The organism is Streptomyces sp. NPDC006798 (assembly GCF_040635975.1).
GTDB lineage: Bacteria > Actinomycetota > Actinomycetes > Streptomycetales > Streptomycetaceae > Streptomyces.
In genome coordinates this window covers 112,847-170,517 of the sequence record NZ_JBEYIS010000010.1, presented here as the reverse complement: position 1 = coordinate 170,517, position 57,671 = coordinate 112,847, and the positions used below count along the sequence as shown (strand labels likewise).

At 72.9% G+C, this 57,671-nt stretch carries 44 protein-coding genes and 2 pseudogenes (1 of these 46 cut by a window edge); 27 read left to right on the top strand and 19 right to left on the bottom strand.

Annotated elements, in window-relative coordinates; translation table 11 throughout:
- Positions 1-1,130: the 5' portion of an acyl-CoA dehydrogenase gene (locus tag ABZ714_RS09570; protein ID WP_358824617.1), read on the bottom strand. Its footprint begins 703 nt before the window's first position; 1,130 of the gene's 1,833 nt are visible here — the first part of the coding sequence; it begins with the start codon at positions 1,128-1,130; its stop codon lies beyond the left edge, outside the window.
- A 118-nt stretch (positions 1,131-1,248) separates the two neighbouring features.
- On the opposite strand from ABZ714_RS09570, the gene ABZ714_RS09565 reads away from it, so the two are divergent.
- The 3 genes from ABZ714_RS09565 to ABZ714_RS09555 all read left to right on the top strand — a co-directional run bounded on the left by ABZ714_RS09565 (position 1,249) and on the right by ABZ714_RS09555 (position 4,347).
- Complete coding sequence (locus tag ABZ714_RS09565; protein ID WP_358824587.1) at positions 1,249-1,743, top strand: SseB family protein; 495 nt, start codon at positions 1,249-1,251, stop codon at positions 1,741-1,743.
- 177 nt (positions 1,744-1,920) lie between these two features.
- Positions 1,921-2,901, top strand: a complete 981-nt coding sequence (locus ABZ714_RS09560) for a pirin family protein (protein ID WP_358824586.1) — start codon at positions 1,921-1,923, stop codon at positions 2,899-2,901.
- A 354-nt stretch (positions 2,902-3,255) separates the two neighbouring features.
- Entirely contained in the window at positions 3,256-4,347 is a 1,092-nt protein-coding gene (locus ABZ714_RS09555; RefSeq protein ID WP_358824585.1) for an AI-2E family transporter, read from the top strand.
- A gap of 186 nt (positions 4,348-4,533) precedes the next feature.
- Here the strand turns inward: ABZ714_RS09555 and aspS are convergent, their stop codons facing one another.
- Positions 4,534-6,318: an aspartate--tRNA ligase gene (aspS, locus tag ABZ714_RS09550; RefSeq protein WP_358824584.1), complete on the bottom strand. Its 1,785-nt coding sequence runs from the start codon at positions 6,316-6,318 to the stop codon at positions 4,534-4,536.
- A 557-nt stretch (positions 6,319-6,875) separates the two neighbouring features.
- Between aspS and ABZ714_RS09545 the strand changes: the two genes are divergently transcribed.
- Positions 6,876-9,095 carry a SpoIIE family protein phosphatase gene (locus ABZ714_RS09545; protein WP_358824583.1) on the top strand — a complete coding sequence of 740 codons (2,220 nt, stop codon included), beginning with the start codon at positions 6,876-6,878 and terminating at the stop codon, positions 9,093-9,095.
- 27 nt (positions 9,096-9,122) lie between these two features.
- Positions 9,123-9,632: a hypothetical protein gene (locus ABZ714_RS09540; RefSeq protein WP_358824582.1), complete on the top strand. Its 510-nt coding sequence runs from the start codon at positions 9,123-9,125 to the stop codon at positions 9,630-9,632.
- Between the two features lie 29 nt (positions 9,633-9,661).
- On the opposite strand, the gene ABZ714_RS09535 is transcribed toward ABZ714_RS09540, so the two are convergent.
- The 6 genes from ABZ714_RS09535 to ABZ714_RS09510 all read right to left on the bottom strand — a co-directional run bounded on the left by ABZ714_RS09535 (position 9,662) and on the right by ABZ714_RS09510 (position 15,987).
- Complete coding sequence (locus ABZ714_RS09535; protein WP_358824581.1) at positions 9,662-10,111, bottom strand: type II toxin-antitoxin system VapC family toxin; 450 nt, start codon at positions 10,109-10,111, stop codon at positions 9,662-9,664.
- Complete coding sequence (locus ABZ714_RS09530; protein WP_358824580.1) at positions 10,101-10,370, bottom strand: type II toxin-antitoxin system prevent-host-death family antitoxin; 270 nt, start codon at positions 10,368-10,370, stop codon at positions 10,101-10,103. Before ABZ714_RS09530 ends, ABZ714_RS09535 begins: the two co-directional genes overlap by 11 nt.
- A 301-nt stretch (positions 10,371-10,671) precedes the next feature.
- Positions 10,672-12,768: a M4 family metallopeptidase gene (locus tag ABZ714_RS09525; RefSeq protein WP_358824579.1), complete on the bottom strand. Its 2,097-nt coding sequence runs from the start codon at positions 12,766-12,768 to the stop codon at positions 10,672-10,674.
- Between the two features lie 399 nt (positions 12,769-13,167).
- A complete protein-coding gene (locus tag ABZ714_RS09520; RefSeq protein WP_358824578.1) occupies positions 13,168-14,463 on the bottom strand; it encodes a helix-turn-helix transcriptional regulator in 1,296 nt (431 codons plus the stop codon).
- A gap of 315 nt (positions 14,464-14,778) precedes the next feature.
- Entirely contained in the window at positions 14,779-14,904 is a 126-nt protein-coding gene (locus tag ABZ714_RS09515) for a hypothetical protein (protein ID WP_358824577.1), read from the bottom strand.
- A gap of 348 nt (positions 14,905-15,252) precedes the next feature.
- On the bottom strand, positions 15,253-15,987 hold the full coding sequence (locus tag ABZ714_RS09510; RefSeq protein ID WP_358824576.1) for a class I SAM-dependent methyltransferase: 735 nt from the start codon (positions 15,985-15,987) through the stop codon (positions 15,253-15,255).
- A 137-nt stretch (positions 15,988-16,124) separates the two neighbouring features.
- Between ABZ714_RS09510 and ABZ714_RS09505 the strand changes: the two genes are divergently transcribed.
- Positions 16,125-16,724 (top strand): hypothetical protein, encoded by a 600-nt coding sequence (locus tag ABZ714_RS09505; RefSeq protein WP_358824575.1) that lies wholly within the window; start codon positions 16,125-16,127, stop codon positions 16,722-16,724.
- A 4-nt stretch (positions 16,725-16,728) separates the two neighbouring features.
- Here ABZ714_RS09505 and ABZ714_RS09500 read toward each other — a convergent pair whose 3' ends face one another.
- Both ABZ714_RS09500 and ABZ714_RS09495 read right to left on the bottom strand, forming a co-directional pair.
- On the bottom strand, positions 16,729-17,409 hold the full coding sequence (locus ABZ714_RS09500; RefSeq protein WP_358824574.1) for a response regulator transcription factor: 681 nt from the start codon (positions 17,407-17,409) through the stop codon (positions 16,729-16,731).
- A gap of 38 nt (positions 17,410-17,447) precedes the next feature.
- Positions 17,448-18,830 (bottom strand): histidine kinase, encoded by a 1,383-nt coding sequence (locus tag ABZ714_RS09495; RefSeq protein WP_358824573.1) that lies wholly within the window; start codon positions 18,828-18,830, stop codon positions 17,448-17,450.
- A 318-nt stretch (positions 18,831-19,148) separates the two neighbouring features.
- Between ABZ714_RS09495 and ABZ714_RS09490 the strand changes: the two genes are divergently transcribed.
- The 4 genes from ABZ714_RS09490 to ABZ714_RS09475 all read left to right on the top strand — a co-directional run bounded on the left by ABZ714_RS09490 (position 19,149) and on the right by ABZ714_RS09475 (position 26,941).
- Positions 19,149-21,446: an MMPL family transporter gene (locus tag ABZ714_RS09490; RefSeq protein ID WP_358824572.1), complete on the top strand. Its 2,298-nt coding sequence runs from the start codon at positions 19,149-19,151 to the stop codon at positions 21,444-21,446.
- A 681-nt stretch (positions 21,447-22,127) separates the two neighbouring features.
- On the top strand, positions 22,128-24,104 hold the full coding sequence (locus tag ABZ714_RS09485) for an FAD/NAD(P)-binding protein (protein ID WP_358824571.1): 1,977 nt from the start codon (positions 22,128-22,130) through the stop codon (positions 24,102-24,104).
- A complete protein-coding gene (gene pcaB, locus ABZ714_RS09480; protein WP_358824570.1) occupies positions 24,101-25,576 on the top strand; it encodes a 3-carboxy-cis,cis-muconate cycloisomerase in 1,476 nt (491 codons plus the stop codon). Before ABZ714_RS09485 ends, pcaB begins: the two co-directional genes overlap by 4 nt.
- 225 nt (positions 25,577-25,801) lie before the next feature.
- Positions 25,802-26,941 carry a ParB N-terminal domain-containing protein gene (locus tag ABZ714_RS09475; RefSeq protein WP_358824569.1) on the top strand — a complete coding sequence of 380 codons (1,140 nt, stop codon included), beginning with the start codon at positions 25,802-25,804 and terminating at the stop codon, positions 26,939-26,941.
- Between the two features lie 15 nt (positions 26,942-26,956).
- Here the strand turns inward: ABZ714_RS09475 and ABZ714_RS09470 are convergent, their stop codons facing one another.
- From ABZ714_RS09470 to ABZ714_RS09460, 3 genes are all read right to left on the bottom strand, one after another.
- Positions 26,957-28,138, bottom strand: coding sequence for an FAD-dependent monooxygenase (locus tag ABZ714_RS09470; RefSeq protein WP_358824568.1), 1,182 nt, complete (start codon positions 28,136-28,138; stop codon positions 26,957-26,959).
- Entirely contained in the window at positions 28,135-28,740 is a 606-nt protein-coding gene (locus ABZ714_RS09465) for a hypothetical protein (protein WP_358824567.1), read from the bottom strand. The genes ABZ714_RS09470 and ABZ714_RS09465 overlap by 4 nt, the downstream gene beginning before the upstream one ends.
- An 81-nt stretch (positions 28,741-28,821) precedes the next feature.
- Positions 28,822-29,301, bottom strand: coding sequence for a carboxymuconolactone decarboxylase family protein (locus tag ABZ714_RS09460; protein ID WP_358824566.1), 480 nt, complete (start codon positions 29,299-29,301; stop codon positions 28,822-28,824).
- Between the two features lie 363 nt (positions 29,302-29,664).
- Between ABZ714_RS09460 and ABZ714_RS09455 the strand changes: the two genes are divergently transcribed.
- The 9 genes from ABZ714_RS09455 (at position 29,665) to ABZ714_RS09415 (ending at position 43,010) form a co-directional block, all read left to right on the top strand.
- A complete protein-coding gene (locus ABZ714_RS09455) occupies positions 29,665-30,813 on the top strand; it encodes a phenazine biosynthesis protein (protein WP_358824565.1) in 1,149 nt (382 codons plus the stop codon).
- Positions 30,813-32,267: an aldehyde dehydrogenase family protein gene (locus ABZ714_RS09450; RefSeq protein WP_358824564.1), complete on the top strand. Its 1,455-nt coding sequence runs from the start codon at positions 30,813-30,815 to the stop codon at positions 32,265-32,267. Before ABZ714_RS09455 ends, ABZ714_RS09450 begins: the two co-directional genes overlap by 1 nt.
- Positions 32,268-32,327: 60 nt before the next feature.
- A complete protein-coding gene (locus ABZ714_RS09445; RefSeq protein WP_358824563.1) occupies positions 32,328-33,692 on the top strand; it encodes a 3-deoxy-7-phosphoheptulonate synthase in 1,365 nt (454 codons plus the stop codon).
- 49 nt (positions 33,693-33,741) lie between these two features.
- Positions 33,742-35,904, top strand: a complete 2,163-nt coding sequence (gene pabB / locus ABZ714_RS09440; protein ID WP_358824562.1) for an aminodeoxychorismate synthase component I — start codon at positions 33,742-33,744, stop codon at positions 35,902-35,904.
- 145 nt (positions 35,905-36,049) lie between these two features.
- Entirely contained in the window at positions 36,050-37,522 is a 1,473-nt protein-coding gene (locus ABZ714_RS09435) for an AMP-binding protein (RefSeq protein WP_358824561.1), read from the top strand.
- A 92-nt stretch (positions 37,523-37,614) separates the two neighbouring features.
- On the top strand, positions 37,615-39,234 hold the full coding sequence (locus tag ABZ714_RS09430) for an AMP-binding protein (protein ID WP_358824560.1): 1,620 nt from the start codon (positions 37,615-37,617) through the stop codon (positions 39,232-39,234).
- Between the two features lie 62 nt (positions 39,235-39,296).
- Positions 39,297-40,571, top strand: a complete 1,275-nt coding sequence (locus tag ABZ714_RS09425) for an FAD-dependent monooxygenase (protein ID WP_358824559.1) — start codon at positions 39,297-39,299, stop codon at positions 40,569-40,571.
- Between the two features lies 1 nt (position 40,572).
- Entirely contained in the window at positions 40,573-41,472 is a 900-nt protein-coding gene (locus ABZ714_RS09420) for an aminotransferase class IV (protein WP_358824558.1), read from the top strand.
- Positions 41,469-43,010 carry an FAD-binding protein gene (locus tag ABZ714_RS09415; protein WP_358824557.1) on the top strand — a complete coding sequence of 514 codons (1,542 nt, stop codon included), beginning with the start codon at positions 41,469-41,471 and terminating at the stop codon, positions 43,008-43,010. Before ABZ714_RS09420 ends, ABZ714_RS09415 begins: the two co-directional genes overlap by 4 nt.
- Positions 43,011-43,154: 144 nt before the next feature.
- On the opposite strand, the gene ABZ714_RS09410 is transcribed toward ABZ714_RS09415, so the two are convergent.
- Positions 43,155-43,898, bottom strand: a complete 744-nt coding sequence (locus ABZ714_RS09410; RefSeq protein ID WP_358824556.1) for an NAD(P)H-binding protein — start codon at positions 43,896-43,898, stop codon at positions 43,155-43,157.
- 79 nt (positions 43,899-43,977) lie between these two features.
- Here ABZ714_RS09410 and ABZ714_RS09405 point away from each other — a divergent pair, with 79 nt between their 5' ends.
- Together ABZ714_RS09405 and ABZ714_RS09400 are read left to right on the top strand one after the other, a co-directional pair.
- On the top strand, positions 43,978-44,451 hold the full coding sequence (locus ABZ714_RS09405; RefSeq protein WP_358824555.1) for an Rrf2 family transcriptional regulator: 474 nt from the start codon (positions 43,978-43,980) through the stop codon (positions 44,449-44,451).
- Between the two features lie 464 nt (positions 44,452-44,915).
- Positions 44,916-45,605, top strand: coding sequence for a DsbA family protein (locus ABZ714_RS09400; protein WP_358824554.1), 690 nt, complete (start codon positions 44,916-44,918; stop codon positions 45,603-45,605).
- Here ABZ714_RS09400 and ABZ714_RS09395 read toward each other — a convergent pair.
- Positions 45,516-45,983 carry a MarR family transcriptional regulator gene (locus ABZ714_RS09395; protein ID WP_358824553.1) on the bottom strand — a complete coding sequence of 156 codons (468 nt, stop codon included), beginning with the start codon at positions 45,981-45,983 and terminating at the stop codon, positions 45,516-45,518. The two genes, ABZ714_RS09400 and ABZ714_RS09395, sit on opposite strands and share 90 nt — an antisense overlap.
- Positions 45,984-46,345: 362 nt before the next feature.
- Complete coding sequence (locus ABZ714_RS09390; RefSeq protein WP_358824552.1) at positions 46,346-47,329, bottom strand: helix-turn-helix domain-containing protein; 984 nt, start codon at positions 47,327-47,329, stop codon at positions 46,346-46,348.
- A 524-nt stretch (positions 47,330-47,853) separates the two neighbouring features.
- Between ABZ714_RS09390 and ABZ714_RS09385 the strand changes: the two genes are divergently transcribed.
- The 5 genes and pseudogenes from ABZ714_RS09385 (at position 47,854) to ABZ714_RS09365 (ending at position 52,858) form a co-directional block, all read left to right on the top strand.
- A complete protein-coding gene (locus ABZ714_RS09385) occupies positions 47,854-48,735 on the top strand; it encodes a ferredoxin (RefSeq protein ID WP_358824551.1) in 882 nt (293 codons plus the stop codon).
- Between the two features lie 270 nt (positions 48,736-49,005).
- Positions 49,006-50,439: a hypothetical protein gene (locus ABZ714_RS09380; protein ID WP_358824550.1), complete on the top strand. Its 1,434-nt coding sequence runs from the start codon at positions 49,006-49,008 to the stop codon at positions 50,437-50,439.
- A 260-nt stretch (positions 50,440-50,699) separates the two neighbouring features.
- A complete protein-coding gene (locus ABZ714_RS09375; protein ID WP_358824549.1) occupies positions 50,700-52,157 on the top strand; it encodes an amino acid permease in 1,458 nt (485 codons plus the stop codon).
- A gap of 76 nt (positions 52,158-52,233) precedes the next feature.
- A pseudogene (locus ABZ714_RS09370) lies at positions 52,234-52,608 on the top strand (hypothetical protein); the annotation flags it as partial.
- Between the two features lie 37 nt (positions 52,609-52,645).
- On the top strand, positions 52,646-52,858 hold the full coding sequence (locus tag ABZ714_RS09365) for a hypothetical protein (RefSeq protein ID WP_358824548.1): 213 nt from the start codon (positions 52,646-52,648) through the stop codon (positions 52,856-52,858).
- Here ABZ714_RS09365 and ABZ714_RS09360 read toward each other — a convergent pair.
- From ABZ714_RS09360 to ABZ714_RS09350, 3 genes are all read right to left on the bottom strand, one after another.
- Complete coding sequence (locus tag ABZ714_RS09360; RefSeq protein WP_358824547.1) at positions 52,849-55,260, bottom strand: tetratricopeptide repeat protein; 2,412 nt, start codon at positions 55,258-55,260, stop codon at positions 52,849-52,851. The two genes, ABZ714_RS09365 and ABZ714_RS09360, sit on opposite strands and share 10 nt — an antisense overlap.
- Before the next feature lie 13 nt (positions 55,261-55,273).
- On the bottom strand, positions 55,274-55,609 hold the full coding sequence (locus ABZ714_RS09355; RefSeq protein WP_358824546.1) for a hypothetical protein: 336 nt from the start codon (positions 55,607-55,609) through the stop codon (positions 55,274-55,276).
- Positions 55,610-55,830: 221 nt separating this feature from the next.
- Positions 55,831-56,229 (bottom strand): hypothetical protein, encoded by a 399-nt coding sequence (locus tag ABZ714_RS09350; protein WP_358824545.1) that lies wholly within the window; start codon positions 56,227-56,229, stop codon positions 55,831-55,833.
- 215 nt (positions 56,230-56,444) lie between these two features.
- Here ABZ714_RS09350 and ABZ714_RS09345 point away from each other — a divergent pair.
- Positions 56,445-57,539 (top strand): annotated as a pseudogene (locus ABZ714_RS09345) (hypothetical protein); the annotation flags it as partial.
- Positions 57,540-57,671 lie beyond the last annotated feature (132 nt).

The following is a 57,671-nucleotide window of genomic DNA, read 5'->3' as shown; positions in this document are numbered from 1 at the left end:
ATCTCGTCCTGGACGGAGGCGGTGTAGAGGACCAGCGCCCGCATGCCCTCCGCGTACGCCTTCTGCGTCATCAGGGACCGGCGGACGTCCGGGTGGTGGGTGATGGTCACCTTGGGCGCGGACTTGTCCGCGAAGTTGACCAGATCCTGCCCCTGGACACGCTCCTTGGCGTACTCCAGCGCGTTGAGGTAGCCGGTGGAGAGCGTCGCGATGGCCTTCGTACCGACCATCATCCGGGCGAACTCGATGATCATGAACATCTGGCGGATGCCGTCGTGCTTGTCGCCGATCAGCCAGCCCTTGGCGGGGTGCCGGTCGCCGAACGTCATCTCGCAGGTGTTGGACGCCTTCAGGCCCATCTTGTGCTCGACGTTGGTGGCGTAGACGCCGTTGCGCTCGCCCAGTTCGCCGGTCTCCCAGTCGAACTCGTACTTCGGTACGAGGAAGAGGGAGAGGCCCTTGGTGCCGGGTCCGGCGCCCTCGGGGCGGGCCAGCACGTAGTGGAAGATGTTCTCCGCCATGTCGTGCTCACCGGAGGTGATGAAGCGCTTCACGCCCTCGATGTGCCAGCTGCCGTCGTCCTGCGCCACGGCCTTGGTCCGGCCCGCGCCCACGTCCGAACCGGCGTCCGGCTCGGTCAGCACCATCGTGGAGCCCCAGCGCTTCTCCACCGCGAGGGCGGCCACCTTCTTCTGCGCCTCGTTCCCCTCCGCGTAGAGGATCCCGGCGAAGGCGGGGCCCGACGCGTACATCCAGATCGCGGGGTTGGCGCCGAGCAGCAGCTCCGCGTAGGACCAGATCAGGGAGCGGGGCGCGGTGGTGCCGCCGATCTCCTCGGGCAGGCCGAGCCGCCAGTACTCGGAGTCCATGAAGGCGTCGTAGCTCTTCTTGAAGGACGCCGGGACCGGGGCGGTGCCGGTCTCCGGGTCGAAGACCGGCGGATTGCGGTCGGCGTCGGCGAAGGAGGCGGCCAGGTCGTTCTCGGCGAGCCTGGCCAGCTCCTCCAGGATGCTCTTGGCGGTGTCGGCGTCCATCTCGGCGAACGGACCCGTGCCGTACAGCTTGTCGCGTCCGAGGACCTCGAAGAGGTTGAACTCGATGTCGCGGAGATTCGACTTGTAGTGGCCCATGGCGACGGCTCCGTAAAGATCGAAACGCAGTACCGGTGAGTAGCTACGCATGATGCTACCCATCGGTAATAAGGCGCAACCCCCTAACGCTCATCTGTGACTCGTTACTCTTACGGTCATGTACGGCTACGACCAGAGTCAGGGCGCTCAGCAGCAGTACGCGTCCCAGCAGTCCTACGGGGCCCAGCCGCACGGCCAGCCGCCCCACGGGCAGCACGGCTCGGTGCCGGGGCAGCCGCTCTACCCGGAGCCGTCCCCGCCGTCGCTCGCCGACGCCGTACGGGCCTTCACCACGGGATCGCTCGCCGCCGAGGACTTCCAGCAGATCTTCGCCACCTCGAAGGTCTACTGCCCGCGCGGCGACAATCCGGGCTTTCTGGCGCTGCACAACACCCAGCAGCCGGTGATCCCGATGTTCACGTCCCTGAAGGAGCTGCGGCGGTACGCGGGCAAGGAGTCCAAGTACTTCGTGATCACCGGCGCCGAGGTGATCGATCTGCTGCCGACCGGCTACGGCTTCGTCCTCGACATGGAGGGCGAGCACCGGATGGTCTTCGACGCCAAGGCCGTGGAGCAGATGGTCGACTTCGCGATGCGGCGGATGTACGGCTGAGGCGCCCCGCACCAGCGGCAGGGCAAAAGCACAGCACGTCACAGCGCGGGACCCGAGGGTCCGGGGAACATCCCCGGGCCCTTCGTCGTTCCCGGTAGCAGGAAGTTCAGTATTCAACTAAACTGGCGCCAGAACAGCCAGTACATGGGTCACCAGCCGTACGAGGAGGTAGTCCCCATGCCCGCAGTGACTGTCGAGAATCCGCTCACCCTGCCGCGCGTCGCCGCGCCCGCCGACGCCGCGCCCCGCCCGGTGCTCGCCGTGTCCACCGCTCCCAGCGGCGTCGAGGGCGAGGGTTTCCCGGTCCGCCGGGCCTTCGCCGGGATCAACTACCGCTATCTGGACCCGTTCATCATGATGGACCAGATGGGCGAGGTGGAGTACGCGCCGGGCGAGCCCAAGGGCACCCCCTGGCACCCCCACCGCGGCTTCGAGACCGTGACCTACCTGCTCGACGGCGTCTTCGTGCACCAGGACAGCAACGGCGGCGGCGGCACCATCCAGAACGGCGACACCCAGTGGATGACCGCCGGCTCCGGACTCCTCCACATCGAGGCGCCGCCGGAGGAGCTGGTGGTCTCCGGCGGCCTCTTCCACGGCCTCCAGCTCTGGGTCAACCTGCCCGCGGCGGACAAGATGATGGCCCCCCGCTACCAGGACATCCGCGGCGGCCAGGTCCAGCTCCTCACCTCGCCCGACGGCGGCGCGCTGCTCCGGGTGATCGCCGGCGAGCTGGACGGACACGAGGGCCCCGGGGCCACCCACACCCCGATCACCATGATCCACGCCACCCTGCGGCCGGGTGCCGAGATCACCCTGCCGTGGCGGCCGGAGTTCAACGGCCTCGCCTACGTCATGGCCGGACGCGGCACCGTCGGCGCCGAGCGGCGCCCGATCCGCCTCGGCCAGACCGCCGTCTTCGGCGACGGCGGCTCGCTGACCGTCCGGGCCGACGAACGCCAGGACGGGAACGCACCCGACCTGGAGATCGTCCTGCTGGGCGGCAGGCCGATCCGCGAGCCGATGGCGCACTACGGGCCGTTCGTGATGAACACCCAGGACGAGCTGCGGCAGGCGTTCGAGGACTTCCAGAAGGGCCGCCTCGGCACGGTCCCGGCGGTCCACGGGATGGGGTCCGAGGGTCCCGGAGGCGCGTGACGCGACGCGGCCCGGAGCCCGGGAGCCGGGCCGCGCACCCGCGTGGCGCGGCCGGATTCGTACCGGATTCCTATTGTCTGCAATGATTGACACTGACGGACCTGGTTTTTCGGACCTCGTCCCGTCCCAGACGCCGCCGGGCCGTTCCCCCCGACAGCCCGGCGGCCCCGGCCGCCCGCCCGGTCCCCCGCCGGACGGGCGGCTTCTTTTCGTTCCGGGGGTACGGCTCCGGAGGCGCGGCGGGCCCTGAGGCCCGGCGGCCCGGGAGACGCGCCGTACGCCCCCGGCCGCCCCGCTCACCCGTCCGGCCGCCCATCGCGCGCCCCGCTCCCCCGCCCGTGATCGCTTGGGAGCGTGCATACCCTGCTTCCCGAGCCGGTGCGGCGGGTCGCCGCCTGGTGCGTGGTCCTGCTGCTGGTCGCCGGGGTCGTCGCGGTCGGCATCTGGCTGATCACCACCTTCCGGGCCGCCGTCACCCCGTTGCTGCTGGCGATCCTCGGTACGGCGCTGCTCGGCCCCCTCTACCGGCGGCTGGTGAAGATGCGGGTCCACCCGTCGCTCGCGGCGGCGCTGACCTGCGTCGCCGTGGTCGCCGTCGTCGGCGGGGCGATGTACATCATCGTGGTGGCGCTGATCGACAACGGCGCCCAGATCGTGTCGTCGCTGCGGGACGCCGCCCAGGGCGTCACCGAGCACTTCGGCGCGGCCGGGACATCGCTCTCCGACGTCGCCGGGAACGCCAAGGACCTGCTCGCCAAATTCGGCGGAACCGCCGCCTCCGGTGTGATCACCGGACTGAGCGTGGTCGGCCAGGGCATCGCCACCGCCGTACTCGCCCTGCTGCTGATCTTCTTCTTCCTCCGGGACTCCGACAAGGCCGCCGGATTCACCCGCTCCGTGATCCCGGGCTCCGCCGGGGAGACCGTGGAGGCCATGGGCCGCCGGGCCTTCGAGGCGGTCGAGGGCTTTATGCGCGGCACGACCCTGATCGCCCTGATCGACGCCGTACTGATCACCGCCGGACTGCTGATCCTGCGGGTCCCGGGCGCGGTCGGCCTGGGCGCCCTGGTCTTCGTCGGCGCGTACATCCCCTACCTCGGCGCCTTTCTCTCCGGCGCGGTCGCCGTCCTGGTGGCGCTGGCCGACCGGGGCTGGGTGATCGCGCTCTGGGTGCTGGGCGTGGTGCTGGCGGTCCAGGCGATCGAGGGCCATCTGCTCCAGCCGATGATCCAGAGCCGGACCGTCCAGATGCACCCGGCGGCGGTGATGCTGGCGATCACGGCGGGCGCTGCGGTCGCGGGCATCCTCGGCATGCTGCTGGCGGTCCCGGTGACGGCGGCGGCGTTCGGGATCATCGGCGAGCTGCGGAAGCGGTACGGCCGGGCGGACGAGCCGGCGGGCGGCGCGGAGAGCGGCGCGGCCGGGGCCGGACCCGTAGCCGATTAGTACGACTAACCGGCCGGTACGAGGGCTCCGGCGGCGGTAGTACGACCGCGCCACGGTCACCGGGTCCCGTAGGAGCCCCCGTACGGCCCCTGGCCTTCGGTACGGCCCCGGGAACGCCGAAGGTCCCGTACCACCGTGCGAAACGGCGGTACGGGACCCTTCAGCGCTACCGGGTGTCCTACGCGACTACTCGGCGGCGGTGGCCGACGGCTTCGCGACCGGCTTGCGGAGCTGGATGTTCAGCTCCCGCAGCCGCGTCTCGTCCAGCTCCGTCGGCGCGCCCATCATCAGGTCCTGAGCGTTGCCGTTGAGCGGGAAGGCGATGGTCTCGCGGATGTTGGGCTCGTCCGCCAGCAGCATCACGATCCGGTCGATACCGGGGGCGATACCGCCGTGCGGCGGGGCGCCGAGGCGGAACGCGCGCAGCATGCCCGCGAAGGCCTCCTCGGTGGTCTCCCGGGCGTAACCGGCGATCTCGAACGCCTTCAGCATGACCTCGGGCTCGTGGTTCCGGATCGCGCCGGACGACAGCTCGATGCCGTTGCAGACGATGTCGTACTGCCAGGCCAGGATGTCCAGCGGGTCCTTCTCCTCCAGGTCCTTCATGCCGCCCTGGGGCATCGAGAAGGGGTTGTGGGAGAAGTCGATCTTCCCGGTCTCCTCGTCGCGCTCGTACATCGGGAAGTCCACGATCCAGCAGAACCGGAAGACGTTCTCCTCGAACTGACCGGCGCGCTTGGCGGCCTCGACCCGGACCGCGCCCATGATCTTGGAGACCTCGTCGTAGTCCCCGGCGCCGAAGAAGATCGCGTGCCCGGCGGCGAGGCCGAGGCGCTCGGTGAGGACGGCGACGTTCTCGGCGGTGAGGAACTTGGCGATCGGGCCGGAGAGCGTACCGTCGTCGCCGACCCGGACCCAGGCCAGGCCCTTGGCGCCCTGCTCGACGGCGTAGTCGCCGAGCTGGTCGAAGAACTTCCGGGGCTGGGCCGCGACGTCCGGCACCGGCAGCGCGCGGACGTGCTTGCCCGCGAACGCCTTGAACTCGGAGCCCTCGAAGACATCGGTGATGTCCACCAGCTCCAGCTTGGCCCGCAGGTCGGGCTTGTCGGAGCCGTACTTCGCCATCGCCTCGCGGAACGGGATCCGGGGGAACGGCGAGGTGGCGTGCCGCCCGCCGCCGAACTCGTCGAAGATCTCCGTCATCAGCTGCTCGACCGGCTGGAAGACGTCCTCCTGCTCGACGAAGCTCATCTCCAGGTCGAGCTGGTAGAACTCGCCGGGGGAGCGGTCGGCGCGGGCGTCCTCGTCGCGGAAGCAGGGCGCGATCTGGAAGTAGCGGTCGAAGCCGGAGATCATCAGCAGCTGCTTGAACTGCTGCGGGGCCTGCGGCAGCGCGTAGAACTTGCCGGGGTTCAGCCGGGACGGGACGACGAAGTCGCGGGCGCCCTCGGGGGAGGTCGCGGCCAGGATCGGGGTCGCCATCTCGTTGAAGCCGAGGGCGGTCATCTTGTGCCGGATCGCGGAGATCACGGCGGTCCGCAGCATGATGTTGCGGTGCATCCGCTCACGGCGCAGGTCGAGGAAGCGGTACTCCAGCCGGCGCTCCTCGTTGACCCCGTCCTCCGCGTTGATCGTGAACGGGATCTGGGCGGCGGCGCCCAGCACCTCCACCTCGGCGACCTCGACCTCGATCTCGCCGGTGGCCAGCTCGGGGTTGATGTTGTCGGTGCCCCGGCTGACGACCTTGCCGTCGATCCGGACCACGGTCTCCTTGGTGAGGTGGCTCAGCGCCTCGTTCGCGGCGGTGCCGGGGCGGGCCACGAGCTGGGTGATCCCGTAGTGGTCGCGGAGATCGATGAAGAGGATGCCGCCCAGGTCTCGGCGATTGTGCAGCCAGCCGCTCAGCCGGACGTCCGTGGAGACGTCAGAGGCGCGGAGCTCGCCGCAGGTGTGGGACCTGTACCGATGCATCGTCGTTCATCCAGTCTTGTGGTGGTCGGGGCGGGTGCGCCCGGTCCGGGCGGCCTGGTCCGGGCCCGGTGACGGGCGCCGGGCCGGTAGGCGGCGGCGCCGGGGGGCGCGTGGTGCGGAGCCGCATACGCGCCGCACGCGAGGGCAGGGCCGAGCATGCGACCTTCAAAGGTTACCGCCCGCCCCTCGCGACACTCATTGGCTTATACATGCCAGGCGCCGGAACCGGCCGCGCGGGACGGTGGCGCGGGGCCGGGGGAGGCCCGGGGAGGGGCGGGCAGGGGCGGGGAGGCGTACGGAGCCGTACGCGCCCCGGACGCCTCCCGGGCCGTACGGGAGTCCGCCCGGAAGCCGGTACGGGAGCCGGTACGGAAGCCCCTACGCGCCCCGGGAGCGAGCCGGACGCGAGCCGGGAGGCGCCGCCCCGCGCACGCCCCCGGCGGGATCCGGGCCGGGCCCGGCGCCCGGACCGAACCGGGTCCGAACCGGGTCCGGGCCCGGTCCGGCGCCCCCGCCCCGGTGGGTTCGCGGCCTCCGGATCGGAATAAAGTGAGCAAATGCGTACCGAGGACGTCCTGGCCGCCATCGCGACGGGCCTGTGGCGATGGGACAACGCGGACGGCACGGTCACCCTCGACGCGGAGGCCGCCCGTCTGCTCGGCCTGCCCGACGACCCCACCGAGCCCGCCCCCGGGGCCTCCGCCGACCCCGGCGACCCCGAGATCTCCGCCGCGCCCGCCGACCCCGCCGTCTGCGGGATGCCCGGCGCCCGGGTCGCGTACCCCGAATCCGCCGTCCGGGCCCGGATCCACCCCGTCGACTGGAACGAGATCAACGGCGTGGTCTCCCTCTCCGTCGCCGAGGGCACGGTCGCCGAGGGCAGGCTGCGGGTCGTCGACACCTCGGGCCGGGTGCTCCGCACCGTACGCACCAGGACCAGGCCCACCACCGTCGACGGCGGCGGCTTCGAGATGACCGGCATCCTCCAGGAGGTCGCCGAACCCGCCGAGGGCACCGCCGCGCAAACCCCCGTCACCGGCGACTGGCGGCGCTCCCGCGAGGCGTTCCTGCTGGACGCGGGGAGGGCGCTGGCCGAGGCGCGGTCCACCGCCGAAGTGCTGCGGGTCGCCGCGTCCCTGTCGATGCCCGGCTTCTCCCCCGACGGCCTCGCGGTCTTCGGTACGGCCGCCGGGGACCGGCTGACGATCATCGGCCAGCACGGTCACCAGAGCGCCGGCGGCGACCCGTTCTCGGACATGCGGGCCGACGCCGACCACCCGGCGGCCGAGGTCGTCCGGACCGGCCGGGCGATCTATCTCCCCTCCCCCGGCGACTACGCCCGCCGCTACCCCACGAGCTGGCCGCTGGCCCAGCGTCTCGGCCGCCGCTCGTGGGCGTACCTCCCGCTGATCGTCTCCGGGCGGACCATGGGCGCCTGGCTGGCGGCCTTCCGCCACCCGGTCGTCTTCACCCCCGACGAACGGTCCGTGCTCACCACCGTCGCCCGGATGCTGGCCCAGGCGCTGGCCAGGGCCGGGGTCGCGGAGACCGAACGGGAGCTGTCCGAGGGCCTCCAGCGGACGATGATGCCGGTGATCGGCCCGGCGATCCCCGGTATGGCGGTCGCCGCGCGCTACGTCCCGACCGGCGGCGGACTCCAGATCGGCGGCGACTGGTACGACATGATCCCGCTGCCGTCCGGCCGGATCGCCCTCGTCATCGGCGACGTCCAGGGCCACGACGTCTGGGCCGCCGGGCTGATGGGCCAGCTCAGGATCGCCCTGCGGGCCTACGCCTCCGAGGGCCACCGCCCCGACGCGGTGCTCTCCCGGGCGTCCCGCTTCCTGCACGGCGTCACCGACGCGTACGACGGCGCCGAACACTCCGGGCTGCGGTTCGCGACCTGTCTCTACATGGAGTACGACCCGGCGAACGGCTGTATCGAGATCGCCAGGGCCGGACATCCGGAACCCGCCGTACGGATGGCCGACGGCACGGTCATCATCCGGCCGACGGAGGGCGGCCTGCCGCTCGGGATCGACCCCGACTCGGACTACCCCACGACCCGGCTCACCCTCGAACCGGGCGAGACGATGATGATCTGCACGGACGGCCTGCTGGAGACCGGCGGCCACGACCTCGACACCGGCTGGGCCCGGCTCCGGGAGGTGCTGGAACGGCACCCGTCGACCGGATCGCTCGAAGAACTCGCCGACTCCCTGGTCTCCGCCGTCCACGGCCCGGTCTCCCACTACACGGTCGGCCCGCTCGCCGACCGCCGCGAGGACGACGTGGCGCTCGTCCTGCTCTCCCGCGAGGGCGAACCGGGCCCGGCCGAGGAAGCGGCGCGCCGGACCGCGATGACCATCGCCCAGGCCGAACCGGAACGCATCGCGGCGGCCCGGGGCACCGTACGCGAACTCCTCCACGACTGGGCGGACCCCGAACAGGTCGACTCGGCGGTCCTGATGGTCTCCGAGATGGTGACAAATGTGTTGGTCCACACGGACGGCAACGCCTACCTCGTCGCCCGGGTCAGCACCCCCAACGGCGCCGGCCCCGCCGCCCACGACCGCGCCGAGGCCCGCCGCGTCCTGCGCGTCGAGGTCGCCGACACCAGCGACGAACTCCCCCACAAGCGCCGCCCCGGCGAACTTGCCTCATCGGGACGCGGCCTGGTCCTCATGGAGATGCTGGCGGACGCGTGGGGAGTCGACCCGCGGGGCGAGGGCAAATGCATCTGGTTCGAACTCCACGAACCCCCGAAGGACGACTGACCACTGACCACTGAGAGCAGGAACTCCTTGCCCGACTCCTACGAGATATGGCGCCTGGCGGCCCTGCGCCGGGACGCCAACGCCCTGGCCCCCTTCGTCGCCTACGCCACCGCCGACCCGGACACCGCCCGGGAGGCGCTGCGGCTCTCCGCCCAGGTCTTCGCCGCGACCCCGGCGGAACTGGACGAGGCACAGGACGCGGTCGACACCCTCCGCACCCGGGCGGACGCCCTCACCCCGCACCCCCACCAGCCGGACACCCCCCGCCCCTCGGACGCGGACGCCCGCACCCGCGACTACGTCGCCGACATCCGCCGCGAAGCCCTGGACGGCGCGGCCCCGGAGTGGCGTTTCACGGTCCGGCTCTTCCTCTCGGTGGGCCTCCGCGAACTCCTCCGCCGCCCCCTCCCGCCCGAGGTCCGGGAGGACGCGCTCTACCTCCACACCCGTACGGCCATGGCCCTGGACCTGGGCCACCGGGAGGCGGCCGAGGCGGAACTGGCCCGCTTCCAGCGGTTGCGGCGGGAGTACGCGTAGCCCGGGGGCGGGCATCTGCCTCTCGGCACTCAGTCGTGCGGTGTTCCGGGCCGGGTCACGGGTACGACGACGAGGAGGTCGTCGAGGCCCTTGTAATCATCCGGATTGGTGGTGAAGAGAGGGAGCCCTTCGGCGATCGCGATGGCGGCGATCATCAGGTCGGCGACTCGCCGACGCGGCTTGCGCCCCACGCTGATGACCGCCGCGCAGACCCTGCCGTAAATCCTCGCCGCTTCGGCGTCGAAAGGGATCGGATCGAATTCGTTCTCCGCGCGCTGGAGCACGTCCATACGACGCGCACGCTCCGCGTACTCGTCATAGCCCGGTTCACCACTGTGGACGTCGTGAGGTCCGGCGGACAGCTCGGCCAGAGTGATGGCACTGATCGCCATCTCTGCCGGAAGCTCGTCGGGGTCCACCCACCTGCGCAGGACCATGATGCTGGTGTCGATCAGACCCTGCGGGTACTCAGCGGGCATAGGGGTCGTCCGGTTCCTGGGCGACAGCCGCCTCTTGGTCGGCCCGGAACGCCTCCAGCGCGATGTCGGGAGCTGTACGGGACATGGCCGCGAACTCGGCACGGGGGACGAAGCGCCTACGTCGGCGCAACGGGATCAGTTCCCCGATCCTGTGACCGTCGCGGGTAACGGTAAAGGTCTGGCCGCTCTGGACGGCGTCCATGATCTCTTTCGACCTGGTACGTAGATCACGCTGGGTGATCTCCGGCTGAGACGCCATGCGCCCACGGTAGCCGAGGCGTGCCACTCGGTGCTACCTGATGGCATCGGGTCGGATCTTCGTGCCCGCCGGACAGAGGTCGGCGATCACCGGCCGGTAGCCGAGGTCGTAGGTGTCGCGGGCGAGTAGGTCGGCGTACCGGCTCCAATCTTCCCCAGCGTGCCGACCGCACACACCGGGGCGGGCGGTTCCGGCCGCGAGGCTGGGTCCGTCCGCCCTTCGTCCGGTCGGCCCCTCGCCACCCGGCACGGGGTCCGGGTGGCGAAGAGTCTCCAGGTCATCGGATCCGAAGCTCAGCGGCTCAGAAGGTCAGCTTCCAGCTGTCGATGTACCGGCCGACGTTGTATCCCCAACCCCGGACACGCAGCTTCCAGGTGCCGTTGGCGGTCTCGGCGGACGCGTCGACGCCGGTGGTGGCGATGCTGGGGCCGTTTTCCAGGGCGAAGCCGCTGACGAGCGGATATGTACTGCCGTCCGGGGCGACCAGCTCCATCCGCTGTCCGGCGTCGGCGATATTCGTATCGACGACCAGGATGGTGGGGGCGTTCCCGGGGACGCCGGTGACGGTGATCGGCGAGTCGGCGGGCGACGTGTCGTCCGGGATCGGATAGTTGCTGGTGTTCTCGAAGCTGGGCCCGACCGGACGCGGGGAACCGCCGGGCCGGACACCGACGTTGACGGCGCCCCACGCCTCCTCGACTTTGCGGTAGGTCGGCGAGGAGGCGCCGTAGAGGTCGGCCGTGGCCGCGAGGGTGGCGGCCCGCGCGCCCAGGTAGTTGGTGGTGGAGGTCATATAGACGGTCAGGGCGCGGTACCAGATCCGCTCGGCGGCGGCGCGCCCGATGGGGGTGACGGGAAGGCCGTCGTGGGTGGGGCTGTCGTAGGAGACGCCGTTGATCGTCTTCGGGCCGTCACCCTCCGAGACGAGGTAGAACCAGTGCGTGGCGGGACCGGACGTGTAGGTGCCGTTCTCGCCGGAGGAGATCCGGGGGTGCCAGTAGTCCGTGCCCCTGATCTGCTTCGACGGCCGGTCCATCTGGCGGTGCCGGTAGTTGAGGCCGCCGTAGTCGACCTTCTCACCGGTCAGATAGTCGCCGCGGTCGTGCGGGTTGTCCGCGTAGAACTCGACGCCGGCGGCGAAGATGTCCTTGGTCGCCTCCCCGATCCCGCTCGACTCGCCGTAGTACCCGAAGTTCGTGGTGTTGGCGACGAGTCCGGCGGCGAACTCGTGGGCGGCCATGTCGATGGAGGTGTACGGGGTGGTGCCGCCGTCGCCGTACACCACGCAGAAGCAGCCGTCCTTCCAATAGGCGCCCCGGTAGTTGTTGTAGTAGTGCACCTTGCTGGACGCGCCGTCACCGTCGTTGCGGACGCCGTAGCGCTTGTGCACATCGGTGAGGTAGTCCCAGGTCACCTGGGCCCCGTAGGCGGCGTCGACCGCGTCGGTCTGACGGCTGGCCGAGGTGCCGTCGCCCCAGACGTTGTCGGTGTCGGTCAGGAGACGGCCGCCCCCGCCGTTGAAGTCGCCGGCGTTCATGAGGTCGTACGTCCGGTGTCCGCCCCGGGCGCTGTCGGTCATGTTGTAGAGGGTGCCGAAGCGGGAGGTCCCCAGATCGACCTGGCCGCTGTAGCGGCTGTGCCCGACCCCCCTGGCCTCCGCCCGCGTGCCCTTGCCGGTGTCCCGGGCCTTGTCGGAGGTGCTCTTGTCGGCAGCGGTCCCGAGGGCGTTCCGTATGGCCTCGCGGCGGTTCAGTTCGGCGCCGGTGGTGGCGTCGGTGACGACATGCAGCTCACTGGGCGTGCCGTCGGCCTGGGTGCCCTTGACGACGGTCTCCCAGGCCAGCACCGGCTTCCCACTCGCCGCCCAGACGACCTTGCGGGGCGCCCGGCCGATCGCCGCGCCCTCGGTACCCGCGGCCTTCGCCGCGCCGAGCGAGAGCGCCTGGGCCGAGCCCGCCTTCCGGGCCGGGCTGGTGGACGGTACGGAGATCCGGGCCTTGGTCGCCTTGTCGACGCCCTTCAGGCCCCCGGCCGGGGCGGTGTGCACGACGAGGTCGCCGCCCAGTACGGGTAATCCGTCGTAGGTCCGTTCATAGCGGGTGTGCAGGGTGCCGTCGGCATCCTTGAGGACACTCCGCGGCACCAGCCGCTCCTTGCTCCCCAGCCCGAGCCGGGCCGCGGTCGCCTCCCGGTCGGCGGTGGCCTCCTGGAGCAGCCTGCGCTGCTCGGCCGGGGCGAGATACGCGGGCAGCGCGCCCGCGCGGGGTGTCACCGAGGCGGTGCCCGGGGCGGCCCCGGGCGCGGCTCCGGCGACCCCCGGCGGCAGAACCGCCGCGAAGAGCGCGATACCGGTGAGCAGCGCCGTGCCGGCTGCCGCTCTGCGAGGAAGTGGCGCCATCGAATGAACTCCTCTGCTTCGACGGTGAGTCCCGTCCGGACCGACCCCCGTCGGCGAGGTGCACCGACGGCGAAACGCCCGGTGGCTGTACGCCCCCTCGGCCGGACACACGGGTATCCACAGAGGCACGCTCGGCGCGCCGCCGGGTTGCGAGAGGGGCTAAGGGGAAGCGTGGCATCCGAGGTATCCGTGTGACAGGAGGGGTGCCCGATTGGCCATAACTCACCAGTCCCTTCAACCGCCCCCGATCACGCCGCGCCGATCCGGAGCCCGGTACGGCCCCCTCGGTCCCGATTACCGACGCGTCAATCACGCGGCAATAGGTCTGTACACCCGACGAAAAGCCGCCGCCGGAGCCGACGGCGGCGGGGTCAGGGAGCAAGGGTCAGGGGTCAGGGGTCAGTCCAGTGGTTCGACGGATTGGAGTTCCTCGGCGGAGAGCGCGGTCAGGGACTGCTTGCCCACCATGAGGACGAACCGGTTGCCCAGGCCCACCGAGATGAGGCTCTTGGTTTCGGCCGATACCGTGCGGGCCTTCTCCAGGAACGGCTGGGGGACCGCGATGCGTTCGGTGCGGCCCGGGAGGGCGAAGGTGTCACCGGTGCCGCCGGGGGTGCGGGGTTTGGTGCCCGAGCGGGCCGCTGTGCTGAACGGGCGGCGGACTCCCGGGTAGAGCGACGCGTACAGCCCGGCGAAGGCGGCCACATGGTGGGCGCCGGGGACGGAGAGCCGGCAGACGGGGATGCCGTCGATGGTGGACTGCTCGACGAAGTGGGGCGGCAGGACCCGCGAGTCCCGGTGGAGGAGTACGGTGACCGCCCAGACGCCGGTGTCCGAACGGACCGTGGCGTCCGTGTTGTTGAGGTCGACCAGCAGTTGCCAGACGTCCGACGGCTGGGCGGTCCGGTGGAAGCGTTCCAGGCGGCCCGGGATGCGGTGCAGGCTCCGGATGTACATCTCGTTCCAGCGGTACAGGGCCTCCCGGGCGCCGTCCTGCCGTTTGCGGTCGGCGTCGTAGTCGGCGATGACCCGTTCCCGCTGGGCGCGGACGAGTTTCCGGCGCAGCTCTCCGAGTTCGTAGGTGAGTACGCGTCTGATGCGCTGCGGAGCCCGGCCGTAGGCGGCGGCCAGCTCGATCAGGTTGTCGTCGTCGATCGGGGGGCCGTGCCACGGTCCGGGGCGGGGCACATAGCGTTCGGCCATCGCGACGACCAGTTCGAAGGCGCGGGCCTGGCGGAGTTGTACGGCGGGCGTCCGGTCGACGGCGCGTTCCACCGTCCGCCGGGACATGCCCAGGGCCGCGGCGACGTCGTCCACGAACCGGGGACGGCGGCTCGGGACGATGCCCTCCGTCTCGAACCGGCGGTAGTTCTTCGGGGAGACCTCCAGCCGCTCCACCACGTCCTGGGCGCGGAGCCCGGCGGCCCGGCGGAGGTCGGCGAGGGTCCAGGAGCTCCTGGACTCGGTGTTCATGAGCTGCCACGGGTGGATCCCCAGCGCCTCGGCGAGGGCCCGTACCCGGGGTGGATCCGGCACTCGGTGCCCGTTCTCGTATGCCAGGATCTGCGCCTTCGTCGCCCCGACGGCCCGGGCCAGCGCGTCCGCCGTGATCGATTCCCGGGTGGAGTCCCCGTCGGCGTTGGTCCTGTGCGTGCGCAGTGCGGCCGGATCGAAATCGCTGAGGCCCCGTGCCATTAACCTGCTCTTTCTCGTCAGCGGGACCGATTAAGGGGTACCATCCGGAGTAAGCGGGCCCGGCTTCCCCGTGTTCCTGGAGAGCGCGACCTGGTCTGCCGTGTTTTTAAGCGGCAGAACTGCTGGATGTGCTCGTTGAAACACGGGATGTTAGGAATCGCTGACCGCACGGTTAAAGGACTTCGGTCCACGTGTATTGGTAAGGAAAGACCCTGTACCTCCACGGTTCATGAAGCCGTCGGCGGAGGCACAGGGTCGGCGTCTGGGAGCTATCTCCCGGAAAGGCCCTCTGTTCCAGCAGGGGGCCTTACGCGTCTAGAGGTGACCATCGAACAGTTGACGCCGCAACCAGGCACCCAGTGCCTGAAGCGCCAGCCATACGGCGGCCTTCTTGACGATCTTCCGGTTGGTTCGCTCTCCGCCCTTCGGCGGATCGGCCATACGCGGCACCTTCCCTTTGACGACGGAGCACGATCGGCCCCGATCGGGAAAACCGATCGACCGGTGACGTCTCGAAGAAGATGTTGGGATTACCTTACCGGGTACACCAGGACGTCCGCTGTCGCCGCCAATCGCGGTACTCCACGGCAATCTGACGACGCCTCGGCCAGTGAATAGGCATTAATTCCGGTTAAGCCCGGCCTTGAGCCCCCTGAGCTGCGAACATACGGCCGAGCAGACAATCAATTGGTCCATACCAGGCCGGGGGGCGAGTAGAGTTTCTACGCCGTTTACGGCATCTGTGTACGCCGTCCACAAGAACGGCTACTCCCGCCCCTGTGGGCTATGTCACTCCGGGCGTTCCGCGAGGAAGACGAACTCGCGCCCCGGGCGGTCCGGGGCGTCGCGGAGCTCGTAGGACGGGAAGCCCGCGGCGCGGAGGTCGGCGGCGACCTCGTCGCGGGTGCGGAAGCGGAGGGTCGACGTCGAGGTGAGCGTCGTGGCCGTGGCGCGGAGGACGCAGGTCTGATGGAACGTCACCAGGGGTCCGTCGACGGCCAGGATGTCGTACCAGCTCTCGACCTCCCCCGTGCCCGGGATGTCCACGACCTCGTACGACTGCTCCCGCGTCCAGGACTCCCAGGCGCGGACCGCCGGGTCGCGGGTCTCGAAGACCAGCCGGCCGCCCGGGCGGAGGGCGCGGTGGGCGGCTTCGAGGGTGGCGTGCCACTCCGCCGGGGTGAGGATCTGCTGGGCCGCGTTGGCCGTCATCGTCGCCAGGTCGTAGCCCGGGCGCGCGGGCGGGACCGCCGTCGCGTCGCCGTGGATCCAGCGGACCCGGTCCGCGCCGGGTTTGGCGCGGGCCACGTCCAGGGACGCGCCCGCCGGGTCGACGCCCGTCACCTCGATCCCGCGGTCGGCGAGCAGCAGGGCGAACACCCCCGTACCGCAGCCGATGTCGAGGACCCGGCGGGCCCCGAACTCGTCCGCCGTCGCGAGGTAGGCGTCGAGATCGGAGCGGTCCGGGTCGAGCGGGTCGTAGAGCGAGGCCAGCCGGGGGTCCTGGAAGATCTCGTTCGCCATGGGGCGACCGTAGCCGGGGGCGGGTGGCGGGCGCGTTCGGTTTTCCGGGGCGTACGCCGTCATTCGGACGGGGGAATCGGGGGTGTTACGCGCGCTCCCGGGGTCCGTACGGGCTCAGGATGCCGTCCATGCCGTCCATGTCGAGCATCCGAAACCGATCCTTCCGCCGTCTGACGCTGGGCGCGGCCCTCGCCGTGGTCCTCGCCGGGCAGGCCGTACTGCTGCCCGGCGCCGGAGTCGCGCGGGCCGCCGTCTGCGCGCCGTCCACCGCCGCCTGCGGGTCCGTCGTCGTCGCGCCCGTGTCGCAGGAGCCGCCGAGTACCGGGCCCTGCGACAGTCCGGAGCCCGTCGTCTGCCAGATCCGGGCCCAGACCCCGGAACAGCGGGAGAAGTCCCGCGATATCCGGATGATGTACCACGGGCTGCTGGTGGAGATGGACCGCGAGGAGTGCGAGATGCGGGCCGCCGGGGCGTCCGAGGAGGAGATCGCCCGGCGGATGGTGCAGCTCCGCAATGACGCCAAGGAGATCACCCGGGCCGGGATGAGCCCGGAGGAGGTCCGGCGCCTGGAGGAGCGGAATATCGCCAAGTACGGCAATCCGCTGGGGCCGACGGCCGATCAGCTGTACGCCAAGTACGGCTCCTGGGCGGCGGTGACGGCCGCCTCGACCCGGACCAGCGTGCCCGTCGACCGGGAGCTGGGTCTGGAGTACCGGGAGTGTCCCTGCGCGCTGTGAGCCCTTAGGTACGGGGGCGGACCAGGCCCGACTCGTACGCCGCGATGACCGCCTGGGCCCGGTCCCGTACCCCCAGCTTGGCGAAGACGTTGGTGACATGGTTCTTCACCGTCTGGACGCCGATCGTCAGGGCCGTCGCGATCTCCGTGTTGTCCAGGCCCGAGGCGATCAGCCGGAGGATGTCGACCTCGCGCGGCGTCAGCCCCGACAGGTCGGCGGCGGCCGGGGGCGGGGCCGTGACGAAGGCGCCGATCAGCCGGGTGAGCAGCCGGGGTGCCACGACCGCCTCGCCGGAGTGGACCGTACGGAGCGCCGACGCCAGTTCCTCGGGCGAGACGTCCTTGGGGAGGAAGCCGGACGCCCCCGCCCGCAGCGCGCGGATCACGTACTCGTCCATGTCGAAGGTGCTCAGGGCCAGGACCCGGCAGCCGGGTACCTCCGCGACCAGGCGTTCCGTGGCGCCGACACCGTCGAGGACGGGCATCCGGATGTCCATCAGGACCACGTCGGGGCGGAGCCGCAGGGCCTCGGTGACGGCCTCCTCGCCGTTCCCGGCCTCGCCCACCACCTCGATGCCGGTCGCCGCCCGCAGGATCAGCGACAGGCCGGTACGGACCAGCGGCTGGTCGTCCGCGATCAGGACCCTCAGCAGGCCGGGGGTGGGCTGTGCGGTCGGCGTGGTCATCGGCGAGTGCTCCTTCTTCGGGGACGGGGTCATGGGGGTCATGACGGCGGCAGCGGTACCGTCGCCGCCACCCGGAACCCGCCGTCCCGGCACGGGCCCGCCTCGAAAGAGCCCCCGTGCACGGCGACCCGTTCCCGCATCCCCAGCAGACCGTAGCCGCCGCCGGCCGGGGGTGCCGCCGTGCGGCGGGGGTGCGGGCGGCCCCGGCCGTCGTTCGTGATCTCCACGGTGACCTCGCCCGGCCGGTAGTCCAGCCGGACCTCGGCCCGGGCGCCCTCGCCCGCGTGCTTGCGCGCGTTGGTCAGCGACTCCTGGACGATCCGGTAGAGCGTCAGCCCCGTCGTAGCCGGTACCGCCGGTACGTCCGGAGGCGGCGCGGGCGGTCCGGCCGGGGGCGGTACGGCCGGGCCGCCGGTGGCCGACGGCTCCGCCGGGAGCCCGGCCGAGGTGATCCGCAGCTCCGCCGGGAGCCCGGCCGCCGCCGAGCCCGCCACCAGACCGGCGATGTCCGCCGCGCCCGGCTGCGGCTCCGACGGCGCCTCCTCCGGGCCGCCGTCGTCGCTGCGGAGCACGCCCAGCAGCTCCCGCATCTCGCCGAGCGCCGAACGTGCCGACTTCTCCAGTGTCAGCAGCGCCTCCCGGGACGCCGCCACGTCGTGGTCGAGCATCGTCCGGGCCCCGCCCGACATCAGATAGACCGTGGTGATGTGGTGCGCCACCACGTCGTGCAGCTCCCGGGCGATCCGGCGGCGCTCGTCGGCGACCGCCCGCTCCGCCAGCAGCAGCCGGGTGAGGTCGGCCTGCCGCCGCCACCGGGTGACCCAGGCCGCGGCCAGGACGATGATCGCCAGGCCGAGCGTGTCGGGGAGCACGGAGAGCAGGGGCGTGCCGCCCGCGAGGCCGCGCAGCGTGTTGGCGCCGAAGGCGACCGCGCAGGCCCAGATCAGGGTCGGCCGGTCGGCGGTCCTGAGCACCCCGTAGAACGCGATCATCAGGGCGACGCTCACGCCGTACGTCAGCGGGACGGCGAATCCGGCCGCCGTCTGGACCACGACCAGCGCCACGAACGCCCGGACCGGGTTCTCCCGGCGGGGGAGCAGGACCAGCGGCGCGAGGACGACGGCGACGAGCCCGACGGGGGAGAAGCTCACCTCGGTCTGGCCGGTCTCGCCGAGGTAGCCGACCGTACCGAGGTAGTCGACGACTTCGAGGGCGATCGCGAAGAGGATCAGGACGTCGTTGCGGAGCCAGGTCAGCCTGTCGGAGGCGAGGCCGCGCCGGGCGCCGTGCCGGCCGTACCACCGCCGCGCCCGGCGGAAGAGGGACCCGGCGGGGCCGTCCGGGTGCGGTGTCGGCTGCGGGTGATCCGCCGTACGAACCCCGGGGCGTACGTCCCCCACGCCCTCACCGGTCACTCCCACACCACCCACACACCTCTCGGCACAGCACCACGGTCCCGGAGACCCGGGTCCTCCAGGGTCTCCCATCATCCGACCACGGTCTCCCCCCACCCCTCCTCACCTCGGTGGATTCCCGTCCGGTACCCGGGTCCTGCCCCCGGACCGCCCCGGACCCCGGTCCGGAACGGGCTCCGTTCCCGCGCACGATGCCCGGCGGGGGGTCGGATTGATGTGCTGGAGACGTTCCCGGAACCCGTTCCGGAACCTGTTCGGCCCGCTCCGAACAGGTTCCGGAACCTGTTCCGTCCGTCCCCGTCCCCGGAAGAGGCCGAAAAGACCATGATCCGCAGTATCACCTCGTTCGCCACGCGGCGACGCTGGCTGACGATCGGCGTCTGGGTGCTGCTCGGCATCGCCCTGAGCGTCGTCGGCCAGTCCCTGATGTACAAGGCCACCGACTCCCAGACCGGGGACTTCCTGCCCAAGGGGTACGACTCCGCCGCCGCCCTGCGGATCGCCGAGGAGGAGTTCGGCGCGAAGCCCGACGCCAACGCGGCGACCGTGCTCCTCTCCCGTACCGACGGGAAGAAGCTGACCGCCGCCGACCGGGACCGGATCGGCAAGATCGTCCGGGAACTCGCCGACCGGCGGATCGAGGCGGCGAAGCCCGAGATGCCGCTGATGGAGGACTACTCCCAGAAGCCCCGGCTCGGGCTGGGGACCGTCGCGCCCGACGGCACGTTCCAGCTGGTCAGCCTCTCCCTCAAGGGCAATATGAACGACCCCGGGCTCCAGGACGTCTACAAGGACTTCCGGGACGACGCCCGGAAGGAGTTCACCGGGGCCGGGATGAAGGCCGGGTTCACCGGCGGTATCGCGTCCTCCGTCGACTCCCTGGAGGCGAGCAAGGAGAGCGAGCAGCTCGTCCACATAGCGACGATCGTCCTGATCCTGCTGCTGAACGTGATCGTCTTCCGCAGCCCGCTGGCCGCCCTGCTGCCGCTGATCGCCTGTGTACTGGTCGGCGGGGTCGCCTCGGGCGCGGTCGCCGGGTTCGCCGTACTCTTCGACATCAATCTCGACGCGTCCGTACCGTCCCTGATCACCGTCGTCCTGCTGGGTATCGGGATCGACTACTTCCTCTTCCTGCTCTTCCGGTTCCGTGAGGAGTTGCGGAACAACCCGGGGGTGAACGCCCGGGAAGCCGCCGCCACGACCGCCGCGAAGGTGGGCGGCGCGGTCACCTCGGCCGGACTGACGATCGTCGCCGCCTTCGCCACCCTCGGCGTCGCCAGCTTCGGGCAGTTCCGGGTGCTGGGCCCGGCGATCGCCGTCTCCGTGCTGGTGATGCTGCTGGCCAGCCTGACCCTGATGCCCGCGATCCTCGCCGTCACCGGCCGGGCCATGTTCTGGCCGTCGAAGGCGTGGCAGCGCGAGCGGCGGGGCGGCTTCGCGGCCCGGCTCGGCTTCGCCGTCGCCCACCGGCCGGTCCGGTACGTGGTCGGCAGCCTGGCCCTGCTCGGACTGCTCTCGGCGGGCGCGCTGGGCGTGAAGATGAGCTACGACATGCCGGAGCAGGACCGTACCGACGCCGTCCAGGTCGCCGACGAGATCGCCCGCAGCATGCCCGCGGGCGCCGTCGACCCGCACACCGTGTACGTCCGCGGCGACAAGCCCCTCGACGAGCGGGCGGTGAACGGACTCGGCGACGCGCTGCGGAAGACCGAGGGCGTGGCGCAGGTCCTGCCCGCGCGGTACGACGCGGATCGCGACGCGGCCAGTATCGGGGTCGTACTGAAGGTGGGGTCGGAGTCCTCGAAGGCGCGTGAGCTGGTGTCGGGGCCGGTCCGGGCCGCGATCTCCGAGCACCGGCCCGACGGGGCGGACGCGCACATCACCGGTACCGCGGCGATCTACGCCGATGTCTCCGAGGCCGTCGAGAAGGATCTGCGGCTGGTCTTCCCGATCGCGGCCGGACTGATCGCGCTGATCCTGCTCCTGCTGCTGCGGTCCCTGGTCGCACCGCTCGTCCTGCTGGTCGCGGTCGGACTCGGCTTCGCGGCCACCCTGGGCTCGGCGACCCTGCTCTTCCAGCACACGCTCGACCGGCCGGGGGTCCTCTTCACCCTGCCGCTGGTGCTCTTCCTCTTCGTGGTGGCGCTCGGTACGGACTACAACATCCTGATCGGCGACCGGATCCGGGAGGAGATGGCGAAGCCCGTCCCGGCCCGGCGGGCCGTCGCCGAGGCCGTACGGCACACCGCGCCCGCGATCGCCACGGCGGGCCTGGTCCTCGCGGGCTCCTTCGGCAGCCTGGCGGCGAGCCCGGCGTCGCAGGAGGTCGGCTTCGCGACGGCGCTGGGGATCCTGCTCTCGGCCCTCGTCCTCTCCCTGGTCCTGGTCCCGGCCCTGGCCGCGATCCTGGGCCGGGCGATGTGGTGGCCCTCGCGGGGCGAGCGGGACGGGCAGAACCAGCAGGACCCGGCGGACCGGCGGGACGGCTCGGACTATCCGCAGTACCCGGGACACCCGGGACACCCCGAGCCGTCGTACGCGGCGGGGTACGGGACCGGGTACGCGCCGGAGCACCCCTCGGCGGACCCCTCCGGGCCGGTGGGCGGTATGCCCCGGAGGTGATCGCACCCCCGAAGTGATCGGATGACAGCGGGACCCGGGCCGGGCGGCCCGGGTCCCGCTTCTCGTGCCTTCTCTTGCTTTCTCGTGCCTTCACCGGGCGGGCCAGTACCGCCCGGCCGGGCGCCCGAAAGGGGCATCACCTGCTGAATCCGCAGGAAAACCAGGTCGGTTGAGCACGCATCTTGTACCGGCTACTATCTCACTCGATAGCTTTACCAAAAGGTATCTGGGGTGAGGACATGTTCTGCTCCGAGGGCGCGCCCGGTTCGCACGGGCCGAACCCGTACACCGGTGGGCCTCCGCCGCACTGCCGTCCTCCGGCATTCGCCACGGCGGCGCCCGCCCGGCCGCGCTGAGACCGCCCGGCGGCCGGCAAAGGCGCACAGGCACCGGCACGGATCCAGGCACCCACGCGGGCAGCGGCCGCGGACACCGGCCGCGGGCACCGGCACCATCGCGCGGCCGGAGACACCGGCAGGACCTTCACCGACGCCCGGAACCCCCGTCCGGCGCGACCAGATCGGCAGGCACACAGGCCGAACGACCTCGGGAGACCATCTTGTCCGTCCAACCTGTCCGATCTGCTCGATCCGTCCGATCCGTCCGGCCGTACGTTCCGGGATCCGGCGGATCCGGAACGCGCGCGGCCCGGCGGGGAGTCACCCGGCGGGGAGTCACCCGGTGAACCGGTCCCGCCATGAGATAGCCGTCGTCGGCGCCGGACCGCGCGGACTCTCCGTACTGGAGCGGTTCTGCGCCCGGTTCGCCCGTGAGCGCCCCGGAACCCCGGTCACCGTGCACGTGGTGGACCCCTTCCCGCCAGGACCCGGAGCCGTATGGCGGACCGACCAGAGCCGCCATCTGCTGATGAACACGGTGGCGTCCCAGGTCACGGTCTTCACCGACGACTCGGTGACCATGACGGGACCGGTGACCGAAGGGCCGAGCCTCTACGAGTGGGCCCGGTTCCTCACCCTGATGGGCCCGCTGGGGGAGTTGACCGATGCCGTCCTCCCCGAGGTCAGGGGGCTCGGACCGGACGACTACCCGACCCGGGCCCTCTACGGCCGCTATCTGGAGTGGGCGTTCCGGCGGGTGGTCGGCACCGCCCCGGCCCCGGTCACCGTACGGGTCCACGGTGGCCGGGCGGTGGCCCTGGACGACGAACCCGGCGGCGAGCAGCGGCTGCGGCTGGAGGACGGCACCGTCCTGGCGGGCCTGGCGTCGGTGGTGCTCGCCCTGGGACACACCCCGTCCCGGGCCGACCGCGCCCAGAACGGGCACGCCGCCTTCGCGCGCCGCCACGGACTTTGCTACGTCCCCCCGGCCAACCCGGCCGATCTGGACCTCTCCTCGGTCGCGCCCGGCGAGACCGTACTGCTCCGCGGCCTCGGCCTGAACTTCTTCGACCACATGGCGCTCTTCACCGAGGGCCGGGGCGGCACCTACGAACGGACCGGCGACCGGCTCGTCTACCGGCCGTCAGGGGCGGAGCCGCGGCTGGTCGCGGGGTCGCGGCGCGGGGTCCCGTACCACTCGCGCGGCGCCAACGAGAAGGGCGCGTACGGCCGCTACTTACCGCGGCTGCTGACCGTCGGGACCGTCGCCCGGCTACGCGGCCGGGGCGATACCGGGATCGACTTCCACACCGAGCTGTGGTCCCTGATCTCCCGCGAGGTCGAGTGCGTCTACTACGAGGTCCTGCTGCGCCGGGCGGGCCGGGCCAACGACGCCGAACGGCTGGCCGCTCCGTACCTGGCCGCCGAGACCGCCGGGGAACGGACGGCCGTACTGGACCGGTTCGGGGTCGCCGCCGGGGACCGCTGGGACTGGGACCGGATCGCCCACCCGCACCGGGACCGCGAGTTCACCGGGCCCGCCGAGTACCGGAGCTGGCTCATCGGCTATCTCCAAAAGGACCTCGCGGAGGCCCGGCAGGGCAATGTCAGCGGACCGGCGAAGGCCGCCCTCGACGTCCTGCGCGATCTGCGCAACGAGGTCCGGCTCGCCGTCGACCACGCCGGGCTCACCGGCGAATCGCACCGCGCCCACCTGGACCACTGGTACACGCCCCTCAACGCCTTCCTCTCGATCGGACCGCCCGCGGGCCGGATCGAGGAGATGATCGCGCTGATCGAGGCGGGCGTCCTCGACGTCCTCGGGCCCGGGCTGCGGATCGCCGCCGACGACGAAACCGGAGTGTTCACCGCCCGGTCCGAGACCATCGGCGGGGAGCCGGTGCCGGGCCGGGTACTGATCGAGGCCCGGCTGCCGGTACCCGACCTGCCGGAGACCGCCGATCCGCTCCTCGCCCATCTGCTCGCGTCCGGCCAGGCCCGCCCGCACACGGTGCCCGGGGCGCCCGGCGGGACCGGCTACCGGACGGGCGCGGTCGCGGTCACCGAACGGCCCTGCCATGTGATCGACGCCCAGGGCCGCCCCCATCCCCGCCGATTCGCCTACGGAGTACCGACCGAGGCCGTGCACTGGGCCACCGCCGCGGGCATCCGCCCCGGCGTGGACTCCGTGACGCTGGGGGACTCCGACGCGATCGCCGCCGCGCTGATGGCGCCCCTCCTGGACCCGGCGGCGGCGCCCCTGCCGGATCCGGCGGCCCCGGGACCCGGCCCGCACACCATGTCCGAGGTGACGCTGTGAACGATCGCACGGCCGAACCGGCGGATACGACCGCCGAGCCGGACACCGGTCTGCTGACGCCCGTCCGGGCGGGCACCCCCGTCGAAGCGGCCGTCGGCGACCGGGCCTGGCTCCAGGCCATGCTGGACGCCGAGGCGGCGCTCGCCCGGTCCCAGGCCCGGCTCGGCACCATGCCGAAGAGCGCGGCGGCGGTGATCACCGAGGCGGCCCGGGCGGAGCGGTTCGACTGCCGCGCGATCGCCCTGGGCAGCCGGGAGACGGCCAACCCCGTGGTCGGCCTGGTCCGCGCCCTCACCGACGCCGTGGCGGAGGCCGACCCGGTCGCCGCCGAGTACGTCCACCGGGGCTCCACCAGCCAGGACATCCTCGACACCGGCGCGATGCTGGTATCGCGGAACGCCCTGCGGCTCGTCGTGGCCGATCTGACGCGCGGCTCGGAGCTGCTGGCCCGGCTCGCCGCCGGGCACCGCGACACCCCGATGGCCGGACGCACCCTCGGACTCCAGGCCGTACCCATCACCTTCGGACTGAAGGCGGCGGGCTGGCGGCGGCTGCTGGACGACTGCGCCGACCGGCTCGGGCGGCTGCTCGACGGCGGGCTCCCGGTCTCGCTCGGCGGTGCCGCCGGGACCCTGGCCGGATATCTGGAGTACGCGGAGCTGGACGGCCCGGAGCGGGCCGGGGACACCGGCTCGTACGTACGGGAACTCGGCCGTACCTTCGCCGAGGAGACCGGGCTCGCGGACCCGGCGCTGCCCTGGCACGCGCTCCGTACCCCGATCGCCGATCTGGCGGGCGCGCTCGCCACCACCGCCGGGGCGCTGGGCAAGATCGCCCTGGACGTCCAGTCGCTCGCCAGGACCGAGGTCGCGGAGGTCTCGGAGCCGGGCGGGGCGGGGCGGGGCGCGTCGTCGGCGATGCCGCACAAGCGCAATCCGGTCCTGGCCACGCTGATCCGGGCCGCCGCCCTTCAAGTGCCGGTCATCGCGGCGGGTCTGACGCAGTGTCTGCTGGCCGAGGACGAGCGTTCGGCCGGCGCCTGGCACGCGGAGTGGGAGTTGCTGCGGAGCTGTCTGCGGCTGACCGGAGGCGCCGCGCACACGGCCGTCGAACTGCTCGCCGGGCTGCGGGTGCACCCCGAGCGGATGCTGGAGAACCTGTCCGTCACCGGCAGTCAGGTCGTCTCCGAGCGGGTCGCCGCGGCCCTCGCCCCGCATCTGGGCCGGGCGGCGGCGAAGGCCCTGCTCACCGAGGCGTCGGCGACGGCCGAGCGGGAGGGCCGGACCCTCGGGGAGGTTCTGGCGGCCCACCCCGGGGTCGGGGACCGGCTCGGGCCGGAGCGGCTGGCCGTACTCCTCGATCCGCTCCGCTACACGGGAGCGTCGGCGGAACTCGTGGACCGCGCCCTGGAGTCCGGCCGCGAGACCGGACCGGCGGACGGCGGACCGGCGGCGGACCGGGCCGGCGGCTGACCGCCCCGACGGCCGACCGGACCGGCTGACCGCGCGACGGCCCGGTCGGTCGCCGGTGCCGTGACCACCCGGCCGCCCGGGAGACGGACGGCAAAGAAGGCAGGGCGAACGGCGAAGGACGGCCGCCTCGGTGGGCAACTGTGCACAGCGCACGGTTGCCCACCCCCGGCCCGGTCCCGGCAGCCGCCCGTACGAGCCCGGCGGACACCCGGTGTCAGGAGAGGCATGGAACCGATGACTACCGCGGACGCCCACCCCATTCACCCCGCGAACCCCGCGAACCCCGCGGACCCCGCGCACCACCGGCTCCCCGGACGTTCGCGGCAGCAGCCCACCGCCGCGTCGCCGGTGCCGCTCTCCGTCCTGCGGCCCGCCGACTCCCCCCGCACCGTCCCGGAGAACGCGGAGCATCTGCGGGCCCTGATGGCCGCCGAGGAAGCCCTGCCGCCGATCGTCGTACACCGCCCGACCATGCGGATCGTCGACGGTACGTACCGGCTGCGCGCCGCCGAGCTGCGGCGGCGGGAGGAGATCCAGGCGCGGTTCCTCGACTGCACCGCCGACGAGGCGTTCCTGTACGCCGTCGAGGCCAACACCCGGCACGGTCTGCCGCTGACGTTCGCCGAGCGCACGGCGGCGGCGGAACGCGTCCTGCTGACCCATCCCCATTGGGCGGACCGGGCGATCGCCGCCGTGACCGGCCTCTCCCCCCATACCGTCGCGTCCCTGCGCCGGGACGCCGACCCCGGTACGGACTCCCCCGGCACGGCGTCGGCCGAGCGTCTGGGCCGGGACGGCCGGGTACGGCCGCTGAGCACGGCGGGGGGCCGCCGCGAGGCGCAGCGGCTGCTGGCCTGCTCCCCCGGTTCGTCGATGCGGGAGATCGCCCGGCGGACCGGACTCGCCCCGGCCACCGTCCGCGACGTACGGAACCGGATGCTGCGCGGGGAGGATCCCGTACCGGCGCGGCAGCGGGCGGGTGAGCGCCACCGGGACCGTACGGAGCCCGGCGCCGCCGCCCCGGAACAACCGGCCGCGCGGGACCGGGACGTCAGCAATGGTGCGAGCGGCGGGGGCGGGCAGGACCCGGCGGACGTCTACCGGCGTCTGTGCGGCGACCCGGCGATGCGGCAGAGCGAGACGGGCCGGCTGCTGCTGCGGCTGCTGAGCGCGCTCGCGCTCTCCGCCGCGCACTGGCAGGGGCTCGCCACCGAACTGCCGCCGCACCGCGTGGACACCGTCACCGGTCTCGCCCTGGAGAACGCCCGGGTGTGGGACAGCTTCGCCCGGCGGGCCCGGGCGGCGCACCGGATCCCGCCCGGACCCGCCGACGGGCTCCCGGCCCCCGGCACCGGCCGTCAGTAGGTGACGGCACCGGTCTCAATAGGTGACCGTGCGGGTCGTGGGTCCGTAGGGCGCGGCGTCCAGCCAGCGACCGGCGGCCGGCCGGTGGGCGGCGACGCGGGCGGCGGCCCACTGCCGGACCCGCTGCCCGCGCCGCTCCGCCAGCAGATGGTCGAGGGCGGCGCCCGCGGCCCGTACGTTGGCGATCGCGGCGGCCCGCCGCTCGGCCGCGTACCGGGGGACCGTGCCTTCGGCGACGGCGCGGGCGGCCTCGACGGCGTCCACGACACCGGAGTTCATCCCGCGCGCGCCGAACGGCGGCAGCAGGTGGGCGGCCTCGCCCGCCAGCAGTACGCGGTGGTGGGTGTCGGTGAAGCGGGCGGCGACGCGGCGCTGGAAGCGGTAGACCGAGGTCCAGGTGATCCGTACGGGGGAGATGCCGGGGAGCAGGCCCGGCACCCAGCGGTCCGCGGTGGCGGCCGTCCGCCGGGCGTCGTCGCCCGGGCGGCACTGGACGTCGACCCGCCAGCCGCCCCGGAACGGGACCAGCAGCACATTGCGGCCCCCGGCGGCGGGGTGCCGGTAGTGGAAGACGCGTGCGGCGCCGGAACCGGGCGCCGCCTCGACGTCGACCACCACGAACTCCGTCTCCGACGTACTCCCCTCCAGTTCGATCCCGGCGCGGTCACGGACGGCGGACCGGGCGCCGTCGGCCGCGATCACATATCCGGCGTCGTAGGCCGCACCGGCGGCGGTACGCAGCCGGACCCCGTCGGGGCGGCGCTCCAGCTCCCGTACGGCATCGCCCCAGACCGTGCGGATACCCGCCGCGTCGCAGGCCCGGCGCAGCACGTCCTCGACCTCGTTCTGCGCGAGACAGGTGAAGGGGACCGGCCCTGAGGGGGCGGGATAGACCCGGTGGTGGACCCGGCGGCCCGCCCAGAGGGTGCTTCTGGTGCTCCAGACCAACCCCCGCCCGGTGATCTCCGAGCGGAGCCCGGGGTCGACCCGGGCGAGGTGGTCGAGGGTGGCCCGGTGGACGAAGACGGCCCGGCTGCCGGGGCGTACCGCGTCCCGGGGGCGGGCCTCCAGGAGCACGGTCTCCAGGCCCCGGGCGCGCGCCGCCAGGGCCGCGGTGAGCCCGACCGGCCCGGCACCCACCACGGCGACGGCGACGGCGGATACGGGCGCGGGTACGGGTACGGGCGCGTCGCTCATGCCGTCCTGCCGAGCGGTACGCGGAGCTCCGGGAGCGGCGCCGCGCGGCCGGAGTGCGGCGGCGCCACGGCGGGATGGAACGTCTCTTGTACGTAGAGCGGCGCCTCGCCCTCCAGATGGATCAGGTACTCCCGGGCGGCGGCGGGCGCGGCACCGTCCGGTCCCGGCCAGACGCCCAGACCGGTCGTGAGGAGCGTCCGCCGGTTCGGTACGCCGAGCCGGGCCAGGGCACGGCCCATGGGGGCGGTCCGGCCGGTGACCGACGCGGCGACCGAGGCGTCGGACGGCAGCCGGCCGAGCACCAGATTGCGGGAGACCACCCGGCCCCGGGGGGTCACCAGTTCCGTACGGCGGGACAGCGCCGGAACGCCGGGGGCCAGCCGCAGTACGGCCCGGAGCGCCGGGTCGGCCGGTTCCGGCGCGGCCGGGGTCTGCTCCAGGACCCGGATCCGCAGGGGGTGTCCGCCGTGCCGCTCCAGCAGCTCGGTGGTGAGTCCCCGGTGGGCCAGCAGCCGCCGGGTGAAGGCGTCGTGGAACGCCTCCACCGGGAGGGCCCGCAGCAGCGGTCGGACGCGGATCGGTCTGCTCGGGGCGGCGGACATGGCGGGCCCTCTTCACTGGTGTCGGAGGTACGGAAGCCGGTGCTCGGGCGGCGGTGGGCCCGGCACGGCGAACAGAGGTGGTCAGGCGCCGGGGGCGTAGTGGCCCGCGACGCGGCGGGAGGTGACCGCGACCCGGTTGTAGGCATTGATCACCACGATGATCCAGAGGAGCTGGGCGAGCTGCTCCGCTCCGAAGACCTTCACCGTGCGCTCGTACACGTCGTCCGGGACGTGGCCGTCGTGGATCAGCGTGACGGCCTCGGTGAACTCCAGTGCCGCGCGCTCCCGTTCGGTGAAGAAGGGCGCTTCCTCCCAGGTGGCGAGGGCGTAGAGGCGCTGCTCCGACTCGCCCGAGCGGCGGGCGTCGATGGTGTGCATATCGACGCAGAAGGCACAGCCGTTGAGCTGTGAGGCCCGGATGCGGACCAGTTCGACCAGCGCGCCTTCGAGACCGGACTCCCCGGCGGCCCTGGCGGCGGTCGAGGCCAGTCGGTGCATCGACTGGTAGGTCTGCCCGGAGAGGGCGTCGAGGTCGAGATTCCGGCTGCTCCCATTAGTCATGGCGGGACAGTAGGAGCGGCCCGCCGACGGCGGCCAGTGCCCGGTCCGGCAGTTGACCGGGGCGGCTCCGGGCAATGCTTGACCGCCAAGATGCCTCACGGAAAAGGTAATTCGGGACGGGGCAGGGCAGGAGCGGGGGCATGGCCCGGAACAGGCCGGGCAGCCGGGGCGGGAGAACCCCGGCCGGCCCCTCCCGGCCACCCCCCTCGGACCCGCCGCACACCCTCGTTCCGCCCTCACCCCCGCCCCTCGCCCCGGCCCGGCCCGGCAGGCGTACCCGCCCTGGCTCCACGGCACTCCGCGCGCACTCGCGACCGATACCCCGGTGCCAGGTGGCACCCATCCGACGAAACGGCTGGACCTATGACTGAGCTGGCAGACGACACCCCGGCGGCGGGGAGTTCCGGTACGGCTCCCGGGGCTCCCGGGACTTCGACCGCGTCGCCGGGATCGCCGGGATCACCGAATCCCGAGGCCCCGGAGCATCTGCGCGCCATTCTGAACTGGCACTTCGACCCGGCGACGGGCTCCCCGTTCTGGCTGCGCGAGGCCGCCGGGCTCGGCTTCGACCCGCTCACCGACATCAAGGACTGGGCCGACCTGCGCCGCTTCCCGGACCTCAGCGGCAAGTTGCGGACCGTCCCGGTGGAGGCGCTGATCCCGGCCGGGAGTACAGGCGGCGGATTCGAGGTCTTCGAATCAGGCGGCACCGTCGGAGCCCCCAAACGCGTGGTGGACTCCACCGCGCGGACCGCCAACGTCGACTGGGTGAGCGAGATCCTGGCCGGACACGGCTTCCCGGGCCGGGGACACTGGCTCCATGTCGGCCCCACCGGGCCGCATGTCGTCGGCCGGACCGTCCGGCACCTGGCACAGCTCCGCGATTCCCTCTGCTTCACCCTGGACTTCGATCCCCGCTGGGTGAAGCGGCTGATCGCCTCCGGCCGCCCCGAACTCGCCGCCGAGTACCGCGAATATCTGCTCGACCAGATCGAACTCGTCGTCGCCAGCCAGAACATCGCCGTCCTGTTCATCACTCCGCCGGTCCTTGAGGCGGTCTGTGGCCGCCCCGGCCTGTACGAGCGGCTGGAACGGTCCCTGGAGGCGATCCTGTGGGCCGGTACCAGTATCAGCGCCGAATCGCTGCACCAGATCGAGGAGACCTTCTTCCCCCGGGCCAGGGTCGCGGCGATCTACGGCAATACGGTGATGGGCATCGCCCCGCAGCGCCCCCGGGAGAGCGGCGACGAACACCCCTGCGTCTTCCGGCCCTACTTCCCGCAGTCCGTGGTGGAGCTGGTCCACCCCGAGACCGGCCTTCCGGTCGCCTACGGGGAACGCGGCCAGGTCCTCGTCCACCAGCTCAGCCGGGACATGTTCCTGCCCAATGTGCCGGAACGGGACACCGCCGTACGAGTCCGGCCCGGCAAGGGTGACGACATCGACGGCCTCGCAGACATCCAGCCCCTGCGGACCGAGGGCGCGCCGACCGCGATCGAGGGGGTCTACTGATGTCCGAACCCCTGCCCGCCGTCGATCCCGTCATCGGCGGGAGGGACGTCCCCAGCCGGGACCGCACGGTCCTCACCGCCCTCGACGGCTCCCCGCTCGCCTCTGCCGGGCTGGCGCCCCGGCTGCTCGCCCAGGCCGCCTTCAACCGGATGCGGGCGGCGGACCCGGCACCAGCCCCGGTACCCGAACTGTTCGCCGCCGCCGGTGAACTCTTCGCCACGGCCGAACTGGCCGGAGAGTCGCCGGAGACGTACCGCCGCCGGGTCGTCCTCGCCACGGGCACCCCGTACGGCGCCGTCGACCGTGCGGTCGGCAACATCAGGAACAGCCTGGGGATGATCGACCGGATCAACCGGGCGGAGCTGCCCGCGCCCTTCGCCGTACCCGGCTGCCGCACGGTCTGGGTCCCGCGCGGCGCGCTGCTCGCCGCCGTCGTCCCCAACAACCACCCCGAGCCCAACGTCACCTGGGTACGCGCCCTCGCCATGGGCGCCCGGGTCCTGGTCCGCCCCGGCAGCAAGGACCCCTTCACCCCGCGCAGGCTCGTCGCCGCCCTGCTCGCCGCAGGTCTCGACCCGGACACCGTGGCATTCCTGCCCTGTGACCACGAGTCGGGCGAGAACCTGCTGGCCAGGGCCGATCTGGGGCTGGTGTACGGCGGCCCGGCGGCGGCGGCCCGGTTCGGCCGGCGCAACGACGTCCTCGTCCGGGGCCCCGGCCGCAGCAAGGTCCTGCTCGGCCCCGGGGACCAGAAGGACGAGGAACTCCTGGACGACCTCGCCGACTGGATCTCCGACGACGGCGGGGTGCGGTGCAACAACATCTCCCTCGTCCTCACCGGCGGTTCCGTCCACGACCTCGCCGAGGCGCTGGCGGAGCGGCTCGCCGCCCTCCCGGTCCGTCCGGTCACCGACGAGCGCGCCGCCCTCCCGGCGCTCGGCCCCGAACACGGCAAGGCCCTCGCGGACCACGCCGTCGGCCTGGCCGCCGCCGACGGGGCGCGCGACCACAGCAGCCACCGCTACGGCGGCTCCCTGCTCGCCGACCCGGGCGACGGCACCGTGGTGCTGCGCCCCCTGGTGATCTCCGTCGGCCGCGCCGACGCCCCGCCCGCCGGGACCGAACTCGGTTTCCCCTTCGTCGTGGTGGCGCCCTGGCGGCCCGCCGACGGGGTCGCACCGCTGCGGGAGTCGCTGGTCGTCGGGCTGCCCGGCGAGCACGCGGAGCTGGCCGGGGCCGTACTGCGCGAGCCGTCCGTACGGAAGGTGGTCACCGGGCGGGTCCGGCCGTGGTCCGGCGCGCCCGAGACACCGCACGACGGCAGCCTGGCCCAGTTCCTGCTGGAGCCGAAAGGCCTGATCACGGCCGAAACCGAGCCCGGGCCCGAGCCCGCGTACGGAACCGGGCCCGCGACGGGTGCCGGTGCCACGACCGGTACCGGGCCCGCGGCCTGACGGCCCGTACACGCGGCCCCGCCCGTGGCCCCGCCCTCCACCGACGGAAGTGAGTAAGCCGTGACCTTCGCCGATGTACCACCGGCCGCCGCGGAACCGGCCGTCCTCCCCGTACCGCCCGCCGTCAACTGGCGCAATCTGCCCGCCGAACAGCAGCCGAGCTGGCCCGACGCCCATGAGGTGGACCGGGTCCAGGACCAGTTGTCGCTGGCCCCCGCCCTCACCGCCCCCGCCGATGTCCGCCGGCTGGGCTCCGCCCTCGCCCATGTCGCCGCCCGCCGGTCCTTCCTGCTCCAGGCGGGCGACTGCGCCGAACCCCTGGGCGCCCGGGGACTGGCCGCCGTCGCGGGCAAGCACCGGATCGTGGGCGAGATGGCCGAGATCATCAGCGACGGCGCCGCCCTGCCCACCGTCACCGTCGGCCGGATCGCGGGCCAGTACGCGAAGCCGCGTTCCCGGCCCGAGGAGACCGTCGACGGGCGGCGGCTGCCGGTCTACCGCGGCGACATGGTCAACTCCCACGCCCCCGACGAGACCGCCCGCACCCCCGACCCTCGGCGAATGCTCGCCGCCTACTCCAGCGCCCGGGCCGTCCTCGGCGAACTCCACCGGATCGCCCACGGGACCGCGTCCGGACTGCTGCCGGAACACCCGGCCGACCTGCACGGCCCCGGACTGCCCACCCGCGCCTGGGACGGCAGCCTGCGCTCCGTACTCAAGGAGTACGGCCGGACCGTCGAAACGGCCGGGGGCTGGCACCGGACCGGGCTCTGGACCAGCCACGAGATGCTGGTCCTGGATTACGAGCAGTGCCTGGTCCGCCGGGACGCGCACACCGGGGAGCAGTATCTGCTCTCCACCCACCTGCCCTGGATCGGGGAACGGACCCGCCGGACCGACGGCGCCCATGTCGCCTTCCTCGCCCGGGTCGCCAATCCGGTGGCCGTCAAGATCGGCCCCGGCGCCCGCCCCGAGGACGTCATCGGGCTCTGCGCCCGGCTCGACCCGCACCGCAGGGCCGGACGGCTCACCCTGATCACCCGGTTCGGCGCCGGGCCGATCCGGGAAGCCCTCCCGGCCCTGGTCACGGCCGTCCGCGACGCGGGGCACGACGTGGTCTGGGCCTGCGACCCGATGCACGGCAACACCGTCACCACCGCGAACGGCGTCAAGACCCGCCGGATGAGCGCCGTACTCGACGAGACCACCGGATTCTTCGAGGTCCTGTTCCGGGCCGGCGAGTGGCCGGGCGGCGTCCATCTCGAAGTCGCGGGCGCCCATGTGACGGAGTGCCTGGGCGACGGCGGACCCGGACACGAGGCGGGCCTCGGCCGCGCCTACCGGTCCCTGTGCGACCCCCGGCTCAACGACGACCAGGCGCGGCTGGCCGCCAGGACCGTCGCCGAACTGCTCGCCAAGGGATGAACCGGCCCCGGGCCGGCCGACCGTCCGCGACTTCCCAGAAAGCCGAGCCATGAGAACTCTGCTGATCGACAACTACGACTCGTACACCTACAACCTCTTCCAGCTGATCGCCGAGGTCAACGACGCCGAACCCGTCGTCATGACCAATGACGCGCTGCGGGCCCATGACGACGCCGACCTCGACCTGTCCGCCTTCGACAATGTCGTGATCTCCCCCGGGCCGGGCCATCCGGCCCGCGAACGCGACTTCGGGATCTCCGCCCGCGCCATCGCCGCATCGGACGTCCCCCTGCTCGGCGTCTGCCTCGGCCACCAGGGCATCGGCCACGCCGAGGGCGCGGCCGTGGTGCCCGCCCCCGAACCCCGGCACGGCTATCTGAGCCGGATCGACCACGACGGGCAGGATGTCTTCGCCGGACTGCCGCAGGGCTTCACCGCCGTGCGCTACCACTCGCTGAGCGTCGCCGAACCCCTCCCCTCCACCCTGGAGGCGACGGCCTGGTCCGAGGACGGCGTCGTCATGGGCCTGCGGCACCGCACCCGGCCGCTGTGGGGCGTGCAGTTCCACCCGGAGTCCGTATGCACCGAGTACGGCCGCCGGATGCTGGCCAACTTCCGCGACCTCACCCGGGCCCGGGGCCGATCCGCCCCCGCCCGTACCACCGCCGCCACCACCGCCCCCGCCGTCACCGGGATCGCCGGAGCCACCGAAGCCGCCGGGCCGATCGCGACCGCGCCCGCCCGTACCGCCCCCGGCCCGGCGGAACCGGCCGCCGGATACCGGATCCAGCTCCGGACCATCGAGACGGCCGTCGACACCGAGGCCGCCTTCACCCGGCTCTACGCGGACTCCCCGGCCCCCGCCTTCTGGCTCGACAGCGCCCATGTCGAGCCGGGCCGCTCCCGGTTCTCCTATCTCGGCGACGCGTCCGGACCCCTCGCCGAGACCGTCCGCTACCGGCTGGCCGACGGCGAGGTGGAGACCGTCCGCGGCGACGGCACCCGGGAACGGACACCGGGCACGGTCTTCGACTACCTCCAGACCCAGCTCCGCCGCCGCCGGGTCGACGTCACCGACGTCCCGTTCGACTTCACCGGCGGCTACGTCGGCTACTTCGGCTACGAACTCAAGGGCGACCTCGGCTCGGTCAACAAACACGTCGCGCCGACCCCGGACGCCGCCTGGATCTTCGCCGACCGGGTGATCGTCGTCGACCACCAGCAGGACAGCACCTATCTGCTCGCCCTCAGCGACTCCACCCCCGGCACCGAGGCCGCCGCCACCCGCTGGCTGGACCGGACCGCGGCCGCCCTGCTCTCACTGCGGCCGCCGACGCCCGTCCCCGCCACCGGCGGCGGCACCGACCCGGAGCGGTGGCTCGCCCACGACCGGGCGGAGTACCGGGCCCGGATCGGCGAGATCCAGCGGAACCTGCGGGCCGGCGAGACCTACGAGGTCTGCCTCACGACCTCGCTCCGGCTGCCCGCCGACGGCGACGGCTACACCTACTACCGGGCCCTGCGCCGCGCCAACCCCGCCCCGTACGCGGCCTATCTGCGGCTGCCCGGGGTCGAGATAGCCAGCTCGTCGCCGGAACGATTCCTCAGTATCGACCGCTCCGGCACCGTGGAGACCAAGCCGATCAAGGGGACCGTGCCCCGGAGCACCGACCCCGACCAGGACGAACGGCTCCGCGCCTCCCTGGCGGCCAGCGCCAAGACCCGGGCCGAGAACCTGATGATCGTGGACCTGCTCCGCAACGACCTCGGCCGGGTCTGCGAGGTCGGCAGCGTGCACGTACCCCGGCTGATGGCCACCGAGAGCTACGCCACCGTGCACCAGTTGGTCTCCACCGTCCGGGGGCGGCTGAAGCCGGACGCCGACGCCGTCGACGTGGTCCGCGCCTGCTTCCCCGGCGGCTCGATGACCGGCGCGCCCAAGCTCCGGACGATGGAACTCATCGACGGACTGGAGCCGGAGGCGCGCGGCGTCTACTCCGGGTCGATCGGGCTGCTCTCCGCCAACGGCACCGCCGATCTGAACATCGTGATCCGTACCGCGGTCCGGGTGGACGACCAGTGGCGGGTCGGGGCCGGGGGCGCGATCGTGCTCGACTCCGACGCCGACGACGAGTTCGACGAGATGGTCCTCAAGGCCGCGGCCCCGCTGCGCGCCTACCGCGCCGCGGACCCGGTGCCCGCACGGCGGTGAGGAGACCGGCCCGCGGGGACCGCCGCCGCGCCCGGCGCCCCCGCCGTCCGGGCACGGCACCCCCCGGCCCCGTACGCCACGGCATGTCACGGCACGCCACGGCCCCGCTCCCTCCCGTACCGACCGACGATGAGGAGTCACTCAGGTGAACACGGCCGCAGCCCTCGAGCTGACCGCCGCGGAGCACGGGTGGACGACACGTACCGCCTTCCACGAAGGGGACCGCTCCATCACCCACGGGGAGGTGCACGAGCTGTCCGCCAAGGCCGCCCGGGTACTCGCCGAGCACGGCGTGGAGACCGGCCGCCGGGTCCTGATCGCCCTCCCGGACGGCATCGCCTGGGTCGTCGCCTTCCTGGCCACCGCCCGGCTCGGCGCCGTGGCGGTCCTCGTCAACCCCCGGCTCACCGCCGACCGCCACCGCTACATCGCCGAGGACAGCGCCGTCTCCCTCGTCGTCGCCGGGGCGGAGTTCGCCGACCACCTGCCGGACCACCCCCGGATCGGCGGCGGCGAACTGCTCGACAGCGCCGCCACCCGGCTGCCCGCCCCGGCGGCCCCCGTCGACGGCGACCACCCCCTCTATCTCCAGTACACCTCGGGCACCACCGGCCTCCCCAAGGGAGTCGTCCACCGCCACGCGGACCTGGAGCGCTACCACACGGGCGCCGGGGCGCGAATCCTCGAAATCGGCCCGGACGACGTCATCCACTCGGTCTCGAAGCTCTTCTTCGCCTACGGACTCGGCAACTCCCTGGCGTTCCCCCTGTGGTCCGGCGCCCGCGCGGTCCTGGAGCCGGGACCGCCGAAGCCCGCCCGGATCGCGGCCCTCGCCGCCGAACACCGGGTCAGCTATCTCTTCGCCGTCCCCTCCGCCTACGCCAATCTCCTCGCCGAGACCGACCCGGCCGACTTCACCACCGTCCGCGCCGCCGTCTCCGCCGGTGAGCGGCTGACCGGCGAACTCCGCGAACGCGCCACCGCCTTCCTCGGCGCCCCGGTCTACGACCAGCTCGGCTCCACCGAAGCCGGGCACGCCATCACCACCAACGGCCCCGGCCACCACGTCCCCGGCACCATCGGCCGCCCGGTCCCCGGCTTCGCCGTCGAGGTACGCGACCGGGACGGCCGGCCCGTCCCCGACGGCACCCCCGGCGAACTGTGGATCAGCGGCCCCACGATCACCCCCGGCTACCACAACCTGCCCCGGGAGACGGCCCGGAACCTGGTCGACGGCTGGCTCAACACCCATGACCGGGTGGTCCGGACCGCCGACGGCTGTCTCGTCCACGAGGGCCGTACCGACGACCTCGAAATGGTCGGCGGTGTCACCTTCTCCCCGGTGGAGGTCGAGCGGGTACTGGCCCGGCATCCGGCGGTCCACGACGTCGCCGTCGCCTGTCTGCCCGACGAACGGGGCGCTTCGAAGCTCCGCGCCTTCGTCGTCCCGACGCGTACCGGACCCGTACCCGAGAACCTCGAACCGGAGCTGGTAGCCCTCGCCCGCGCCCATCTGGAGCCGTACAAGGTCCCGCGCGGTGTGGCGGTGGTCGACGCCCTGCCGCGTACCGCCACCGGGAAGCTCCAGCGGTTCGCCGTCCGGCGGGGCACGTGGTGAACCGGCCCGCCGCCGGTCCCCGCCCGCCCGTCTCCTCCACCGTCCCCCGTAGAGAAACCCGTAGAGAAATCCGAAGAGAAAGCAGCCGCGCCATGTTCACCTTCCCCCGGCTCGCCAAGCGCGCCAACCCCTCGCCGGAACGGGCCTTCTACCTCGGTCTGCTGTGGGAGAGGGCCGCCGCGAAGCACCCCGGCACCCCGGTCACCCTCGACCAGCCGCTGGCTACCTTCCCCGACCTCGGCACCGACTTCGACTACGCCTCACTCGCCGATGTGGTGGCCGATCTCGCCGCCCGGCTCTGGGAGCTGGGCGTCCGGCCGAGCGAGCGGATCGCCGTCCACAAGACCGACAACTTCGACATCGCCCTGCTCGCCTGCGCGGCGGCCCGGATCGGCGCGGTCCCGGTGATGATCTCCTCCGCGCTCTCCGGCGAGATCGTGGGCCAGTTGCTGACCCGGCTGGAAGGGCCGTGGCTGATCACCGATGACGCCAAGCTGACCGGCCCGCTGGACGGCCTGCCCGTCCAGGATCTGACCCGGGGCACACTGCTCGCCGGTACCGAGCGCCATGGTGACCTGCCGCTGATCGCCGAGGTCGAGGGGGCGCCCCGGCGGCCCGCCGTACGGATGCACTCCTCCGAGCCCGCCCTCATCACCCACACCTCGGGCACCACCGGTGTCTCCAAGCTGATGGTCCACAACGCCCGGGCGCTCTTCCACCGGCTGCTGCCCCAGCAGATCATCGCCTGGCCGATCCGCGGGTCGGAGACCGTAGCGCTCTGCATGTCGTTCGTGCACTCCCGGTTCTTCCACTCCCTCGGCGTCTTCCTGAACTACGGCAATCCGCTGGTCGTGCTCAGCGACCCCGACCCCGACAAGATCGCGCCGATCTTCGTCCGGCACCGCCCGGGTCTCGTCGAGACCCATCCGAACAACTTCATCCAGTGGGAAGACCTGGTCGACGCGCCCGGCGCCCCGCTCTCCAGCGTCCGCTACTACAGCAGCACCTTCGACGCCATCCACCCCCGCACCATCCAGCGGCTGCTGGCCGCGTCCCGGCGCCCCCGCCCGCTGCTGATCCAGCTCTACGGGCAGAGCGAGACCGGCCCCATCTCCGGGGCCTGGTACACGGAGAAGAGCGCCGGGCGGAACGACGGGCGCGACGTCGGCTACGTCCTGCCGGGCTTCATCAGGCTCCGGGTCGTCGACGACAACGGCCGGGTCCTGCCGCGGAACCAGCCGGGCCATCTCGAACTGCGCGGCCGGGGCACCATCATGACCTACCTGGGCGAGCACGAACGCTATCTGCGGAACATCACCGACGGCTGGTGGCGGCTGGGCGACATGGGCTATCTGGGGAGGTTCGGCAAGCTGCATCTGATCGACCGCGAGGTCGACCGGATCGACCACATCGACAGCAATCTCGAACTGGAGGACACCCTGATGTCCCGGCTGGAGGAACTGCTGGAGGCGATCATCGTGATCGGCCCCGGCGGCGAGCCCGTACCGGTGATCTGCACCCGCCGCGACGAGCCCCTCGACCCCGAGCGGTGGGCCCGCGCCACCGCCGATCTGCCACCGCTGGCCGCCCCGCTGCACTGGCCGTTCAACGACGTGCCGCGGACCTCGACCTGGAAGGTCCGCCGGGTCGAGATCACCAAGATGCTCCGCGAGCAGACGGCACCGGCCCCGGCGCCCGGCGCGGCCGACTGACCCGGCCCGATCCGAAGGAAAGACCCCCAGCCCCGCCGAAGCCGCCCCGGGAGACGTACCCCATGCCTGATGAGCACCCCAGCCCGTCCCAGCGGATACCGGTCCTGGTCGTCGGAGCCGGACCGGTCGGACTCACCGCCGCGCTCGCCCTCCGCGGCCGCGGACTCCCCGTCGTCCTGCTGGAGGCCGATCCGAGCGACCGCGTACGGCCCGGCAGCCGCGCCCTGTTCGTCCACCGCGAGTCACTGAACCTGCTCGGCGGGATGCGCCCCGGCCTCGACCGGACCCTGGTCGACAACGGCGTCATCTGGCCCACCCGGCGCACCGTCTACCGCGACAAAGAGGTCTTCGCCCGCAGCTACCCGCCGCGACCGCCGCAACCGGACCGACCGGAGCGACCGGAGCGTTCGGAACGGTCCGGCGCCAACCCTCCGTTCACCAGCCTCAGGCAGGTCGAGACCGAGCGCCATCTGCTGGCCGCCTGTGTCGAGGCAGGCGTCGACATCCGCTGGGGAGCGGCGGTGACCGAGGTGGAGACCTCCCCCGACGGCGTCCGGGTCCTCACCGGCGACGGCACCGTCCACGAGGCCCAGTACGTGATCGGGGCGGACGGCGCCCGCTCCCGGGTCCGCCGCTCCCTGGGTATCGCCATGCGCGGGGAGCGCTCGGAAGCCTTCCATGTGGTGGTCGACGTCGAGGAGGACCCCGCCGATCCGCTGCCGCTGGAGCGGGTGTTCGTCTACGAGCACCCGGCGCTCGGCGGCCGGAGCGTGATGCGGGTACCGTTCGCCGGCGGCTTCCAGCTCGACCTCCAGTGCAAGGACGACGACACCCCCGAGGAATGGGCCGACGAGAAGCGGGCCGCCCGCTGGACGGCCGCGGTCGTCGGCGAGAAGTACGCCGAACGGCTGCTCTGGGTCTCCCGCTACCACTTCCTGCATGTCGTCGCCGAGACCTTCACCGACGCCCGGAGCCGGGTCCTCCTGGTCGGCGAGGCGTCCCATCTCTTCCCGCCCTTCGGCGCCCGCGGCATGAACAGCGGAATCGCCGACTCCGCCGCCGCCGCGGACGCCGTCGCCGACGCCCTGGCCCGGCCGGAGGAACGCCTGCGGGCCATCGGCGACTTCGGTACGAAGCGCAAGGAGGCGGCCGAGTTCAACAACGAGGCGGCCCGGACGGCCCTGGCCCATCTGCGCCCGCGGACCCGGCTGGCCCGGCTGCGGCAGGCGGCGGGCGCGGCGCTCTCCCCGCTCGTGCCCTCCTGCGGCGAGTGGCTGGAGCGGGCCCCGTACGGTCCACGCCACGGTGTGGCGGGCACCACCAAGGGACGGTACTGAGATGGGGCACACCCCGCGCACCCGGCACACTCGGTCCGCCCCGCCGACCCCGCCCGCCGGACGGCGGCTCGGCTGGACACCCGGCCGCGGGTTCGCCCCGGCGGACACCGCCCCGTCGGGCGGGCTCGCCGCCGCCGACTCCTGGCTGGTGGCGGAGGGCCGGGTCCGGGGCATCGGCCACCACCGGGACAGATTCCTCGGCGCCTGCCGCCAGGAGGGTCTGGCGGACGGTGACCTGGAGCGCTTCTGGCGGGACCTGGTCGCCGAACTCCCCCGTGCCGGCTCCTGGTTCCCCCGCGCGGAGCTGGCCCCGGACGGCGGCCTCGCCCTGCTGCTCCGTACGGCACCGGAGTTGGGTACGGGCATCCGCGTACTGCCGTGGTCCCGTCCCGACCCCCGGCAGGCACCCCGCCGCAAGGGCCCCGACCTGGAACGGCTGGCCGAAGTGCGGGCGGTGGCCGTCGCCGCCGGAGCGGACGACGCCCTGTTCACCACGTCCGACGGCTACGTCACCGAGTCCACCACGGCGGGCCTGCTCTGGTGGGACGGGCCCGAACTGGTCCGGCCGGACGCCACCGACCACGTACTGCCCAGTGTCACCAGCGCCCTGATCGAGCGGGCGGCCCACCGGCTCGGAATCACCGTACGGCCCGGCCGGGCCACCCCCGTCGAGCTGTACGACCGCGAGGTCTGGCTGGTCAACGCCCTGCACGGGATCCGGCCCGTGACGCACTGGGCCGGTGCGGACCGGCCCGCCGCACCCGCCCCCCGCGCCGGGCGCTGGCGGGCCGTACTCCGGGGGACGGCGGAGCCGCTGCCCCCGCCGCCCGGGCTCCGCCCGCCCCGCGACGACCGATGTACCGACACCCCCGAACCGACTCGAAAGGGAATCCCCACATGATCGACCGCAGGGCCTTACTCGCCGCCGGTACGGGCCTCACCGCCGCCGGAGCGCTCGCCACCGGCGGACCCGCCGCCGCCCTGCCCCGGCGGCGGCACATACGCACCCGGTGGAGCCTGCTGCGCGACATGCTCACCGGCGACGTGGTCCTGCCGGGCGACGCCGACTACGACCGGGCCCGGCAACTGGCCAGCGCCCAGTTCGACACCATCACACCGCAGGCGGTGGTCTACGCCGAGAACGAGTGGGACGTCCGGACGGCCCTGCTCTTCGCCCGGCACCACGGGATCCATACGGCGATCCGCAGCGGCGGCCACAACGGCGCGGGCTGGTCGACCACCGAGGGCCTGGTGATCAATCTGACCCGGATCAACCATGTGAGGGCCGGGTCCGGGGCCGGATCGGGCCCGGTGGCGCTCGGCTCGGGCGTCCAGGCCGTGGACGTGGTCTCTCAGCTCACCCCGCACGGCGTCACCGTCCCCGGCGGGTTCTGCGCGACGGTCAGCCCGGGCGGGTTCGTCACCGGCGGCGGGACGGGCTGGCAGTACCGGAAGTACGGTCCGGCCTCCGACCGGCTGGTATCGGCCCGGGTGGTACTCGCCGACGGCCGGATCGTCACCGCCTCCGAGCACCAGCACGCCGATCTGCTGTGGGCGCTGCGCGGCGGTGGCGGCGGGAACTTCGGTGTGGTGACCGAGTTCCGGCTGGCGCCCACCACGATCCCGAGGGTCGGCCACTACGTGCTGACCTGGAGCTGGGACCAGGCGCAGCGGGCCGTACCCGGGTTCCTGAACTGGTCGGCCCAGGCGTCCGCAGATCTGGCCTGCGGTGCCGTGGTCTCCCTGCGGGACGCCCGGCCCGGCAACCAGCCGGTGATCATCGTCTCCGGTGTGCACTTCGGGACGGCGGCGGAGCTGGAGTCCGAACTGGCCGCGCTGGTCTCACTGGTCGGCGCCCCGCCCGCGACCCGGGTCGTCTCGGAGGTCCCGTACGACCGGGCGATGATGCGGGTCTTCGGCTGCGAGGACCGGACGGTCGACGCGTGTCATACGACGGGCAGCAGCCCCGAGGCCACCCTGCCCCGGCAGAGCTGGGCCAGGAACCGGGGCCGGATGTTCGAGCGGATCCTGCCCCAGGGCGGCGTCGACGGGTTCCTGACCGCCTTCGACGCGGACCGGCGGGCCGGTCAGGGGCGGGTCGTCAGCCTCCTGGGCCTCGGCAAGAACGCCAATCTGCCGCCGGTCGGCTCGACCGCGTGGCCGCACCGGAACACGCTGTACAGCGGGACGATCACGGTCAGCCTCGGCTCGCCGACACCCGCCGCCGAGGACGCTGCGGCCGCCCAGAGCTGGCTGAACGGCGTCTTCGGCGCGATCGACCCGTACTCCAACGGGCATTCGTACGTGAACTTCCCCGACACCGTCCTTCCCGACTGGGCGCGGGCCTACTACGGCGCCAATCTGCCGAGGCTGAGCGAGATCAAGCGGTCGTACGACCCGGACGGCTTCTTCACCTTCCCGCAGTCGATCCCGGTCTAGCTCCCGCGCGGGCCGGGGCCCTCGGGTCCGGGCGGACCGGGTCGGCCCGGGTCGGCCCGGGGCCGGGCGGCCCCGGCGGGCGGCGGTACGGGGTGCGGTCGCGGGCGCACCCCGGATCCACCGGCCCGCCGACGGGCCGCGCCGCTATCCCAGTCCGGCCAGCCACTGATCGAAGGTGGTGGGCGCGATCCGGGCACCCTCGGCGGGCAGCAGCGCGTTACCGGCCATCGCGGGGCCGAACAGCCCGGACCAGGTCGGTACGAGCCGTACCTCGCGGCCCCGGGCCAGGTGGGTACGGCGGGCCATGTCCACCAGGTCCTGGGGCTCGGGCCCGGCGACGTCGACGTAGTGCCCCTTGGGGTCGCCGACGGCGATCTCGGCCAGAACGTCCGCCACATCGGCGGGCGCGATCGGCTGGACGAGCAGCGGGGCGACGGTGGCGACCCCGTCCTGCTCCGTCCAGCTCGTCACCATCTCGGCGAAGTCGTGGAACTGGGTGGCGGGCACGATCGTCCAGGGCACCTGCCCCTCGGCGACCAGCCGCTCCTGCTCCCGCTTGCCCGCGTAGTGCGCGTTGCCCTCGACCCGGGAGACCCCCGCGATCGACAGCAGCACATGGTGCCGGACGCCCGCCCGCTGACCTGCGGCGAGCAGCTTCCGGCTGGTGGTGCCGAAGTACCGCACCGTCTCCTCCGGGTCGGAGGCCGTGCAGTTGGTCGCGTCGATGACGGCGTCGACTCCGGTCAGGGCCTCGTCCAGCCCATCGCCCGTCAGCAGATCCACCTTCAGCGAGCGGCTGATGCGTACGACCTGATGTCCGTCGCGCTCCAGGGCGGCGACGGTCAGGGCACCGATGTTCCCGGTCGCACCGGCAACGGCGATCCGCATGCTGATCTCCTTCTCTCGACGACGGCGCGACGCTATCACGGACACGATGGGTCCATATTGTCTGCGATAGGATTTGGTTGTGAAGCTGCCTGGAAGTACCGAATGGATGCTGCACTGCGCGACGACGCTGGCGCAGCTCGACGCGGGGGACACGGCGTCGGCCGCGCAGCTCGCGCGGTACTACGACCTGCCCGCCCCCTATCTCGCCAAGCAGCTCAAGATGCTGGTCCGGGCGGAGGTGCTGACGGCGACCACCGGCCCGCGCGGCGGGTTCCGGCTGGCCCGGGGGGCGGCCGAGATCACCCTGCTCCAGATCGTCGAGGCCGTCGACGGCACCTCCGCGCCCTACGAATGCCGGGAGATCCGGCAGCAGGGACTCGGCGCCCTGCCGCCCGAGGACTGCCGGCGGACCTGTGTCCTCGCCGAGAAGATGGCGGACGCCCACCGGGCCTGGCGGGACAGCCTTTCCGGCGTCACGCTGGCCGATATCGTCGCCGGACTTCCCGCCACGGCGCCCGCCCGGACCCGGCGGCGGATCACCGGCGCGGCCTGACTCCACGGCACCCCGGCGGGCAGTGGCGGCCGGGCACCGGACGGCTGGGCGAAACCGCCACGTCACCCCGTCTGCCGGTGGGAACCCGCCGGAACCGCCGCGCGGGTGCTCCCGCCGGACGAACGGCCGCGCACGACGGCCCCGGCATGCCGCGGCACCATGGCGGCCCCGGATTCGAGCGAGGCATTCCAGCCTTTCTTTTTTTCAGCAAAATCTGCACCTCTGGCTTGAAATGTGCAGTCATCACGAGGGGGATATGGTTCCCTCTGATGTGTCGAAGGCGGGGGCTCATGCGACCTGCCCGAAGGACAGAGTTTATGCCCGGCAGTAGCGGCGCATGCCGTTTTTTCCTGGTGTGAACGGGGGAGTATCGTGCGTCAGCGCCCGCGATCGCTGAAAAAGGGCGCGCCGGGATCCGGCTAGCGCATGGTGCATGACGCTGGTACCGAGAGGCGATACGTGCAATGGCCGTTGCGATCGAGGTCTGGTTCGATTTCGGGTGCCCTTTCAGCTATCTGCTCCGGCGCGCGCTGCCGAATGAGCTGGCGGGCACCGGTGCCCGGATCTCCTGGCACGCCTGCGCGATCGAACGCGGGGTCCTGAGCGATCCGGTCTGGGCGGCCGGGGTGTGGGAGCACAGCGTCCGGCCGCTGGCCGGGCGGCTGGAGGTGGAGGTGCACCGAAAACCCCCGTGCGCGGTCGCCACCCGGCCCGCCGCGCTGGGCCACCGGTACGCCGTCGACCGCGGCCGCGGCGACGAGTACACCGAGCGGGTCTTCACCGCGTTCTTCACCCGGTCCCAGGACATCGCCGATCCGGGGGTGCTGGCCCGGGCCGCCGCGGACGCGGGGCTCGACCGGGACGACTTCACCACGACGGTCGGCTCACGGCTCCACGCCCACCGGGGGGCCGGGACGCCGGCACCGGTACGCCGGCCGCCCGTCAGGCTGACGCCCACCATCGACGTCGGCGGCTACCGGCTGGAGGGCTTCCCGGCGGACGGGCAGCTCGTCGGCCTGGTCGCGGCGGCCGAACGGGACCGCTCCGCCGCTGCCGGGACCCGGCTACCGGGCGGTTCGGTCCTGAAGGTGTCCCAGGGCGACGTCGAGAAGTTCGTCGAGCTGGTCGGCGACTCCGGACGGCAGGCGATCTAGCAGCACGGCGTGGTCCCGCGCGGCCGACTCCAGCACCGCCCCGGCGAGGGCCTGCCCCTCCCGGGTGAGCCGCACCCAGGAGCTGCGGCCGTCCTCCGGGTGCGCCTCCCGGTTGACGTATCCGGCCTGGGCGAGCCGCAGGATGACGTTGCTGGTACCGCCCGAGGACAGCCCGCAGGCGGTCGCGAGACAGGTCGGCCGCAGCCGCTGCCGGGGCGCTGCGTTCAGGGCCGTCAGCACATCCGCGTCGGCCTTGGTGAGACCGGCTCCGGAAGCGGCGGACCGGGCCGCGGCATTCACCAGACGGGCCAGCAGGGCGGCCTTCGCGGCCAACGCCTCCAATGACACCGGAGACCTGTCCGATGCGGGTTTCTTCACGTCTCTCCTCTTTCGCGGCATTTTCCCGCACAGTCGCGCGTTTCCCGCGCCGTGGGGGGTGGAACCCGCGCTCCCCGCATCCTACTCAGAATTGTTTTCTTCATAAATTATCGGCGAGTGGAGAGTGTGGAAGGATTGGCCGGGGCTATGATTCATCCTTTTCACAGCCGTTCACAGCGACTCTGAACACCGGCGGCGGGCATTGCACCGGATTCGGTTACCCCGGGGCACTCGACCGGCAAAGTCTAGGCGACTCGTCTTGAACCGGACAGACTTCGCGCTCCCCGTGGCGGAATCCGTCGCACCGCCGCGGCCGACCCGATCCGGCCCGCCCCGGGCCCGGCGGATCCACAAGACACGCCCTAGTCCGCCGACTTGGCCAGCGTCGCCGCCAGGACCCGGGACGCCGCGCGGTACGCGCGTGGTCCGGTGCCCGTGAGCCGCGTGAAGTGGTGGCGCAGGTTCGCCCCGGAGCCGAAGCCGGTACGGCGGGCGATGCCCTCGATCGGTACGGCGGTGTTCTCCAGCAGGAGCTGGGCCTCGTGGAGCCGGGCCCGTAACAAGTACTGGAGCGGGGAGTGCCCGGTCTGGGCCCGGAAGCGGCGGTTGAGGGTACTGACGCTGATCCGCGCGTGGTCGGCGATCTCGGTGAGGGTCACCGGGCGGTGGAACTGGGTCTCCAGCCACTCCAGGGTCGGCCCGAGCGTCGTCGGCTCGGTGTGCGCCCGCTCCAGTTCGGCCGCGTCCGCCACCGTCTGGTCGTGCAGCGGCATCACGATCCGCCGGGCGACGGATGCCGCTATCAGCACCCCGTGGTCGCGTTCGACCAGGTCGACGGCGAGGTCGACCCCGCCGAAGATCCCGGCCGCGGTGTGGAAGGGGCCGTCGACGGTGGCCGGGTCGCCGGAGGGGACCGCGGTGACCCGGGGATGGAGCCGGGCGAGTTCCCGGGTATGCGGCCAGGACGTGGTGGCCCGGCGCCCGTCGAGCAGGCCGAGGGCGGCGAGGGTGAAGGTGCCCGTACCGACCGCCGCCATCCGGCAGCCCCGGTCCGCGCAGTCGCGCAGCGCCGCGGCGGCGGCGGGCGGCGGGGGTTCCCGGTAGCGCTCGTGCCCGGCGAGGAAGACGGTGTCGGCGGGGCCGAGGCCGTCGAGCGCGTCGAGCCGCCAGGGGGTGGAGAGGCCGAGCGGTGGATCCCCGGTGACGACCGTCCCGGTGGCGGAGGCGACCCGTACGTCGTACGCGGCGGTCCGGACGGTGCGCGCGGCCGTGGTGAAGACCATGGGGGCGATACCCAGGTGATGGCCGGGGACTCCGTCCGCGAAGAGGAACGCGATCACTGCCATGGGATCGAACGTACCCAGTGGCGCGCCAGGAGGCCGTTTCCCTGACAGTCGGCCGTAAGGCCCGGGTACGGCGGTGGCCCGGATCAGGCCGCCCGGAGCGCGTACGGGCGCGGCCCGCCGAACCCGAAAGGCATCCCCGCGAAAAGACGACGACTCGAAGACCTGCCGAACTGAGCGGATTTTTGCGGCGGGTGGCATCGCCGCCTCTTCTTCTGCGGTACGGCGGGTTCGCAGGCGCGTCGGCGCGGGGCGAGGCCGGGACGCGGGCGGGACGCGGGCGGGAACACGGTGACGGCCGCCGGACGGCCGGGCCGTCGACCACCGGGCCGGGAGCAAGTCATGGCGTACCGCCGCAAAACACCCAACCGACCTCCCGAAGGATGGCAGCTCAAGCGGAAGTACTAGATCCGCGGGGGCTACCGATCCCGGCCGCGCCCGCGTTATCCCTGGGTACGGCGGCCCCGGCGCCGCCGCGCCCGGGGGAACCGACCCCGGCCGCCGCCCCCTTCCGGAAGGAGCCCGCCGTGACCGGCTGGTACGTGGACGACCGCTGTACGAACTGCGATGTGGCCAGGCAACTCGCGCCCGGCCTGATCGCCGAGGCGGACGGAGCCTCCCGGGTCGTCCGCGAGCCGGACGGCGAGACCGAGGTCCGGCTGCTGTACACGGCCGCGTACGCCTGCCCCACCCGCTCCGTCCACCCCGGCCCCGGGCTCCGGCTCGACCCGGCGCTCGACCCCTTCCCGACGGCCGTCGACGACACCGGCACCGTGCTGCTCTGCGGCCACAACTCCACGCACACCGCGGGCGCCAACTCCTATCTGTTACGCCGCCCTTCCGGCACCGCGATGATGATCGACACACCCCGGTGGAACCGGGAACTCGCCGACCGGTACGCCGCCGTCGCGGGCCCCGTCACCGACGTACTGCTGACCCATCGCGACCATGCCGCGCACGGCCGCCGCTACGCCGACCACTACGGCGCCCGGCTCTGGATCCACGAGGGCGATCTCGACGCGGCCCCGGACGCGGACCGGGTCGTCACCGGGACCGAGCCGCAAGAGATCGCCCCCGGGGTCACCGTCCATCCGCTGCCCGGCCATACCCGGGGCAGCGTGCTCTATCTCGCGGACGACCGTTACTGCTTCAGCGGGGACAGCTTCTACTGGTCCCGTACGACCGGTGACTTCGAGATCGCGGAGAGCGTGACCTGGTACTCCGTCGAGGAGTTGGCGGTATCGCTGGCCCGTACGGCCGGGCTGCTGCGCTGCGAGTGGGTGCTGCCGGGGCACGGCGAGCGACGGCGGCTCCCGCCCGCCGAGACGCGGAGCCGGCTGCTGGCCCTGGCGGACCGGGCGGCGCTGATGCGGCCCCGGCCGATCGATTTCACGGCGGTGCGCTGGTAGCGGCCCGAGGCGGCGTCGGCGTCCAACAGCGTCCCCGCGGGGGATGATTCATTCCCCGCGGGCGACGGGGATATGCGATCACCCGCCGCCGTACCCCCTCCACCCCCTTTGTCCTGCGGTGATTCGGAACCGGTGGTAGCTTCCGGGCGATCGCACGGGGGAGGTCGACAAATCGACCGCCATCGGCCGGGCCCGTCGCGGGTCCCGGCCCGCTCCCCCGTGCCCGCCCGCAGTAGCAACCGCAGCAGCAGCGACGCCCCGGAGGCTTCCTTGAGACAGCAGGTCCAGCCGCAGGCACCCGTCAGCGCCACCGCCGCCGCCACCGGAGCGGTCGCCCGGCGCCGGTGGACCGCCCGTACGGCACTCGTCGGAGCACTGCTCGCCCCCGCCCTGCTCGCCGGCGGCCCGGCGAGCGCCGGGGTCACCGGACCGTGGTCCACCCCCACCAGCCTCTCGGCGACCGCCGCGGACGGGGTCAGCGTCGTCGACGTACGGACCACCGGGACCGGGGACGTCGTCGCGGTCTCCTACCGCGAGACCCCCGGCTCCGGGCGGATGGACCTCCAGATCGCGATCCGGCCCGCGAACAGCGCCGTCTGGGGCGCGCCGGTCGTCGTGGACAATCTGCCGACCGGTCTGGAGAGCGTCGAGCTGGTCCCGGGTCCGGACGGCTCCCTCACCCTCACCTGGATCAACCGGGCGGCGACGAACACGATCCGGACGGCCGTCCTCGCCCCGGGCGCCACGGCCTTCTCGGCGCCCGTCGACATCGCCACCGGGGTCAACTACATCGACGCTTCGACCGCCGTGGGCACCGGCGGCAAGGCCGTGGTGTCCTGGTCCCGGTACGAGAACCGGGCCACCGCGGTCTACGTCGCCGAGCGCGCGGGCACCGGCGCGGCCTGGTCGGCCCCGGTCAAGCTCGACAACACACCCGCCGAGACCCTGGAGGGCGGCCCGGACACCCTGCTCGGGCCGGACGGCACCGCCACCGTCGTCTGGACCGAGAACCGGGCCGACGGCAGGACGGTGCGGGCCGTGGACCGGACCGCCGGAGCCCCGGCCTGGACCGTACCGCGCGCGCTCTCCGCCGCGACGGTCGACGCCGGGGGCGCCGACGCGACCCTCGCCGCCGACGGCTCGGCCGTCATCTCCTGGCTCAGCAGCCCCACGGGCACCTGGACGAACGAGACCCTGGACGTCGCGGTCCGCCCGGCGGGCAGCACCCAGTGGGGCGCGGCACAGCAGGCCACCCCCGTCGAGTACACGGGCGCGGGCGGGGTCGGCCCGCTGGTCGCCCCGAACGGCGAGATCACCCTGGTCTGGCACGGCTACCGGGACAACGCCTTCGGGCTCCACTCCGTGACCCGCTCCCCCGCCACGGGCGCCTGGTCCGCGCCGCAACTGCTGTCGACCGGCTATCCGCGCGAGGAGTTCGACGCGGAGACCGGCCCGGACGGCACCGTCCACGTGCTGTGGTCGCAGCAGGCGCCGTCGGGCTCCCCGCAGACCGTGCACTACGCGGGGCGGACCGCCGGAGGGAGCTGGACCACGGCCCAGACCCTGAGCACCGAGCCGTCCGAGGTCGCCCAGGGCCAGGTCGTCGGCGGTCCGGAGAGCCGTACCACCGCCGTGTGGCAGCAGACGACGGCCGTCGGCGGGGTCGGCAGGCTGTGGAGCGCCGGTACGGGGCTCACGCCCTGACGCGCGGCGCGTCGTAAGACCCGGGGCCGGGGTGAGGGGCCGGGGTGAGGGGCCGTACGCGGACGGCCCCGGCCCCGGCCTCGCGGCGGCCTCCGGGGTCGTACCGCCTCCGGGGTCGTACGCGGACGACCCCGGGAACGGAATCGGGCGGTCCGGTTCCGGCGCGGCGGACGGTACCGTAGGAGGTCGGAAACGGTCATTCGGCCCAGCGTGTGCCCGACCGGGCCCGCCCCCGACCCCGTACCGCCAGAGGACCCGCCGTGACCACCGCTCCCCGCCGCCCGACGGCCCCGGCGGCCACCACACGCGACGGCGAAGGCGGCCCCTCCGGCGAGCACGGCGAAACCGGCACGGAACTCCGCCGCGCCCTCGGCCGGCGCCAGATGGCCCTGCTCGGCCTGGGCTCCGCCCTCGGTACCGGCCTCTTCCTCGGCGCGGGCGCCGCGATCTCGGTCGCCGGTCCCGCCGTACTGATCAGCTACGCCGCCGGAGCCCTGATCGCCCTCGTCGTCGCCTACGCGCTCGGCGAGATGGTCAGCGCCTACCCCGTACGCGGCTCCTTCGGCGCCATCGCGGGCCGCTTCCTCGGCCCGTTCGCCGGGTTCTCCGTCCGCTGGATCTACTGGATCGCCCTGATCGTCGGGATCGGCTCGGAGGTCGTGGCCGCCGCGATCTATCTGCGGTTCTGGTGGCCCGAGGTCCCCCTGTGGGCGGCGGTCCTGGTCTTCGCGGCCGCCGTCACGGCCGTCAACACATCGGGGGTGCGGAGCTTCGGCACCACCGAGTCCGTCCTCAGCGCCGTCAAGGCGTTCGCGGTCGTCGCGTTCATCGCCATCGGCACCGTACTGATCGTCTTCGGGCTCCCCGAGCGGCCCGCGACCGGCGTCGCGAACTGGACCGCGCACGGCGGCTTCGTCCCCGAGGGCCCGCCGGCGATCTGGCTGGTGATGGCGATCGTGCTGTTCAGCTTCGCGGGCATCGAACTCGTCGCCGTCTCCGCGCCCGAGGCGAAGGAGCCGGGCCCGGCGCTCCGGACGGCCCTGCGCACCCTCGTCCTGCGGCTCTCCCTCTTCTACCTGGGCGCGATCGCCGTGATGCTGGCGGTCCTGCCGTGGACCGAGGTCACCGCCGGGCACGGCACCGAGGCCAGCCCCTTCGTGACCATGTTCGCCGCCGCCGGTATCCCGGCGGCGGCGACCGTCACCAACTTCGTGGTCCTGGTGACGGCGCTCTCCGCCGCCAACGCCAATCTCTACGCCGCCGGACGCATGCTCCACTCCCTCGGCGACGACGAGCTGGCGCCCCGGGCCCTCGCCACCACCACCCGGCACGGCGTCCCGCGCCGGGCGATCCTCCTCTCCGCCTGCGGTTTCCTGGTGATCGCCGGGGTCACGGCGGTCTTCGACGACCGGGTCTTCGGAGTGCTGCTGGCCCTCGGCACATTCGGGATCGTCGCGGTCTGGATCGTGATCCTGCTGACCCTGCTCGCCTTCCGCCGCGCCCCGGACCCGGACCGCCCGCCGTCCACGCTCCGGCTGCGCGGCGGCCGGATCACCCCGCTGCTGGGCATCGCGGCCCTGCTGTCGGTGTACGCGACCGGGTTCGCGGTCCCCGAGATGCGGCTGGCGTGCGCGGTCGGCGTACCGGCGCTGCTGGTACTGGCGGGGGCGTACGCGCTCCTGATCCGGCGGCGGCACGCCGTACGGGACACGGTCTAGCGCAGCCGGGTGACCTGCGGGCCCGTCCCCCCGCGCCTCTTCGACACCCCCGGCCGCCGCTCCACCGTTGGACGGCATGACCAGCGCATCGCGCCTCTCGGGGACGCTCTACGCCCATCTCCAGACCTGGCCCCCCCTACACGCTCTGCTACCCCGGCCCGGGCTCCCTCGCCGGGGCGCTGCTGCCGGGCGCCGACCGGCCGGGCGCGGGGTGGCGGCGGTCGCCCTCGCGGCGCCCACGGCCGCCTGGACCGGGGCGCACCACCTCTGCGACTGGTTCGACCGCCGCCCGGACGCGACCGGCCGCCCCCAGCACCCGATCCCCTCCGTCCGGCTCTCCCCCCGGGTCGCCCTCGCGACCGGCCTGGCCGCGATCGCCGTCGGCCTCGGCGCCCTGATCGCCGTCGACGGCGGCGCGGCGCTGCTGACGGGGGCGGCGGTCTCCGGGGCGCTGGCGTACGTCCCCCCTGCTCCGGGCGTCCCGTGCCGTGACTCCGGCGGTGGCCCTGTCGGCGGTCCGCCCGAGGGAACCGGGCCGCCTGCTGCTCGCGGGCGCGGTCCTCTCGGTCGGCACGGGTTTCGCGGCGGCGACGGTGACGGTCGTCGCGGCGGCCGGGTTCAGCCTGGGGGTGCAGGGGGCGATGCGGGGGCGGTACGACCTGCCGCCGGGCGGCACGGAAGTACCGGCCGCTCAGGGCTGACCGTCGCCCCGCCACCGGGCGAGGAGGCCGCGTACCTTCACGGTGTCGGGGTGATCGGGGCCCAGGACGCGTTCGAAGCTGGCCAGCAGTTCGGTGAGCGCCGCCGTCGCGCCGACGGCGTGCCCGGCCAGCCCGTACAGGACGGTGATGTCCTCGCGCCCCTCCAGGAAGTCGGCATGGTCAGGACCGAGGGTCTGTTGCCAGTCGGCCAGGATCTGGTGGAACACCCCGGCCGTCTCTCCGTCCTGCGCCCGGTGCCGGACCAGATGGCTGCGCGCGACCAGGGTGTAGGTGTGCCGTGGCCCCAGGACACGTTCGAAGTCGGCCAGTACGCGCTCGAACATGGCGATGTCCCCGCCGGGGCCGCCGGCGATCGACCGCCACTGGGCGAGATGGCTGTAAGTGATCAAGGTGTGTTCGTGGTCCGGCCCCAGGACCCGGCGGCAGTCGGCCAGCAGCTCGGTCAGGGTGACCGCCGCGCCGACCGCGTCCCCGGTCATCCCCTGCCACTGGGCGAGGATCTTCCGTGAGTGGAGAGTGTGCAGGTGATCGGGGCCCAGGAGCCGTCGGCAGTCGGCCTGCAAAGCGGTGAACGCGATCACGGCACCGGTCGCGTCGCCCAACTCCCCCTGCCAGTAGGCGAGGTGGATTCGGGCGTCCAGAGTGTCGGGGTGGTCAGGTCCCAGCAGACGCTCGGTGTCGGCCAGTACGCGCCGGAACGCTACGACGGCATCGCGTGGGCCACCGGCGATCGCCTGCCAGCGGGCGAAGTAGCGGCGGGTGTCGAGGGTGCTGGGGTGATCGGCGCCCAGCCGTCGGGCGGTGGCGGCGGCCAGCCGGTCGAAGTGGTCGCGGGCGGCGCTGACCTGCCCGCCCGTGCCGAGGCTGCCGCCGATGTGGAAGAGCAGCGGATGCGGGGCGGGCCGGTACAGGGTGTCCTCGGCGATGCTGGTGAGGGCGGCCGTGTTGGCCCTGAGGGCCTGGACGAGATCGGTATCGCGTTCGACCTCGGGCCAAGCGGCCATCAGGGCGTCGGCGGCGGTCCGCGCCGCCCGTTCGCGCTGGTCGGGGGTGAGGGTGTCGCGGGTGGCGCGCTGGACGAGCTGGTGGACCCGGACGGCCTGGTGCGGGATGTCCGGCTGGTGGTCGACGAGGCTGAGCCGGTCCAGGGCGCGCAGGGCGCCGAACGCGTCCTCGGCGGTGACCGGCGGCCCGGGGCGCCGTCGCCCGCCCCGCCACCAGGCCCGCCGCCCCTTCCGCCGCCGCGCCGGGCCGGGGTCGGGATCGGGTTCGGAGACGTACGCGCGGGCGGTCTCCCCGGTCAGGACGTCCTGGGGGATGCCGTTGGCGTCGAGCAGGGAAGCCAGCCGGAGTACGGGCCGGGCCAGTCCGGCGGGCCGTAGCGAGTCGGCACGTTCGACGGAGAGGGACCAGGCGGCGGCGAGGGCGGCGGCCTGCTCGTCGGGCAGGGAGTCGGGGGCGAGGTCGGTGAGTTTGGTGGCGCGGTCGGCCAGCAGGCGGCAGTAGGCGGCCGTGGTCTCGCCGGAGTCGACCAGATACGCGGCGGCCTGGGCGAGGGCCAGCGGCAGATGCCCCAGCTCCCCGGCCAGCGCCGCGAGTTGGTCGGCGGGTTCGGTACGGCCCTGGGCGGCCAGGGCCGAGGCGAGGTAGGCGACCGACTCGGCGGGCGTGAACAACCCGACCTCGACCCGGCGGCGCCCCTCTCCGAACAGGGCGGCGTCGCGGCGGCGGGTGGTGATGAGAGTCCGGCCGTACGGGCTGGCGGGCGGCCAGAGTCCGTACCGGCCACCGGGGTCGCCGGGATTGTCGGGGTGGACGATCAGATCACCGGGATCGGCGACGTCGTCCAGGACGATCAGCCAACGGCACGGCCGCTGGCCGGACTTCGGCGCGAGCCAGGCCAGGAACTTCTTCGCGGCCTGCTCGGGGGCGTCGGGGTCGGCCCGGCACAGCTCCGCACCGGCCTGCGCGTAGGCGGCCACGACGGGGGACCGGGCACTGGCGGTGACCCAGACCAGGACGTCCAGGCCGCCGTCCGCCCAGGCGGTACGGGCGTAGTCAGCGGCGAGCTGGGTCTTCCCGACGCCGCCCATCCCGGTGAGGACCTGGGGCAGTACGGCCCTACCGCCGCCCTGGACCGCCGCCCGCAGCCGGTCCACCTCGGCCCGGTGCTGGAAGGACCGCGCCGGGGACGGGATCACCCCGACCTGATGCGGCCAGGAGACCGGCTTCGGGGGAACCCGCTGCTGGATGTTGAGGGTGTGCACGACACCGCTGATCGCGGTCGCAGCGCCGGTGGCATGCGCGTTGCCGGTATCGGCCGCGGTCACCGACGGCTCGGGCTCCTCGCCGCCCGCCGTACACCTCGTCGCCTTCGCCATGGGTACGGGTTCTCTACTCCGAGTAGTCGATACCGGAGACGGAGCCCGGCCCGCGGGCCTCCCCGGTCCGCTCGGCACCGGCGGACCCGCTCCCCCGCCCACCGGGCCGCCTGATCCCGGTGACCCCGCCGTCCGTGGCGGCCCCGGTCTGACTGGCCCGGTCCGCAGGCCCGCTCGGGTCCGGCCGTTGCAGTACGGCCCAGACCAGGGCGACGACGGCGACGGCGGCCTGCACGGACGCCCCGGCCAACTGCCCGGCACCGGGCCCGTCCAACAGCCAGACCAGCGGCGTGGACACGATCCCCAGCCCGGCCGCCACGATGACCGTGATCTTCCATCCCCGTGACACGGCGGCTCTCCCTCATCCGGATACACCGCCGCCGGACGGCAGACGGCCCGCTGTCCTGTATTGTCCCGTTGGCCGGCCGGGGTTTCGCCCGAACCGCGAAAAGCGTGCGGCTGTGGGCCCGTGGGGTGTATGGGGTGTGGGAGACGGCAGCGGCGACGGGTCACCGGAGCGCGGGCCCCGGCTCGGCGTACGAACCCTCGCCGAGCCTGGACTCGTTTGCCTCAGCCCGCGGAGGTGGTCACCCAGCTCGAACAGCTGGCGATATGGATGTACTGGTTACCCCACTCGCCCCAACAGGCCCGGTACTGCACGGTGTCCTGCTCGGGGAAGTTCCGGTTGACGACGGTCCAGCCGTTGTTGGCGCCGTCGATGTCCCAGTCATCCCCTTCCCGGCCGCTGGAGCTCTTCCACTGGAGCACGGCCGAATGCCCGTCGCCCTTGGTGTCCATGATGTAGAAGTAGTCCCCGTAGGACTTGAAGTACCCCTTCCCGGCACCCCCCGCGGCGTAGGCCATGGGCCCGTCGGCCTGAGCCGGAGTGGCAAGGGTGAAGGCAAGCGCCGCGGCCCCGAAGACAGCCGTCCCGGCCCGTGCCAGTGCGCGTAAACCAGATGTCCTCATGATCGTGTCCCTTCACGACAGATGACGTCGTCCTGGTCTCCGGACGGGCGCCATATGGTTCCCGTCCAGGACTTTCAAACGTAGGACCGCGCGCTCACGGCGACAACGCCCGTCCCGGGCACACCACGGCATTTCGGCCACCCCAGACGGAACTCGGTTTTCAGTCGCGGGCCGGGGCGATGGCGTGAGACCCGGCCTCCGCCGGTTTCCTGTTAACCGCCACCGGGCTCGCGGCGCATCCGTATGCCGAGGTCCGTCGCGCGGTGGCGGCCAACGAGGCGACGCCACCGGCCGTACTGGCGGCGCTGCTCACCGGCGAGGGCCTGCCACCCGCACAGCGGTGCCTGGTCTGCGACCGCGAAACGGTGCCGTTCGCGCACGATCCGCACTGCTCGCGACTCGACTGCGATCTTCCGTCCGGCGCCTCCTGCGACGGCTCCCACGAGTCCACCAGGCACGACATGCAACAGATGGCCATCCGAAACCCGGCCACACCCACCGAAGCCGTCGTCGGCTTCGTCGACCACCCTTCGCTGTTGCTCCGCTGGGCGCTCGCCGACCGTCCCGATCTGCCGTCGGAGGTCTGCGCTCGGCTCGCCGTGGATTCGAATCCCGGTGTTCGAGCCGACCTCGCCGAGAACCCGGCGATCGACGAGGCCCTGATCCGCGTGCTGGCCACCGACCGTGACCACGAAGTACGACGCAGGCTCGCCCACAACCCACTCGTACCGCTCGACGTGCTGACGCACCTGGTCGGCACTACCAGGGTCGGCGCCACTCTGCTGCCACGGATCGCCTCGGCATCCCCCGACGAGATCCGGGAGCTGGCCGAATCACCGAGCCCGGCCGCGCGGATGCTCATAGCCCAGCGCCGCGATCTGCCGCCCGCTGTACGCGACGGCCTGGCCGCCGACGCGGACGCGAAGGTGGCCAAGTCCATCGCTCCGCACCCGGGCCTCTCGGAAGCCCGACTGCGCGCCATGCTCGACCGGCACGGAGTCCGGGTCGTCGCGAAGGTGGCCGCGAACCCGGACGCGACTCCGGCACTTCTGGAGGACCTCGCCCGGCACGAACCATCCGCACACAAGGCGTTCCGCGAGATCGCCCGGCATCGCAACGCGACGGCACCAGCGCTGCTCGCCTGCCTGGCGGAGGCACGGGCGAGACCTATAGCCGCCAGTCATGCGGCACTTCCGCCACCGATTATCGAAGAGCTGCTCACCGACCCCGACTGGCAGTTGGTGGAGGCGGCCGCCGCCAATCCCTCGCTGCCCCTCGCGGCCATGTCGGATCTGATATCGCGGCTGTAAGCCCCAGCCGTACACCAACTACTTCTTCTGGACGCAGATCCCGAACTTCCCGGCGCTGATCCGGCGCAAGGCGGCCCGGGGCTGCCGGGTGGGCTTACTCATCGGGGATCCCGACTCTGCCGTGACCCGGCA

Bases quoted from the DNA above. Each gene is read 5' to 3' on its own strand.
- ABZ714_RS09465 (WP_358824567.1), bottom strand. From the start codon at position 28,740: ATGTCCGCCGCCCCGAGCAGACCGATCCGCGTCCGACCGCTGCTGCGG.
- ABZ714_RS09455 (WP_358824565.1), top strand. From the start codon at position 29,665: ATGACTGAGCTGGCAGACGACACCCCGGCGGCGGGGAGTTCCGGTACG.
- ABZ714_RS09470 (WP_358824568.1), bottom strand. From the start codon at position 28,138: ATGAGCGACGCGCCCGTACCCGTACCCGCGCCCGTATCCGCCGTCGCC.
- ABZ714_RS09420 (WP_358824558.1), top strand. From the start codon at position 40,573: ATGGGGCACACCCCGCGCACCCGGCACACTCGGTCCGCCCCGCCGACC.
- pabB (WP_358824562.1), top strand. From the start codon at position 33,742: ATGAGAACTCTGCTGATCGACAACTACGACTCGTACACCTACAACCTC.
- ABZ714_RS09520 (WP_358824578.1), bottom strand. From the start codon at position 14,463: ATGGCACGGGGCCTCAGCGATTTCGATCCGGCCGCACTGCGCACGCAC.
- ABZ714_RS09390 (WP_358824552.1), bottom strand. From the start codon at position 47,329: ATGGCAGTGATCGCGTTCCTCTTCGCGGACGGAGTCCCCGGCCATCAC.
- ABZ714_RS09515 (WP_358824577.1), bottom strand. From the start codon at position 14,904: ATGGCCGATCCGCCGAAGGGCGGAGAGCGAACCAACCGGAAGATCGTC.
- ABZ714_RS09500 (WP_358824574.1), bottom strand. From the start codon at position 17,409: ATGACCACGCCGACCGCACAGCCCACCCCCGGCCTGCTGAGGGTCCTG.
- ABZ714_RS09545 (WP_358824583.1), top strand. From the start codon at position 6,876: ATGCGTACCGAGGACGTCCTGGCCGCCATCGCGACGGGCCTGTGGCGA.
- aspS (WP_358824584.1), bottom strand. From the start codon at position 6,318: ATGCATCGGTACAGGTCCCACACCTGCGGCGAGCTCCGCGCCTCTGAC.
- ABZ714_RS09415 (WP_358824557.1), top strand. From the start codon at position 41,469: ATGATCGACCGCAGGGCCTTACTCGCCGCCGGTACGGGCCTCACCGCC.
- ABZ714_RS09430 (WP_358824560.1), top strand. From the start codon at position 37,615: ATGTTCACCTTCCCCCGGCTCGCCAAGCGCGCCAACCCCTCGCCGGAA.
- ABZ714_RS09530 (WP_358824580.1), bottom strand. From the start codon at position 10,370: ATGGCGTCTCAGCCGGAGATCACCCAGCGTGATCTACGTACCAGGTCG.
- ABZ714_RS09490 (WP_358824572.1), top strand. From the start codon at position 19,149: ATGATCCGCAGTATCACCTCGTTCGCCACGCGGCGACGCTGGCTGACG.
- ABZ714_RS09400 (WP_358824554.1), top strand. From the start codon at position 44,916: ATGGCCGTTGCGATCGAGGTCTGGTTCGATTTCGGGTGCCCTTTCAGC.
- ABZ714_RS09535 (WP_358824581.1), bottom strand. From the start codon at position 10,111: ATGCCCGCTGAGTACCCGCAGGGTCTGATCGACACCAGCATCATGGTC.
- ABZ714_RS09425 (WP_358824559.1), top strand. From the start codon at position 39,297: ATGCCTGATGAGCACCCCAGCCCGTCCCAGCGGATACCGGTCCTGGTC.
- ABZ714_RS09450 (WP_358824564.1), top strand. From the start codon at position 30,813: ATGTCCGAACCCCTGCCCGCCGTCGATCCCGTCATCGGCGGGAGGGAC.
- ABZ714_RS09360 (WP_358824547.1), bottom strand. From the start codon at position 55,260: ATGGCGAAGGCGACGAGGTGTACGGCGGGCGGCGAGGAGCCCGAGCCG.
- ABZ714_RS09410 (WP_358824556.1), bottom strand. From the start codon at position 43,898: ATGCGGATCGCCGTTGCCGGTGCGACCGGGAACATCGGTGCCCTGACC.
- ABZ714_RS09460 (WP_358824566.1), bottom strand. From the start codon at position 29,301: ATGACTAATGGGAGCAGCCGGAATCTCGACCTCGACGCCCTCTCCGGG.
- ABZ714_RS09350 (WP_358824545.1), bottom strand. From the start codon at position 56,229: ATGAGGACATCTGGTTTACGCGCACTGGCACGGGCCGGGACGGCTGTC.
- ABZ714_RS09475 (WP_358824569.1), top strand. From the start codon at position 25,802: ATGGAACCGATGACTACCGCGGACGCCCACCCCATTCACCCCGCGAAC.
- ABZ714_RS09505 (WP_358824575.1), top strand. From the start codon at position 16,125: ATGTCGAGCATCCGAAACCGATCCTTCCGCCGTCTGACGCTGGGCGCG.
- ABZ714_RS09560 (WP_358824586.1), top strand. From the start codon at position 1,921: ATGCCCGCAGTGACTGTCGAGAATCCGCTCACCCTGCCGCGCGTCGCC.
- ABZ714_RS09525 (WP_358824579.1), bottom strand. From the start codon at position 12,768: ATGGCGCCACTTCCTCGCAGAGCGGCAGCCGGCACGGCGCTGCTCACC.
- ABZ714_RS09510 (WP_358824576.1), bottom strand. From the start codon at position 15,987: ATGGCGAACGAGATCTTCCAGGACCCCCGGCTGGCCTCGCTCTACGAC.
- ABZ714_RS09565 (WP_358824587.1), top strand. From the start codon at position 1,249: ATGTACGGCTACGACCAGAGTCAGGGCGCTCAGCAGCAGTACGCGTCC.